The organism is Pseudomonas sp. 22490, from assembly GCF_052044465.1.
Classification (GTDB): Bacteria; Pseudomonadota; Gammaproteobacteria; order Pseudomonadales; family Pseudomonadaceae; genus Pseudomonas; species Pseudomonas aeruginosa.
In genome coordinates, this window is sequence record NZ_JBQENS010000012.1 from 57,899 (window position 1) to 108,262 (window position 50,364).

The 50,364-nt window shown below is 66.4% G+C and carries 51 protein-coding genes and 1 pseudogene (1 of these 52 running past the window's edge); 35 read left to right on the top strand and 17 right to left on the bottom strand.

Annotated elements, in window-relative coordinates:
• Window positions 1–478, top strand: the 3' portion of a protein-coding gene (locus tag ACTJJX_RS15325) for an RES family NAD+ phosphorylase (protein WP_003112528.1). 278 nt of this gene lie to the left of the window's left edge; only the last 478 of its 756 coding nucleotides appear in the window; the start codon falls outside the window, past its left edge; its stop codon occupies window positions 476–478.
• A 767-nt stretch (window positions 479–1,245) separates the two neighbouring features.
• The gene (gene rmuC, locus ACTJJX_RS15330) at window positions 1,246–2,607 is read left to right on the top strand and encodes a DNA recombination protein RmuC (RefSeq protein ID WP_073647918.1); all 1,362 of its coding nucleotides are present in this window, start codon (window positions 1,246–1,248) and stop codon (window positions 2,605–2,607) included.
• A gap of 154 nt (window positions 2,608–2,761) precedes the next feature.
• On the opposite strand, the gene quiP is transcribed toward rmuC, so the two are convergent.
• From quiP to ACTJJX_RS15350, 4 genes are all read right to left on the bottom strand, one after another.
• Window positions 2,762–5,305: an acyl-homoserine-lactone acylase QuiP gene (gene quiP / locus ACTJJX_RS15335; RefSeq protein ID WP_003112526.1), complete on the bottom strand. Its 2,544-nt coding sequence runs from the start codon at window positions 5,303–5,305 to the stop codon at window positions 2,762–2,764.
• Window positions 5,306–5,427: 122 nt separating this feature from the next.
• Window positions 5,428–6,069 carry a glutathione binding-like protein gene (locus ACTJJX_RS15340; protein WP_003081964.1) on the bottom strand — a complete coding sequence of 214 codons (642 nt, stop codon included), beginning with the start codon at window positions 6,067–6,069 and terminating at the stop codon, window positions 5,428–5,430.
• A 166-nt stretch (window positions 6,070–6,235) separates the two neighbouring features.
• On the bottom strand, window positions 6,236–6,436 hold the full coding sequence (locus ACTJJX_RS15345) for an SEC-C metal-binding domain-containing protein (protein WP_003081984.1): 201 nt from the start codon (window positions 6,434–6,436) through the stop codon (window positions 6,236–6,238).
• Window positions 6,437–6,443: 7 nt separating this feature from the next.
• Window positions 6,444–6,938: an LEA type 2 family protein gene (locus ACTJJX_RS15350; RefSeq protein WP_016851905.1), complete on the bottom strand. Its 495-nt coding sequence runs from the start codon at window positions 6,936–6,938 to the stop codon at window positions 6,444–6,446.
• Window positions 6,939–7,252: 314 nt separating this feature from the next.
• Between ACTJJX_RS15350 and ACTJJX_RS15355 the strand changes: the two genes are divergently transcribed.
• Window positions 7,253–7,813 carry a hypothetical protein gene (locus ACTJJX_RS15355; RefSeq protein WP_003086339.1) on the top strand — a complete coding sequence of 187 codons (561 nt, stop codon included), beginning with the start codon at window positions 7,253–7,255 and terminating at the stop codon, window positions 7,811–7,813.
• Between the two features lie 119 nt (window positions 7,814–7,932).
• On the opposite strand, the gene ACTJJX_RS15360 is transcribed toward ACTJJX_RS15355, so the two are convergent.
• The 4 genes from ACTJJX_RS15360 to ACTJJX_RS15375 form a co-directional block, all read right to left on the bottom strand.
• Window positions 7,933–8,553 (bottom strand): trimeric intracellular cation channel family protein, encoded by a 621-nt coding sequence (locus tag ACTJJX_RS15360; protein WP_003081997.1) that lies wholly within the window; start codon window positions 8,551–8,553, stop codon window positions 7,933–7,935.
• Window positions 8,554–8,635: 82 nt separating this feature from the next.
• Window positions 8,636–8,953, bottom strand: coding sequence for a hypothetical protein (locus tag ACTJJX_RS15365; protein ID WP_016851904.1), 318 nt, complete (start codon window positions 8,951–8,953; stop codon window positions 8,636–8,638).
• Complete coding sequence (locus ACTJJX_RS15370; protein ID WP_003082003.1) at window positions 8,953–9,426, bottom strand: YchJ family protein; 474 nt, start codon at window positions 9,424–9,426, stop codon at window positions 8,953–8,955. The genes ACTJJX_RS15365 and ACTJJX_RS15370 overlap by 1 nt, the downstream gene beginning before the upstream one ends.
• Window positions 9,427–9,428: 2 nt before the next feature.
• Window positions 9,429–9,926: a DUF6231 family protein gene (locus tag ACTJJX_RS15375; protein WP_003086343.1), complete on the bottom strand. Its 498-nt coding sequence runs from the start codon at window positions 9,924–9,926 to the stop codon at window positions 9,429–9,431.
• Window positions 9,927–10,056: 130 nt separating this feature from the next.
• On the opposite strand from ACTJJX_RS15375, the gene ACTJJX_RS15380 reads away from it, so the two are divergent.
• The 3 genes from ACTJJX_RS15380 to ACTJJX_RS15390 all read left to right on the top strand — a co-directional run bounded on the left by ACTJJX_RS15380 (window position 10,057) and on the right by ACTJJX_RS15390 (window position 11,906).
• Window positions 10,057–10,689, top strand: a complete 633-nt coding sequence (locus ACTJJX_RS15380) for an OmpA family protein (protein WP_003082015.1) — start codon at window positions 10,057–10,059, stop codon at window positions 10,687–10,689.
• 115 nt (window positions 10,690–10,804) lie between these two features.
• Window positions 10,805–11,104 carry a DUF1145 domain-containing protein gene (locus ACTJJX_RS15385; RefSeq protein WP_003082018.1) on the top strand — a complete coding sequence of 100 codons (300 nt, stop codon included), beginning with the start codon at window positions 10,805–10,807 and terminating at the stop codon, window positions 11,102–11,104.
• Window positions 11,097–11,906, top strand: coding sequence for a hypothetical protein (locus tag ACTJJX_RS15390; protein ID WP_003112523.1), 810 nt, complete (start codon window positions 11,097–11,099; stop codon window positions 11,904–11,906). Before ACTJJX_RS15385 ends, ACTJJX_RS15390 begins: the two co-directional genes overlap by 8 nt.
• A 38-nt stretch (window positions 11,907–11,944) precedes the next feature.
• Here the strand turns inward: ACTJJX_RS15390 and ACTJJX_RS15395 are convergent, their stop codons facing one another.
• Window positions 11,945–12,409, bottom strand: a complete 465-nt coding sequence (locus tag ACTJJX_RS15395) for a CopD family protein (protein WP_003082024.1) — start codon at window positions 12,407–12,409, stop codon at window positions 11,945–11,947.
• Between the two features lie 129 nt (window positions 12,410–12,538).
• On the opposite strand from ACTJJX_RS15395, the gene dinG reads away from it, so the two are divergent.
• The 8 genes from dinG to ACTJJX_RS15435 all read left to right on the top strand — a co-directional run bounded on the left by dinG (window position 12,539) and on the right by ACTJJX_RS15435 (window position 23,948).
• Window positions 12,539–14,683, top strand: a complete 2,145-nt coding sequence (dinG, locus tag ACTJJX_RS15400) for an ATP-dependent DNA helicase DinG (RefSeq protein ID WP_003158197.1) — start codon at window positions 12,539–12,541, stop codon at window positions 14,681–14,683.
• A gap of 78 nt (window positions 14,684–14,761) precedes the next feature.
• Complete coding sequence (locus ACTJJX_RS15405) at window positions 14,762–17,035, top strand: beta-agarase (RefSeq protein WP_016851902.1); 2,274 nt, start codon at window positions 14,762–14,764, stop codon at window positions 17,033–17,035.
• Between the two features lie 109 nt (window positions 17,036–17,144).
• Window positions 17,145–18,290: an EstA family serine hydrolase gene (locus ACTJJX_RS15410; protein WP_003112520.1), complete on the top strand. Its 1,146-nt coding sequence runs from the start codon at window positions 17,145–17,147 to the stop codon at window positions 18,288–18,290.
• A 205-nt stretch (window positions 18,291–18,495) separates the two neighbouring features.
• Window positions 18,496–19,377 carry an OmpA family protein gene (locus ACTJJX_RS15415; RefSeq protein WP_003082037.1) on the top strand — a complete coding sequence of 294 codons (882 nt, stop codon included), beginning with the start codon at window positions 18,496–18,498 and terminating at the stop codon, window positions 19,375–19,377.
• Between the two features lie 98 nt (window positions 19,378–19,475).
• The gene (gene pdxH / locus ACTJJX_RS15420; RefSeq protein ID WP_003158199.1) at window positions 19,476–20,123 is read left to right on the top strand and encodes a pyridoxamine 5'-phosphate oxidase; all 648 of its coding nucleotides are present in this window, start codon (window positions 19,476–19,478) and stop codon (window positions 20,121–20,123) included.
• 7 nt (window positions 20,124–20,130) lie between these two features.
• Complete coding sequence (locus ACTJJX_RS15425; RefSeq protein ID WP_003112517.1) at window positions 20,131–21,243, top strand: CdaR family transcriptional regulator; 1,113 nt, start codon at window positions 20,131–20,133, stop codon at window positions 21,241–21,243.
• A gap of 159 nt (window positions 21,244–21,402) precedes the next feature.
• On the top strand, window positions 21,403–22,761 hold the full coding sequence (locus ACTJJX_RS15430) for a GntP family permease (RefSeq protein WP_015503357.1): 1,359 nt from the start codon (window positions 21,403–21,405) through the stop codon (window positions 22,759–22,761).
• 41 nt (window positions 22,762–22,802) lie between these two features.
• Entirely contained in the window at window positions 22,803–23,948 is a 1,146-nt protein-coding gene (locus tag ACTJJX_RS15435) for a glycerate kinase (RefSeq protein ID WP_003082051.1), read from the top strand.
• On the opposite strand, the gene ACTJJX_RS15440 is transcribed toward ACTJJX_RS15435, so the two are convergent.
• A complete protein-coding gene (locus tag ACTJJX_RS15440; RefSeq protein WP_003082053.1) occupies window positions 23,927–24,169 on the bottom strand; it encodes a hypothetical protein in 243 nt (80 codons plus the stop codon). The genes ACTJJX_RS15435 and ACTJJX_RS15440 overlap by 22 nt on opposite strands.
• Window positions 24,170–24,356: 187 nt before the next feature.
• Between ACTJJX_RS15440 and ACTJJX_RS15445 the strand changes: the two genes are divergently transcribed.
• The 11 genes and pseudogenes from ACTJJX_RS15445 to ACTJJX_RS15495 all read left to right on the top strand — a co-directional run bounded on the left by ACTJJX_RS15445 (window position 24,357) and on the right by ACTJJX_RS15495 (window position 33,804).
• Window positions 24,357–24,821: a glycine zipper 2TM domain-containing protein gene (locus ACTJJX_RS15445; RefSeq protein ID WP_003082056.1), complete on the top strand. Its 465-nt coding sequence runs from the start codon at window positions 24,357–24,359 to the stop codon at window positions 24,819–24,821.
• Between the two features lie 327 nt (window positions 24,822–25,148).
• On the top strand, window positions 25,149–27,950 hold the full coding sequence (locus ACTJJX_RS15450; RefSeq protein ID WP_003082059.1) for a monovalent cation/H+ antiporter subunit A: 2,802 nt from the start codon (window positions 25,149–25,151) through the stop codon (window positions 27,948–27,950).
• A complete protein-coding gene (locus ACTJJX_RS15455) occupies window positions 27,950–28,288 on the top strand; it encodes a Na+/H+ antiporter subunit C (RefSeq protein ID WP_003082068.1) in 339 nt (112 codons plus the stop codon). Before ACTJJX_RS15450 ends, ACTJJX_RS15455 begins: the two co-directional genes overlap by 1 nt.
• Window positions 28,285–29,784: a monovalent cation/H+ antiporter subunit D gene (locus ACTJJX_RS15460; RefSeq protein ID WP_003123177.1), complete on the top strand. Its 1,500-nt coding sequence runs from the start codon at window positions 28,285–28,287 to the stop codon at window positions 29,782–29,784. Before ACTJJX_RS15455 ends, ACTJJX_RS15460 begins: the two co-directional genes overlap by 4 nt.
• A complete protein-coding gene (locus ACTJJX_RS15465) occupies window positions 29,781–30,305 on the top strand; it encodes a Na+/H+ antiporter subunit E (RefSeq protein ID WP_003112515.1) in 525 nt (174 codons plus the stop codon). The genes ACTJJX_RS15460 and ACTJJX_RS15465 overlap by 4 nt, the downstream gene beginning before the upstream one ends.
• Complete coding sequence (locus ACTJJX_RS15470; RefSeq protein WP_003082079.1) at window positions 30,290–30,559, top strand: K+/H+ antiporter subunit F; 270 nt, start codon at window positions 30,290–30,292, stop codon at window positions 30,557–30,559. Before ACTJJX_RS15465 ends, ACTJJX_RS15470 begins: the two co-directional genes overlap by 16 nt.
• Complete coding sequence (locus ACTJJX_RS15475) at window positions 30,556–30,903, top strand: Na+/H+ antiporter subunit G (RefSeq protein ID WP_016851900.1); 348 nt, start codon at window positions 30,556–30,558, stop codon at window positions 30,901–30,903. Before ACTJJX_RS15470 ends, ACTJJX_RS15475 begins: the two co-directional genes overlap by 4 nt.
• A gap of 112 nt (window positions 30,904–31,015) precedes the next feature.
• Window positions 31,016–31,916: pseudogene (locus ACTJJX_RS15480) on the top strand (DMT family transporter).
• A gap of 10 nt (window positions 31,917–31,926) precedes the next feature.
• On the top strand, window positions 31,927–33,024 hold the full coding sequence (locus ACTJJX_RS15485; RefSeq protein WP_003112514.1) for a PLP-dependent cysteine synthase family protein: 1,098 nt from the start codon (window positions 31,927–31,929) through the stop codon (window positions 33,022–33,024).
• Window positions 33,025–33,034: 10 nt separating this feature from the next.
• Window positions 33,035–33,556, top strand: coding sequence for a GNAT family N-acetyltransferase (locus ACTJJX_RS15490; RefSeq protein ID WP_003082093.1), 522 nt, complete (start codon window positions 33,035–33,037; stop codon window positions 33,554–33,556).
• Window positions 33,553–33,804, top strand: coding sequence for a hypothetical protein (locus tag ACTJJX_RS15495; protein WP_003082096.1), 252 nt, complete (start codon window positions 33,553–33,555; stop codon window positions 33,802–33,804). The genes ACTJJX_RS15490 and ACTJJX_RS15495 overlap by 4 nt, the downstream gene beginning before the upstream one ends.
• 28 nt (window positions 33,805–33,832) lie before the next feature.
• On the opposite strand, the gene ACTJJX_RS15500 is transcribed toward ACTJJX_RS15495, so the two are convergent.
• A complete protein-coding gene (locus ACTJJX_RS15500; protein WP_003082099.1) occupies window positions 33,833–34,498 on the bottom strand; it encodes a COG3650 family protein in 666 nt (221 codons plus the stop codon).
• 94 nt (window positions 34,499–34,592) lie between these two features.
• Between ACTJJX_RS15500 and ACTJJX_RS15505 the strand changes: the two genes are divergently transcribed.
• Window positions 34,593–34,991: a DUF488 domain-containing protein gene (locus tag ACTJJX_RS15505; protein WP_003116310.1), complete on the top strand. Its 399-nt coding sequence runs from the start codon at window positions 34,593–34,595 to the stop codon at window positions 34,989–34,991.
• Window positions 34,992–35,001: 10 nt separating this feature from the next.
• Here ACTJJX_RS15505 and ACTJJX_RS15510 read toward each other — a convergent pair whose 3' ends face one another.
• A complete protein-coding gene (locus ACTJJX_RS15510; RefSeq protein ID WP_010793906.1) occupies window positions 35,002–35,601 on the bottom strand; it encodes a short chain dehydrogenase in 600 nt (199 codons plus the stop codon).
• Between the two features lie 105 nt (window positions 35,602–35,706).
• Here ACTJJX_RS15510 and ACTJJX_RS15515 point away from each other — a divergent pair, with 105 nt between their 5' ends.
• The 3 genes from ACTJJX_RS15515 to ACTJJX_RS15525 all read left to right on the top strand — a co-directional run bounded on the left by ACTJJX_RS15515 (window position 35,707) and on the right by ACTJJX_RS15525 (window position 40,961).
• Window positions 35,707–36,621 (top strand): LysR family transcriptional regulator, encoded by a 915-nt coding sequence (locus ACTJJX_RS15515; protein ID WP_003082110.1) that lies wholly within the window; start codon window positions 35,707–35,709, stop codon window positions 36,619–36,621.
• A 98-nt stretch (window positions 36,622–36,719) separates the two neighbouring features.
• On the top strand, window positions 36,720–38,630 hold the full coding sequence (locus ACTJJX_RS15520) for an ATP-binding protein (protein WP_003082113.1): 1,911 nt from the start codon (window positions 36,720–36,722) through the stop codon (window positions 38,628–38,630).
• Between the two features lie 36 nt (window positions 38,631–38,666).
• Window positions 38,667–40,961, top strand: coding sequence for a hypothetical protein (locus ACTJJX_RS15525; protein WP_016851898.1), 2,295 nt, complete (start codon window positions 38,667–38,669; stop codon window positions 40,959–40,961).
• A 76-nt stretch (window positions 40,962–41,037) separates the two neighbouring features.
• Here the strand turns inward: ACTJJX_RS15525 and ACTJJX_RS15530 are convergent, their stop codons facing one another.
• The 5 genes from ACTJJX_RS15530 to ACTJJX_RS15550 form a co-directional block, all read right to left on the bottom strand.
• Window positions 41,038–41,739, bottom strand: a complete 702-nt coding sequence (locus ACTJJX_RS15530; RefSeq protein WP_016851897.1) for an ABC transporter ATP-binding protein — start codon at window positions 41,737–41,739, stop codon at window positions 41,038–41,040.
• A 2-nt stretch (window positions 41,740–41,741) separates the two neighbouring features.
• Complete coding sequence (livG, locus tag ACTJJX_RS15535) at window positions 41,742–42,509, bottom strand: high-affinity branched-chain amino acid ABC transporter ATP-binding protein LivG (protein ID WP_016851896.1); 768 nt, start codon at window positions 42,507–42,509, stop codon at window positions 41,742–41,744.
• Window positions 42,506–43,759 carry a high-affinity branched-chain amino acid ABC transporter permease LivM gene (locus tag ACTJJX_RS15540; RefSeq protein ID WP_003082131.1) on the bottom strand — a complete coding sequence of 418 codons (1,254 nt, stop codon included), beginning with the start codon at window positions 43,757–43,759 and terminating at the stop codon, window positions 42,506–42,508. The genes livG and ACTJJX_RS15540 overlap by 4 nt, the downstream gene beginning before the upstream one ends.
• On the bottom strand, window positions 43,756–44,679 hold the full coding sequence (gene livH, locus ACTJJX_RS15545; protein ID WP_003086391.1) for a high-affinity branched-chain amino acid ABC transporter permease LivH: 924 nt from the start codon (window positions 44,677–44,679) through the stop codon (window positions 43,756–43,758). Before livH ends, ACTJJX_RS15540 begins: the two co-directional genes overlap by 4 nt.
• A gap of 260 nt (window positions 44,680–44,939) precedes the next feature.
• Entirely contained in the window at window positions 44,940–46,061 is a 1,122-nt protein-coding gene (locus tag ACTJJX_RS15550; protein ID WP_003082136.1) for a branched-chain amino acid ABC transporter substrate-binding protein, read from the bottom strand.
• 298 nt (window positions 46,062–46,359) lie between these two features.
• Here ACTJJX_RS15550 and ACTJJX_RS15555 point away from each other — a divergent pair, with 298 nt between their 5' ends.
• The 6 genes from ACTJJX_RS15555 (at window position 46,360) to flgE (ending at window position 50,354) form a co-directional block, all read left to right on the top strand.
• Window positions 46,360–46,677, top strand: a complete 318-nt coding sequence (locus ACTJJX_RS15555) for a DUF2288 domain-containing protein (RefSeq protein ID WP_003086400.1) — start codon at window positions 46,360–46,362, stop codon at window positions 46,675–46,677.
• A gap of 66 nt (window positions 46,678–46,743) precedes the next feature.
• Complete coding sequence (locus tag ACTJJX_RS15560) at window positions 46,744–47,106, top strand: DUF5064 family protein (RefSeq protein WP_003082140.1); 363 nt, start codon at window positions 46,744–46,746, stop codon at window positions 47,104–47,106.
• A gap of 252 nt (window positions 47,107–47,358) precedes the next feature.
• The gene (gene flgB, locus ACTJJX_RS15565) at window positions 47,359–47,766 is read left to right on the top strand and encodes a flagellar basal body rod protein FlgB (RefSeq protein WP_003082144.1); all 408 of its coding nucleotides are present in this window, start codon (window positions 47,359–47,361) and stop codon (window positions 47,764–47,766) included.
• A gap of 5 nt (window positions 47,767–47,771) precedes the next feature.
• The gene (gene flgC / locus ACTJJX_RS15570; RefSeq protein ID WP_003082150.1) at window positions 47,772–48,212 is read left to right on the top strand and encodes a flagellar basal body rod protein FlgC; all 441 of its coding nucleotides are present in this window, start codon (window positions 47,772–47,774) and stop codon (window positions 48,210–48,212) included.
• A gap of 12 nt (window positions 48,213–48,224) precedes the next feature.
• The gene (gene flgD / locus ACTJJX_RS15575) at window positions 48,225–48,938 is read left to right on the top strand and encodes a flagellar hook assembly protein FlgD (RefSeq protein WP_003082153.1); all 714 of its coding nucleotides are present in this window, start codon (window positions 48,225–48,227) and stop codon (window positions 48,936–48,938) included.
• A 27-nt stretch (window positions 48,939–48,965) separates the two neighbouring features.
• Window positions 48,966–50,354, top strand: coding sequence for a flagellar hook protein FlgE (gene flgE / locus ACTJJX_RS15580; RefSeq protein WP_003082154.1), 1,389 nt, complete (start codon window positions 48,966–48,968; stop codon window positions 50,352–50,354).
• The last annotated feature ends 10 nt before the right edge of the window (window positions 50,355–50,364 follow it).

Consider the following 50,364-nt stretch of genomic DNA (forward strand, 5'->3'; position numbering starts at 1 on the left):
CGCCGCGCTGAAGCTGGAAACGGCCATGGCCGAAAGCGCGTATTACCGTTGCGTCCTGTGGAGTGGCATGGTGGTGCCGCCACCGAGCGGGAGGATTCTGTCCGAGCACGCTTCGTTCGAGGCGGGCTGGAAGGTGGAGCGGGGAATCCGTCTGCAGGCGCCGCCTTTCTCCGATCACGAGGCTGCGCTGACCGACATCGCCGACTACCGCGCTCCCCAGGAACTGGGAAGTGCCATGCGCAGCGCCGGGGTGCAGGCATTCGAATACCGTTCGGCGCGTTGCCCGGAGCGCGGCTGCAATGTCGCCCTGTTCACGCCCGCGGCCTTCACCGAAAAGCGTCCTCGCAACCTGACGCCCTGGCTGTGCGAAACCACGGCCGGTTACGTGGCCTTCAAGCCGGCGCATGTGCCGGGGTCGCCGAAAATCTTCTCCTGGGAGCTGTTCCTGGTGGACGGAAAGTTGCCGCATCCGGCGTGAGTGGAGGGGGCTCGGTTGCCAGCGATCCGGGGGCACCGTCTGAAGGCCGCCACCTGCCTGTTGGGCAGGGCTGGCCTGCATGCCCCGAGGGAAAGAGCGGCTGAGGATTTCGAACGGCATTGCCCTGCAATGGGGCGGCAAGAGGCTTCGGCGAAAATTTGTGCACAAATGGAAAGCAGCTTGTCAAGGGTTGAGAGCGTTAGGCTCTAAACGCTTGATTTTTCATGTTTGAAACGTAACTTATTGAAAAATAACGATAAAAATAGTTGGTGAAAAAATCGTCAATCTGTCCCATAGCCCCACTCCATCGGGGGTTCGGCAGTTTTTTAGGGGCTTTTCCACTGGGTTATCCACAGGATCTGTGGATTTCCCAAGCGCTTGCTCGACAGCACATCGCACGCTCCAAGGCAAGCCCTGTAGCCGCGACAAAAATGCCGTGGAAGCAGAAATGTCCTGGCGGCGAAGGGCGCAGGGCGATGGCTTCCGTTACGGAAGTATCTGAGATGTCCTGCGCATGGGGTACGCACAGCTCGGAAGCGGAGTGCTCGTTCGGCGCGGCGCTATTCGCTCGACGGTCTTTTCCCAAGAACCTAGAATCCGCTGCACGCGCGCCTGCCAGGCGGGTGTTGCGTCGTTTTCCGCTGGAGTGCCCCATGCCCGTCGATCTACCGAACCTGTTGCTTGGCCTGCTGGCTGCCGCGATTCCCCTGGCCGGCCTGGCATGGCAGCTACAGAGAAGGGCCAGCCTGGCGGAGCGCGAGATAGCCTTGCTCGGCGAGCGACTGGCGACCGCGCAACTGGCCCAGGACGGGCTGAATGCGCAGTTGGAGACCAGCAGGGAGGCTTACCAGCAACTCGGCGAGCGCCATGCCAGGCTCGCCGGTGAGGTCGCCGCGCTGCGTCGGGAAGCCGAGTTGATGGGGGAGGAGCGGCAACGGGCGTCCCAGGCGGAGGCACGTTGGGCCAGCGAGCGCCAGGGCCGGGAAGAGGAATTGCGTCGCCTGGCTTCCGAACGGGCTGCGCTGGCTGCGGAACTGCGCGAGCAGCAGGAAAGCCACCAGCAGCGCCTGACCGACCTGCAGTCGGCCCGCGACGAGTTGCGGGCACAGTTCGCCGAACTGGCGGGAAAGATCTTCGACGAACGCGAACAGCGTTTCGCCGAAACCAGTCAGCAGCGCCTGGGGCAGATGCTCGATCCGCTCAAGGAGCGCATCCAGGCGTTCGAGAAGCGGGTGGAGGAAAGCTACCAGCAGGAAGCGCGCGAGCGTTTCTCCCTGAGCAAGGAACTGGAGCGTCTGCAGCAGCTCAACCTGCGCCTGGGCGAGGAAGCGACCAACCTGACCCGCGCGCTCAAGGGCCAGAAGACCCAGGGCAACTGGGGCGAACTGGTGCTGGAGCGGGTGCTCGAGCATGCGGGCCTGGAAAAAGGCCGGGAATACGAGACCCAGGTCAGCCTGAAGGGCGCCGAGGGCGAACGCTTCCAGCCGGACGTGCTGATCCGCCTGCCCGGCGACAAGCAGGTGGTGGTGGATGCCAAGGTCAGTCTCACGGCCTACCAGCAGTACATCGCCGCTGACGACGATCTGCTGCGCCAGCAGGCGCTGAAGCAGCACGTAACGTCGTTGCGCAACCATGTGAAAGGCCTCTCCGGCAAGGACTATCGACGCCTGGAAGGGTTGCACAGCCTCGACTTCGTCCTGCTGTTCATGCCGATCGAGGCGGCTTTTTCGACGGCCCTGCAGGCCGAGCCGAACCTGTTCCAGGACGCCTTCGCGCAGAATATCGTGATCGTCAGCCCGACCACCCTGCTGGCCACCCTGCGGGTAATCGACAGCCTCTGGCGCCAGGAGCGGCAGAACCAGAATGCGCGGGAAATCGCCGAACGTGCCGGTTCGCTGTATGACAAGTTCGTGCTCTTCGTCCAGGACCTCGATGAGGTCGGTTCGCGCCTGCAGCAACTGGACAAGGCCTATGCCGCGGCGCGCAACAAGCTCACCGAGGGACGTGGCAACCTGATCAGTCGCAGCGAGCAACTCAAGCTGCTCGGTGCCCGCGCCAGCAAGAGCCTGCCGACGGACTGGCTGGACCGGGCGCTGGTGGCGCCCGTGGAAGAGGCCGGAGAGGAGTGAGATCAGTTCGATCCCGTGCCCGGGCTTTCGAGAAAACGGAGGCTTTCCGGGAGGGGGATAAAAGAAGGGCGTCCGGAAGGACGCCCTGAAGATGATCATGGAGTAAGTCGGCTGTTCAGAGCCACGGCGCGGAGGAAAGTTCCGCGCCGTCCGTTCAGCGAGCGGGAGTGAGCGTCAGCCGCTTGTTGCCGTAAACGCGATCGAGGTTCTGTGGCTGGAACGGGAAGCTAACGTAGCGCCCCTTGAGCCAGGCGTCGATACCGTCGGCGTAGTGCGGGCTGGCCGGATTGCCGGATTGGCCGCTGCTGTTCACGCCGATCATCGGTTCGCTCTGGCCGAAGTCGACGATCAGCCGCATCGCCGGGATCAGCCAAGTGTCGAAGTCCTGGCCCCAGCCGTAGGCCGATACGTCCAGCGTGGTGTGGTCGCCGCCGGCCGGATAGGGTCCGCGATCGAGATAGCCCTTGATCGCGCCGAGTCCGGCGCGCTCGCCGGCGCCCAGGTAGGGGGCCATTTTCGAGCTGTCGCTCTGCCATTCGTAGGTGTGCAGCTTGCCCCATTGCCAGGCCTTGCGCTCGCTCCCCAGTCGCTGTTCGCAGAACTCCACGGCGGCGGCGAGGCTGCGCGCGAGGATTGCCGGCTTGTCCTCCTTCTGCGGAGTGCGGGTATCGTCCCAGAACGGACTGTCGTCGCGCCCGAGCAGGTGGTCGGCTTGCGCCGAGTAGGAGAGGTTGGCGGTCTCGACGAAGGCTTTCCAGGCAGGGCCGTCCTCCGGTCCTAGCTCGTCGAGGAATATCTGCCTGGCGCTCTCGTGGAGGAAGGCGCCGTACAGCGCGGCGTCGCTGGAGCTGGCTGTCAGCTTGCCGTCGAACGCCATCAGCCGGTCGTAGGCCTCCCGCGCCCGGCTGCGTTGCGCCTCCGGCAAGGCGTCGATGGCCTGGCGCAGCGGCAGCGCCATGCCGGGATTGTCGAACATGGCTTGCAGCTTGGCGACGAACAGCGAGGTCTGGTCGTACTGCATGCGGATCATGCTCTGGGTGTCGTGGCTCTTGCTGGCACCGGCGAGCTGGGCGATGCGCTCGGCGCGCTCCGGGTAGTACCAGGAATTGGACAACTGGGCGCCGTAGCCGGGCTGCACGGTGCGGTGGTTGGCGGTACCCAGCCAGCCCTGCTGCGGGTCCTGGTCGGACGGGTGGAGGATCGGGTCGGCATAGCCATCCCAGTCGTAGCGGCCGTCCCAGCCAGGGGAGGGCAGCAGGCCACGACCTTCCTTGCGGTTCGGATAGCGTCCGGTGACCTGCCAGCCGATGTGCTTTTCGTCGGCGAACACGATGTTCAGCGGCATCGCGCGAATCTCGCGGGTGGCGTCGAAGGCCTGCTCGATGGTCTTCGCCCGCGACAGGTCGAAGAAGCCGTCCAGGGTCTTGTCGGCTTCCTGCTGGATGCTCCGGTAGGCCAGTCCGTAGCCGCTCTTCAGCGGCAGCGGCTGGAGGATGTTCTTGCGCTCGCCCAGGGCGCTGTTGAGCAGCGGGCCATGGCGGGTTTCGTGGATGACCTCGCGGATCGGCCGCTGGCCCTTGATGAAGAAGGTTTCCTGGCGTTCGCGGGTTGGCTGCCACTTGCCGTCGGCCAGGTAATAGAGCCGGTTGCCCTGGCGTCGCAACTGTTCCAGGTAGAGATCCTGATTGTCGCCCAGGACCATGGTCATGCCCCAGGCCAGCTTGCCGTTGAAGCCCGCCACCACGCCCGGCAGACCGGCAATGGAAACGCCCGCGGCCTGGTACTTGGGCGAGCGGATCTGCACGTAGTTCCACACCGACGGCATGCTCAGCGGCAGGTGGGTGTCGTTGGCCATCAGGCTCTTGCCGCTGCGGCTGCGTTGCGGCGCGATAGCCCAGTTGTTCGAGGCGGCGACCCCGAGCATGCTCAGCGCTGCGACCTGCCGCGCCGCGCCCTCGACGCCCGCGAGGCCGGGAACCTGCCCGTCCAGGCGCAGGCCCTTGAGCTTTTCCGCCTCGTCGAACGGCAGGTTTTCGTCGGGATAGGTCGGCGTCAGCCAGGCCAGCTTGTCGCTGCCGACCTTCTGCGCGAGCGTCAGCGAGGCGATTTCTTCCTGCAGGTTCACCGCCAGGCCGAAGTTGAGCAGGGCGAAGACCAGCGCCGAGTCCTCGGGCTTCCAGTATTCCGGACGGTAGCCGGACTGGGCCAGGTCCATCGGCAGCTTGTCGCGATAGCGATACAGGTAGGCGTTGACCCCGCGCGCGTAGACCTCGAAGAAGCGTTGCAGGCGCGGCGAGGCGTTCCTGTACTGGATCTCCGCAGCCTGGCGCAGGTTCACGGTACGCATGAAACGGTCGATCTCCAGCGCGCCGGGGCCGACCATCTCGGCCAGCCGTCCCTGGGCCAGCAGGCGCAGGCTGACCATCTGGCTCAGGCGGTCGGAGGCGTGTACGTAGCCCAGGGCGAACAGCGCGTCATGGAAGGTGCCGGTTTCGATCAGTGGCATGCCCAGCGCGTTGCGCCGGATCGATACGTTTTGCGCCAGGCCCTTGATCGGTTGTACGCCGGAGGTCGGCGGCAGGCTGTCGGCGTAGCGATCGTCGAGCCAGGACTGGCAACCGGCCAGGCCCAGGAGGGTGCCGAAGGCCGCGGCGGCGCCGCAACGGGGAAGAAAACGCATGAAGGCTGGCGAGGCCATGGGGTGGGGGCTCCTGCGGGAGTGGTCGCGTCGAGAGGCGCTACGTTAGTGAGGAGCGCAGGGCTGCGCAAGCTCCGCCTGCGATCGTCCGCGAGGACGTCCGCAGGCCGGCTCGGGACCCGCTACTGCGGCGGATTGATGCGCTCCACCAAAGCATAGGCGCGTTGCGTCGCCGGACGCTGGCGAATGCTCTCGAACCAGCGCTGCAGGTGTGGGAAGTCGGCGAGATCCTGCTCCTGCCACTGATGTGGGACGATCCACGGATAGATGGCCATGTCGGCGATGCTGTAGTCGTCGCCGGCGACGAAGGCGCGGTCCGCCAGGCGCTGGTCGAGAACGCCGTACAGGCGCGCGGTTTCCTTGACGTAACGGTCGATAGCGTAGGGAATCTTCTCCGGGGCGAAGCGGTTGAAATGGTGGTTCTGCCCGGCCATCGGCCCCAGCCCGCCCATCTGCCAGAACAGCCACTGCAGGGTTTCCTGGCGCGCGCGCAGGTCCTTGGCGAGGAACCGTCCGGTCTTTTCCGCGAGATAGAGCAGGATGGCGCCGGACTCGAACAGCGACAGGGGAGCGCCGCCGTCGGCTGGTTGGCGATCGACGATGGCGGGAATCTTGTTGTTCGGCGACACCTTCAGGAAATCCGCCTGGAACTGGTCGCCCTGGCTGATATTGATCGGATGGATGGCGTAGGGCAGGCCGGTTTCTTCCAGGAAAAGAGTAATCTTGTGGCCGTTCGGGGTGGTCCAGTAGTACAGGTCGATCATCGGTGCGTCTCCGGCTCGTCGATGGGCTACGAACGGAAGACTCTACGCCAGGAACCTAGGTTCGATGCAAACCGCTGTCGCGCATGACGCCCCGGCGGGGCTGGTGGCGCGCCAACGAAAAGGCCCGCTGCTCAGCGGGCCTTCGGATGCCGGCGCGTGCGAAGGGTCAGGCGCCGTGGCACTTCTTGAATTTCTTCTCGCTGCCGCAGGGGCAGGGATCGTTGCGGCCTACGGCCTTGAGCGGATTGCGCACCGGCTCGTGGCTGTGATTGCAGTGCGGACCATGGACATGACCATGGCCATGATCGTGATGATGATCGTGGTCGTGGTTGCAGTTCGGGCCGTGTACGTGGGGTTCCTGACTCATGGTGGACCTATTCTGGGATGAAATCGCCGGGAATTATCTCGCCATTTCGTCTCAGGTGCACGCTGCGGCCGAACATCAGTCCGGTCTTCACTTCGCCCTGCAGGCGGTAGCGGATCGGCTCCTCGGGACGCTCGAGGAGCTTGACGATGTATTTCATGTGGCGCCAGAGATTGGTTCGCACCGGCACGTCGAATACCTCGTGGCCGTGGGCGGGAACCGTGAACCACTGGCTGGACTCGCCTTCTGCGAGCTGGATGTCGTTCAGTTGCACGGCGTACTGCAGGCCGCGTACCGGCAGGCTGAAATCGTTGGGGTTGTCGATGCGGAAGCGCATCACGAACTCCTGTTCCAGCAAGCGTGCCTTGACCACTTCCACCTTCAGCAGCTTGACGTCGGGGTCTTCGAAGCTGCCGGTCATCCAGCTGCAGCCCGAGAGATGGGAGAGAACTCCCCACGCCATTATTAGGCTGATAATTCTTATCATTTGCGCCTGGTAATTCATGCTATTCCCCCCGAGACGCCCCAGTTTAACAAGCAGTGATTGTGCTGCAACTTATTGTTGTATAGAGGAAAGATGTTTCAGGTACAGGCCTGTGTCCATATGTTTCCCATAGCGCAGTCGGGGGAGCATGGAGAAGCGCGTACGCCCGTGCAAGTCTTCCCGTCGGCTGGCGTGACCGGCTCGGCTAACCTGAACGGACCCGCCGGCCGATTTGCCGGACCCAGTCACTCCACGCGTGGCTGTCGATGGGTACAATCGCTCGACGAAACGCCAGGGCCGCCATGCCGAGCGGCCCTTCACTCGGAGAGATGCCAATGAGCCGCTTTGAAATCGCCTTTTCCGGCCAGTTGGTCGCCGGCGCCCGTCCCGAGGTGGTCAAGGCCAACCTGGCCAAGCTGTTCCAGGCCGACGCGCAGCGTATCGAACTGCTGTTCTCCGGCCGCCGGGTGGTGATCAAGAACAACCTCGATGCCGCCTCCGCGGAAAAATACCGCAGCGTGCTGGAGCGAGCGGGAGCGATCGCCGTGGTCGCCGAGATGGAGATCGAGGAGGTGGTCATGGCGCCGCCGCCTGCGCAGACGACTCCCGTGGAGGCCCCGCAGACCCGCGCCGCTACTGGTACCAGCGCGCCCGCCGGACGCTTGCAGGTAGCGCCGCGGGACGGCTACATGGCGGCGTTCGCCGAGGTCGATGCGCCGGATTTCGGCCTGGCTCCGGTAGGCGCCGACCTACAGGACGCCAAGGCCGAAGCCGAGGCGCCGAAACTCGACCTGAGCCGCTTCAGCGTCGCCCCGGTCGGTAGCGACATGGGCCAGGCACGCTCCGAGCCAGCGGCTCCGGCTCCGGACACCAGCCACCTGCGCCTGCAGGACTGAGGCGGGCAGCGGCCTGCGACAAGCCAGGGCGTGGGGCGGATAACCGCGTCGCGAGGCCGTGGCATCGGGGACAGGCGAGGGGTTGGAGGAACGCGTCGGCCAGGGGGCAGGCGCTTGCTTCAGTGGTCGAAATCGTCCTGGTAGACGAACTTGGGCATTTCCCAGTGGAAGCGGATGGCCAGCAGGCGGAACAGGAAGCCGCTGAACAGGGTGATCAGCATCGCCTGCTCGGAAGGCAGTTCCAGCTCCACGCAGATCAGGTAGCACCAGGCGCTGGCGAAGGACACGCTGGCATAGAGTTCGCGGCGGAATATCAAGGGTACGTCGTTGCACAGGATGTCGCGGAGAATGCCGCCGAACACCCCGGTGATCACCCCGCTGATCGCCGCGATCAGCAGGCTGTGGCCCATTTCCAGGCTGACCTGGCAGCCGATCAGGGTGAAGGCCACCAGGCCAACCGCGTCGAGTACCAGGAACAGCGAGCGCAGGTGGCGCATCAGCGGCGCGATGAACACTGTCACCAGCGCGGCGACTGCGGTCAGCGCCAGGTATTCCGGGTGACGGACCCAGGTCAGCGGGTAATGGCCCAGCAGCATGTCGCGTACCGAGCCGCCGCCCAGGGCGGTGACGCAGGCGATCAGCACCACGCCGAACAGGTCCATGCTGCGCCGGCCGGCCGACAGCGCACCGGTCATGGCTTCGGCGGTGATGGCGATGATGTAGAGCACGGTCAGCAGCATGGGGATGGGGCCCGGATGAAAAGGCTGCGCATTCTACCCGAGCGCTCGTCAACGCCCAAACCGCGCAGCCTGGCGCAGCATCTCAGGCGTGCATGCGCAACCAGAAGCGTTCCTGGCAGGCGTTGACGAAGTGCTTGTAGCGTGGGCTGATTTCCTGCCCGGCGGAATCCAGCACTTCGTAGCCGATCCAGCATTCCTCGCAGGCCCCGCTGCTCGGCAGGAGGTCGCGCTCGCGGTGCTGGCGCAGGCGCACGCCGTTGTCGAAACGGTAGAGCGCTTCGCAGCTGTGGATCTCGACGCCGTCCTCGCAGCGCTGTTGCTCTTCGACCTGCGCATCGCTTATCGAGACCGGCGAGGGCAGGGCATGGATGGCGCGGATATAGCTGGCGAGCGAATGCATCAGGTGATCCACGGACCGCAGCATTTCTTCAGCTTGCCGCCGGCGCCGCAGGGGCAGGGATCGTTGCGGCCGAGTTTCAGGGCCACGGTCGGATCGAGGAAGTACCAGCGACCGTTGCGCTGGACGAAGCCGGAACATTCGCGATGGGCATGTTCCCCGTCGGCGTCGTGCCAGCGCGCGACGAAGGTGACTCGCGCATGCTCCGGCTGGCCGCCGAGCACCTCGTGGTTTTCCACCTCCAGACCGAGCCAGGTGCTGCCGTGGCTCCAGGCGCGGATGCCGTCGAGATCGAGGCCGGCCTGTTGCGCCGGCAGCGTGGTGTCGCGCAGGTAGTCCACCAGTCCGAGGGCGTAGGCGCTGTAGCGCGAGCGCATCAGGGCTTCCGCGGTAGGCGCGGGATGTCCCTGGTGATAGCGGCCGCAGCAATCGTCGAGCGGGTCGCCGCTGCCGCAGGGGCAAGAGGGTTGGGTCATGGTTACCACCAGTACTTGCCGAAGTTTTCCGGGTTGGCCCAGAACTTGGCGTTCAGCCAATCGGGGACCTGCTTGTATTCGTACAGGTCGTAGGTGTACAGGGTCAGCGTCTGGCCTTCGCGCTGGAAGCGTTCGCTGTTCTGCATGGCGAGGGCGAAGAAGTCGGTTTCCTGCCAGTCGCTGGCCTCGAGGTCGACCAGTACGGCGACCCGGCTGGCGTTCAGGTTGCGCACGCCCGCGAGCAACTGCAGACCGGTGCGCTGCGGCAGGTGTTCCAGGCAATCGACGAACAGCGCCAGGTCGAAGCGCTGGCCGGCCAGTTCGGCGGGCAATGCCGCCGCCGGGCTGTGCGCCAGTTGGCACTGGGGATGGTTGTGGATGAAGGCCTCCACCGCCGGCAGCCGGCTGGCGCCGACCAGCAGCAAGCGCTTCGGCGCGTAGCGGGCGAGCAACGCGGCCAGGGCCTGCTGCGGGGTGCGGGGAGAAATCGGTTCGCTCATGGGAAAACACTCTCCTGGGATTCGCCAAGACTAGCCTGAAGCGCCTGCATGGCCTAGTGCTGGCGCTTTTTTCGGCTGGGGTCTTTACTCCCTATTTGTCGGTTACAACCGATCCACGAGGAGAGTTCCAATGAGCATCACGAGGACCGCTTTACCCCTGATTCTGGTCAGCGGCTTGCTGACCGGTTGCGCAGGGTTGCAGAAAAGCGACTGGCCGACCTGTGCGGCGGTCGGTGGTGTTACCGGCGCCGGCCTGGGCGCGATCGAAAGCAGCAGCTGGGCCGGCTGGGGCGCCCTGATCGGCGGTGGCGTCGGTGCCGCCTATTGCTGGGTGCACGGTGCCGGCGAACAGGTCGCGCCGCCGCCTCCGCAGCCGGTCGAGGAAGTCGCGCCGCCGCCTCCCGTCGTCAAGGAAGAAACCATTGTCGTGCGCGACCTGCACTTCGCCTTCGATTCGTCGAAGGTGGACGCCGCCGACAGCGAGAAGCTCAACGGCATCGCCGAACGCCTGAAAGGCGAGGCGGCCAGTACGCGCCTGAGTATCACCGGGCATACCGACAGCGTCGGTTCCGATGCCTACAACCAGAAGCTGTCGGAACGGCGCGCGAATGCCGTTGCGAACTATCTGATTGATGCCGGGGTGCCTTCGAGCATCATCGTCGGCGTGCAGGGATTGGGCGAAAGCCAGCCGGTCGCCGACAACAAGACTCGCGAAGGGCGGGCCGAGAATCGCCGGGTGGAAATCCTCATCAAGCGCGAATGACGCAGGCGGCGCGGAGCAGAACGGGGGCGTCGAAGCCCCCGTTTTCGTTCATGGCTGGCGCCGCGGCGGGCTGGCGAGTATGTTCCCCCGCACACGATGTCTTGGGGGGAGTTCCATGAAAGCGTTTCTCGGGCTGGGCAAGCTCGTGACCCTGGTGTTCTGGGGCGCGGTGCTGGTCAATCTGCTGCATCCGTTCGCCTATCCGCTGAACTGGCTGTTGTCGATAGCCGGCGGCCTGATCCTGTTGATCCACCTGATCGAGATTCTCGTCCTCGGAGGACGCCTGAAAGCGCGCGCGCATCCCTGGCTGGATCGTCTCCAGGTCTTGCTGTTCGGGGTCTTCCACATGCTTGCGTTGCCGGCGTTGAGCCCGGCCAGCGAGTTACCGCAGGACAAGGAGGACGATCATGCGTAAGGCCATGCTCGGATTGTTCCTGGTCGTTCCCCTGGCCTGGGCTGGCGCCGTGTTTTCGGCCGAGGCGCCGCCGGCACGCCAGCAGGGTATCGGCGGAACCGTGAAGGTGCAGGCGAACTCGGTGATGCGCCTGCCCAAGCGGGCCCAGGAGCTGCGCCTGCGCAGAGTGGAGATCGGCGAGGATGCCGCCCTGCTGATTCCGCTGGAGGTCAGCGTCCTGCGCATCGAGGAACTGCACATGGCGAAGAACGCCCGGATCGGCGTGGCGCCAGGCGAGGAGCGAATCAGCATCGAAGTCGTCAGCGGCCGCCTGGCCGATGGCAGCATCATTTCCGCGCCCGGCGCGACCGGCACCTTCCGGCAAAGCGCCGGTAACGGCCGCGACCTGACCTTGCGCCTGCAGGCGGTGGAGGTGGAAAGCCTGCTGCTGGACGCCCGCGGTGGCGTCGGCGCTCCAGGCTACGATGGCCTGGACGGGGCTTCCGGCAAGGCCTCCGGCTGCCTCTGGGGCAGCGCGCTGAAAGGTGGCGACGGCCAATCCGGAAGCGACGGCGGTCCGGGCGGGGCGGGCGGTCGGATTCGTCTGGAAGTGCCGGGCGATTTTCCTCTGGAGCGCTTGCAAACCCGTCTGCAAGGCGGCGTCGGCGGCGCTGGAGGCAAGGCCGGCAAACCGGGTGCGGCGGATAACGCCACCGGTTGCTGGATCTACTCGGTGGATGCCGGTCGTGCGGGGCGCAGCGGAGAGGACGGCGCGAACGGCACCAACGGCAGCGACGGCAGCCTGGACGTCGTGCGCTTCTGAGGAGAGGCCGGCAGCACGGCTTCCGGCGCCTCGCCGGTTCAGAGGCTCGGGCGTGCCGCTACCAGGGCTATCAGCAACAGGCCGAGGAGCAGGTTGAAGCCGACGGTGCGGCGGATCTTCCCCAGCGCCTGCCCGCCTGCCGGCCAGTCCTGGGCCTGCACCGCGCGGCGCAGTTCCGGCACTTGCAGCGCCTGCACCCGCAGGAACAGTGCCAGCATGGCGACGTAGAGCCCCATCATTACCTGTACGTAGCGCGGCGCGCCGGCGAAACCGTTGAAGCTCAGGTGCAGCATGCCGACGCCGCTGATCGGCAGCAGGATCACCGCAGCCCAGACCCAATGGAAGAAACGGCGGAACACCTCCAGCCACAGGCCCAGGCGGGCTGGGGCCTCCAGCGCGGCGACGGCCGCCGGACGAAGAATCGTCCAGGCGAAGAACATGCCTCCGACCCAGACCAGGGCGGCCAGGACATGCAGGGCGTAGACGAGGGCGTAGGGGGTCATTCGGCGATCTCCGCTGGCGGTTGTGACGAAGCGCGTTATCATAGCCGCCCTGTCGAACCACTGAAAATTTATCCAGCTATGGCGCGCCGGCGGATTCGTCTTCCGCTGCGCGCCGGGCCCAGGAATTCCATGCTCAGCGCCGAACTCAAGTCCCAGATCCAGGGTGCCTACACCCGCTTTCTCGAAGCCAAGGAGCTGAAGCCTCGCTATGGCCAGCGCCTGATGATCGCCGAAGTGGCCAAGGCCCTCGGCGCGATCAAGGAGGACGAGGAGGGGCACCGCGAGGGCGAGCCGGCGGTGGTCGCGGTGGAGGCCGGAACCGGTACCGGCAAGACCGTGGCCTACAGCCTGGCGGCGATCGCTTGCGCCAAGGCCAGTGGCAAGCGCCTGGTGATAGCCACCGCGACCGTCGCCCTGCAGGAGCAGATCGTCCACAAGGATCTCCCCGACCTGCTGCGCAACAGCGGGCTGGCCTTCAGCTTCGCCCTGGCCAAGGGCCGCGGGCGCTACCTGTGCCTGTCCAAGCTCGACGTGCTGCTGCAGGAAGGCCAGGCGCAAAGCGCGACGGCGCAACTGTTCGCCGACGACGGTTTCAACATCGACGTCGACGAGACCAGCAGCAAGCTGTTCAACCAGATGATCGAACGCCTGGCCGGCAACCGCTGGGACGGCGACCGCGACAGCTGGCCGGAGGCGATCGACGACGCGCATTGGGCGCAGCTCACCACCGATCACAGCCAGTGCACCAACCGACATTGCCCGAACTTCCAGCAGTGCGCCTTCTACAAGGCGCGCGAAGGGATGACCAAGGTCGATGTGATCGTCACCAACCACGACCTGGTCCTGGCTGACCTGGCCCTGGGCGGTGGCGCCATCCTGCCCGATCCGCGCGAGACTCTCTACGTGTTCGACGAGGGCCATCACCTGCCGGACAAGGCGATTGGCCATTTCGCCCATTTCACCCGCCTGCGCGCTACCGCCGACTGGCTGGAGCAGATCGCCAAGAACCTCACCAAGCTGCTCGCCCAGCACCCGCTGCCGGGTGACCTCGGCAGCCTGATCGAACAGGTGCCGGAGCTGGCCCGGGAGATCAAGACCCAGCAGCAGTTCATGTTCACCGCCTGCGAAGAGATCGGCGATTTTCGCGCCGGCGAGGACATGGAAGGTCGCGAGCGGCCGCGTCACCGTTTCGTCGGCGGGGTGGTCCCCGAGCATATCCGCGAGATGGGCATCGAGCTGAAGAAAGGCTTCTCCAAGCTGACCGACCTGTTCACCCGTCTCACCGATATCCTCAAGGAGGCGATGGACGGCGAAGGCGCCGGCGGCATCGCCAGCCACCAGGCGGAGGAGTGGTACCCGCTGTTCGGTAGTCTTTTGGCGCGCGCCCAGGGCAACTGGGAACTGTGGACCGCATTCACCTGCGAGGACCCGCAGGACAGCCCGCCGATGGCGCGCTGGCTGACCCTCGCCGAGAGCGGCAGCTTCTACGACATCGAAGCCAACGCCAGCCCGATCCTCGCCGCCGAGACCCTGCGCCGCAACCTGTGGAACGTCGCCTATGGCGTGCTGGTGACCTCGGCGACCCTGACCGCGTTGGGCACCTTCGACCGCTATCGCATGCGCGCCGGCCTGCCGCGCAACGCGGTCACCGCGGTGGTGCCGAGCCCCTTCCATCATGCCGAGGCCGGGGTATTGCGGGTCCCCGACCTCAAGGCGGATCCGCGCAACGCCGCCGAGCACACCGCGGCGATCATTCGCGAGCTGCCGGAACTGGTGAAGGGCGCGCGCGGTAGCCTGGTGCTGTTCTCCTCACGCAAGCAGATGCAGGAGGTCTTCGACGGTCTCGACCGCGACTGGCGCAAGCGGGTGTTCATCCAGGGCAACCTGTCCAAGCAGGAAACCCTGAACAAGCACAAGTCGCGAGTCGACGACGGCGAGGACAGCGTGCTCTTCGGCCTCGCCAGCTTCGCCGAAGGCGTGGACCTGCCGGGGGCCTATTGCGAACACGTGGTGATCGCCAAGATTCCCTTCGCGGTACCCGACGACCCGGTGGAGGCGGCGCTGGCCGAGTGGATCGAGGCGCGCGGCGGCAATCCGTTCATGGAGATCGCCGTGCCAGACGCCTCGCTGCGGTTGGTCCAGGCCTGCGGGCGGCTGCTGCGCACCGAGCAGGACCGCGGCACCATCACCCTGCTGGATCGCCGCGTGGTCACCCAGCGCTACGGCAAGGCTATCCTCAATGCATTGCCGCCGTTCCGGCGGGAAATCGCCTGACGCGCTGATCTGCGCGGAGGGCGCCAGCCTTCACGTCCGAGCCGCATCGGGAAATTCCCGGCATTTGTCCATGCCGGGATGGAGTTAAGGAAAACAGGCTTCATGATCCGTTCGCGTTGGCATCTTCCCCTGCTTCTCGGCCTGCTCGCGGTGGCCGCGCCGCTGGCGGCGAACGACACCCAGCAGGTGCTGTTCAACTTCGTCAAGCCGATGGCCGTGGTCGGCATCACCCTGGAGGATGCCGACCTGCCCAGCGCGACGGCGGAGGCCACCCCGGAGGGCGACATTCTCCGTCGCGTCACCTTCAGCCCGGCGCAACGGCCCACCTTGCGCATGAGTCCGGCGCTGGGCCGTTGGGACTGGTCCGCAGCGGACTACGTGAGCCTGCGCATCCAGAACGCGATGAGCTGGGACATGACCCTGGAGGTCGCGATCGAGGGCGAGCAGGGCGCGCCGGGGCTGCAGGCATCCATCGAGCTACCGGCAGGCCCGCCGCAGACCCTGCTGGTGCCGTTGCGGGCGGTTTCGCCAGAGGCTCTGGGCATGCGTGCGGGGCCGCCGATGCCACAGATGGTCGAAGGCCAGCGGGTGCTGCTGGCGCCACGCGTGGAGGGCTCGCTGGACCGCGCCAGGGTCGGAGCGCTGAGCCTGTCCCTGCGCTCGCCGCAAGCTCCCCAGAGTATCCTGCTCGGACGTTTCGGCATACGCACAGGGAGGGCGGTGGAGCGGAGCATCCTGACCGGCCTGATCGATCGCTATGGCCAGTACAGCCGCGCCGACTGGCCGGAAAAGATTCGTTCCGACGAACAGTTGCGCAGCGCCTATGCGGCCGAGGCCGCACAGCTCCGCGACTGGGAACGGCAGACACCGGCGCGCGACCGTTTCGGCGGCCTGCTGGGTGGGCCGGTGTTCGAAGCCAGCGGTTTCTTCCGCACGGAAAAACGTGGCGGGCGCTGGTGGCTGGTTACTCCGGAAGGACATCCGTTCTGGTCGCTGGGCGTTAATGCGGTGACCGCCGACGGCAGCCGGACCTACGTCGAAGGACGCGAGCCGATGTTCGCCGAACTGCCGGCGGAGGGTGAGCCGCTGGCCGCATTCTTCGGTGAGGGCGACGACCGCCGCGGCGTCGCCGCGCAGGCCGGGCGGCGCTTCGGGCATGGTCGCTGGTTCGATTTCCTCGGTGCCAATCGCCAGCGCATCGCTCCCCAGGCGAGTGCCGACCAGCTCGCCGGCGAATGGCGCCAGCGCACCCTGGAGCGCCTCTCGGCATGGGGTTTCAACAGCCTCGGCAACTGGAGCGATCCGGCGCTCGCCGCACAGACGCGGATGCCCTACAGCCTGCCGCTGTCGATCGCCGGCGACTACGCCACGGTCAGCAGCGGTTTCGACTGGTGGGGAGCCATGCCCGATCCCTTCGACCCGCGCTTCGCCATGGCCGCCGAGCGCGTCATCGCCATCGCTGCTCGCGACCACCGCGACGATCCCTGGCTGCTCGGCTACTACGCCGACAACGAACTGGCCTGGGCCGGGCGCGACGGCTCGGCCCAGGCGCGCTACGGCCTCGCTTTCGGAGCCTTGACGCTGTCCATGGACAGTCCGGCGAAGCGCGCCTTCGTCAAGCAATTGAAAGCCAAGTACCTGGGCCATGAGGCATTGGCCGAGGCCTGGGGCATCGAGCTGGCCGCCTGGGAGGCCCTGGAGGCGCCGGGCTACGCGGCTCCGCTGCCGGGCGAGGGGCATCCGGCCATCGCCGAGGACTACAGCGCCTTCCTCCGGCTGTATGCCGACGCTTACTTCAAGACCCTGCGCGACGCCCTGCAATGGCACGCACCGAACCACCTCCTGCTCGGCGGCCGCTTCGCCGTCAGCACTCCCGAGGCGATCACCTCCTGCGCCCGGTATTGCGACCTCCTCAGTTTCAACCTCTATACGCCGTTGCCCGGGCAGGGCCTGGACGACTCCCTGCTGGCGCGGCTGGACAAGCCGGTGCTGATCAGCGAGTTCCACTTCGGCTCGCGGGATCGCGGTCCGTTCTGGGGTGGTGTCAGCGAGGCGGCCAATGAGCGGGCGCGCGGCGACTCCTACCGAACGTTCCTGGAGGCGGCGCTGAAGAGTCCGTATATCGTCGGCGCCCACTGGTTCCAGTACCTCGACCAACCGGCCAGCGGGCGTCTGCTGGACGGCGAGAACGGCCATATAGGCCTGGTCGGGATCACGGGCTTGCCGTTCGCCGGCTTCGTCGACACGGTGCGCCGAAGCAACCTTGCCGCCCTGTCGCGACTGTCGGCGATGGCCAGGTCCATGCCTGCCGTCGAGCCTCTGCCGCCGCGCGAGGATTCAGCCGGTTCATGAGCGCGCATTCACCGCCGCCCGCTTGCGGCGAACCCCTCTTATGTCAGGGTTCACAAGGCCGCCGAGGGCTGGAAGAATGCCCCGACCACTTTCCCACCGGAACTTGCCCATGACGCCCCAAGGCCACTGTGACAGCCGTTTCGCCCCGCTTGCCGAGGCCTTCGCCCGGCTTTTCGACAATCCGCAGGAGCGCGGCGCGGCGTTGTGCCTGGAGGTCGGTGGCGAGACGGTGGTCGACCTCTGGGGCGGCGTCGCGGACAAGGACGGCGAGCAGCCCTGGCAGCGCGACACCATCCTCAATCTGTTCTCCTGCACCAAGACCTTCACCGCCGTTGCCGTGCTGCAACTGGTGGCCGAGGGCAAGCTCGAACTGGACGCGCCGGTGGCACACTACTGGCCCGAGTTCGCCGCGGCCGGCAAGGCAGCGATCAGCGTGCGCCAGTTGCTCTGCCATCGCGCCGGCCTGCCGGCGCTGCGCGAGCAGATGCCGCCCGAGGCACTCTACGACTGGCAGGCGATGACCACGGCACTGGCCGCCGAGGAGCCCTGGTGGACGCCTGGCGAAGCGCACGGCTATGCACCGATTACCTATGGCTGGCTGCTCGGCGAGGTGATCCGCCGGGTCGACGGCCGCGAGCCGGGCGAGGCCATCGTGGCGCGCACCGCGGCACCGCTGGGCCTGGATTTCCATGTCGGCCTGGACGACAGCCAGTTCGGCCGCGTCGCCCACATGGCACGGAGCAAGGGCAGCCTCGGCGACGCTGCCGCCCAGCGCATGCTGAAGACCATGATGAGCGAGCCATTGGCGCTGACCACCCGTGCCTTCACCAATCCGCCGTCGATCCTCACCAGCACCAACAAGCCGGAATGGCGACGCATGCAGCAGCCGGCCGCCAATGGCCATGGCAACGCGCGCGCGCTCGCCGGCTTCTATAGCGGCCTGTTGCAGGGACGTTTGCTGGAAGATGAACTGCTGGGCCAGTTGGCCCACGAACACGCGGTAGGCGAGGATCGGACCTTGCTGACCCGGACCCGCTTCGGCCTCGGCACCATGCTCGACCAACCGGGCGTGGCCAATGCGACCTACGGACTCGGCCCCAAGGCCTTCGGCCACCCTGGGGCGGGTGGCTCGATCGGCTTCGCCGATCCCGAGCGCGACCTGGCTTTTTCCTTTGTCAGCAACGCCTTGGGGCCGTATGTGCTGATGGATCCGCGGGCGCAGCAGCTGGCGCGTGTCGCGGGGGAGTGTCTGTAATCCGTTGGTTAACTTTTAACCGCTTGTCGGCTCGACGCTAAATTTCATTGCCAAATAATGGCTTAGCGACACAATCTAAAGCGTCGTATGAGATAGGGCGTTGCCGGGGCAGTGGATCGACTCCGGCATCGCTGCGATGTGACCGGCGGTTGAGCCGAATGTTCCATCGGGCTCGCCTTCTTTCACTTCCAACGGACCCCGACGTATGAAACTGCTTAAGACCTCGACGCTTCTTCTCTGCATGACCGCCTCCGGCTGCAGCTATTTCCAGACCCAGGACGCTTCCTCGCAGCCAGCCAAGGCTCCGGCCGAGCAGGCTTCCAGCCATTCATGGTGGCCGTTCGGCAAGGACGACGGACAGACCGTCGCCAAGCAGGCCACGGAACAGAAGGCCGAAGCCGAGCATGTCGGCTCCAGCCACTGGTGGTGGCCGTTCGGCAAGGACGAAGGCGGTCGGGACGTAGCCGCCAAGGCTGCGGAGCAGAAGGCCGAGATCGCCGCGGCGAAGAAAGAAGTCGCCGCCGCAGCCGAGCCGAAGGCCGCCAACCCCTGGTGGTGGCCGTTCGGCGCCAGCTCGGCGAGCAAGGCGTCGGGCAAGCCGGCACTGGTCCAGCAGAAGGTCACCAAGGAGTGGCTGGATGCCCATGAGAAAGCCCTGCGCGAAGCGATCGCCGGTAGCGAGTTCACCCTCGAACGCCGCGACAACGCATTGATCGTCATCGCCCCCGCCGACTACTCGTTCAATCCCAAGCGCCACACCATGCTGATGCCGATCACCCTCAACCCGCTGGGCAAGGTCGCCAAGATGGCCCAGGCCGATCCGCAGAGCGGTATCCTGGTACTCGGCCATACCGACAGCACCGGCAGCAAGGCGGTCAACGACAAGCTGAGCTTCGAGCGTGCCCAGTCGGTGGCGGCGATCTTCCGCCTCAGCGGCCTGAAAGGCGACCAATTGCGCCTGAAGGGGGTCGGTTCCGACATGCCGCGCGCGGACAACGCCAGCGCTGCCGGCCGCGCCCAGAACCGTCGCGTCGAAGTGCTCTATACCCAGCGCGCCAGCCTGCTGTCCCTGGCCCAGGGCAACTGAGCCGAACCGGGGCAGGGCGCTTGGCGCCATTGTCCCGGATCAAGCGCGAGGCGGAGTCTGCGGTTAAGCTATGGCGCATTTCCCCCTGGAGATGCGCCATGACCCAGTCCCTGGCCGATATGCGCCGCGAGTACACCCGCGATGGCCTCAGCGAGGCCAACGCCCCTAGCGATCCCTTCAGCCTGTTCCGCCAGTGGTTCGACGACGCGGTGAAGACCGAGCGCCTGCCGGTCGAACCCAACGCCATGACCCTGGCCACCGTCGACGCCGACGGCTATCCGCATTGCCGTATCCTCCTGCTCAAGGGCCTCGACGAGCGCGGCTTCACCTTCTTCACCAACTACGAAAGCGCCAAGGGCCGGCAACTGGCGGCCAATCCGCGGGCGGCCATGACCTTCTTCTGGCCGGCTCTGGAGCGCCAGGTGCGCATCGAAGGCAGCGTCGAGAAGGTCACTCCCGAGGAATCCGACGCCTACTACCAGGTGCGTCCGCTGGGCAGTCGCCTGGGCGCCTGGGCCTCGCCGCAGAGCCGGGTCATCGCCGATCGCGCCGAGCTGGAACGGCTGCTCGCGGACACCGAGCGGCGTTTCGCCGACCAGCCGCCGAGCTGTCCCGAGCACTGGGGCGGCTACCGTCTCCTGCCGCAGCGCATCGAGTTCTGGCAGGGGCGGCCGAGCCGCCTGCACGACCGTCTCGACTATCGACGCCAGGACGGCGGCTGGCGGCGCGAACGCCTGGCGCCCTGAATCCTCCATGTTCGAACTGGATTCGACGCTGGCGCAGCACATCGTCGATCGGGCGATGGCGATCCTGCCGCACAACATCAATGTGATGGATGCCCAGGGCATGATCATCGGCAGCGGCGATCCATCGCGCCTGCATACCCGCCACGAAGGGGCGCAACTGGTGCTGGCCAACCGGCGGGTGGTGGAAATCGACGAGCAGGCCGCCGCCTGCCTGCGCGGGGTGCGGCCAGGGGTGAACCTGCCGTTGCTGCACGCCGAGCGGCTGGTCGGCGTGCTCGGCATCACCGGCGCGCCGGAGGTGGTCCGGCCCTATGCCGAGCTGGTGCGGATGGCAGCGGAAATGCTCATGGAACAGCGCCAGATGCAGGACGAGCGACACTGGCAACGCCAGCGTCACGAAGCCTGGCTGCGCCAGTTGCTCGATCCCGGCCACGGCCTCGGGGCGCTGGCGGCCGATGCCGAACACCTGGGGCTGGCCATGCACTGGCCGCGCCAGGCGGTCTTCCTGGAGCTGCCCGAGCATGCCGATCCGCTGCCTTGCCAGGCTCGCCTGCTGGCGGCACTCGGCGGCCGGGCGGAGCACTGGAGCGCGGCGCTGGGCGAGCGCCTGGTGTTCTGGTGCCGGCCGGTAGCCCACGCAGATACGCTCGAGCACTGGCTGGAGCGCGCCGACGCGCGCGGCTGGGGCGTGGCGCGCCTGTGTGCCGGCGACCCGGCGCATGACCTGGCCGAGCTGCGCGCCTCGGCCTGCGCCGCGCGCGACCTGCTGGACTATGCGCGCAGCCGGTTGCCCGGTCGGCGGGTCGTGACCCTGGACGGACACCGCCTCGCCAGCCTGCTGTTCAGCCAGCGCGACAGTTGGCAGGTGCGGCAGCTGCTGGCGCCCTTGCAGCGGTTGCTCGACCACGATCCGCAAGGTTCGCTGGCCGCTACCCTGGAGTCCTGGTGCGCCCATGACGGGCACGCCCAGGCCTGTGCCCAGGCGCTGGGGATCCATCGCAACAGCCTGCGCTACCGACTGGAGCGCATCGCTTCGATCAGCGGGCTCGATCTCGCTCGCCTGGAGCACCGCCAGCAATTGTTGCTGGGGCTGCAATTGCTCGTTCCGCGCCGCGGGTAACGGGCGGATCAATCGATTCACTGTGCAGTCGCACAAAATGTTCCCCTTCCAGCGCCGTCTTCCTCTGGCCGTTGCACAAGGCGTGTCCGGTCCCGACGGAGCGAAAATGACCCGCCCCTGGGCGCCCATCCCACACCCATAACAACAAGGAGGCGGCTCATGACCCTGGTCCTGATCCTGCTGGCGTTGATCGCCTTTATCGTCCTGTCCACCACGCGACTCAAGCTGCACCCGTTCCTCGCCCTGCTGGCGGCCGCGCTGATCGCCGGCTTCGCCTACCAGGTACCCACGGCGGAAATCGTCAAGACCGTTACCGGCGGCTTCGGCAGCATCCTCGGCTACATCGGCATCGTCATCGTGCTCGGCACCATCATCGGGGTGATCCTCGAGCGCAGCGGTGCGGCGATCACCATGGCGGAAAGCGTGATCCGCCTGCTCGGCGAACGCTTCCCGACCCTGACCATGTCGATCATCGGCTACCTGGTGTCGATCCCGGTGTTCTGCGATTCCGGCTTCGTCATCCTCAACTCGCTGAAGAACGCCCTGGCGGCGCGGATGAAGATATCCACCATCGCCATGAGCGTGGCCCTGGCCACCGGTCTCTACGCCACCCACACCTTCGTGCCGCCGACCCCGGGACCGATCGCCGCGGCCGGCAACCTCGGCCTGGACGCCAGCCTTGGCCTGGTGATCGCGGTCGGCCTGGTGGTCGCCTTCGTCACCGCGATGGCCGGCATGTGGTGGGCCAATCGCTTCGTCGGCAAGGACATTCCCCTGGTCGACGACGGCCAGGTCGTCCAGACCGAAGAGGATTTCAGCGAGCTGCGTGCCCGCTACGGCAAGCTGCCCAGCGCGACCCAGGCGTTCGCGCCGATCTTCGTACCGATCCTGTTGATCTGCCTTGGCTCGGTCGCGGTATTCCCGAGCAAGCCGCTGGGCGAGGGCGTACTGTTCGCCTGCCTGAACTTCCTTGGTCAACCGGTGATCGCCCTGCTGGTCGGCCTGGCCCTGGCCTGCACCCTGCTCAAGGGCCAGAGCAAGCGCGAGGAATTCCATGAGCGCGTGGTGGAAGGCATCCAGTCGGCCGCGCCGATCCTGCTGATCACCGGCGCCGGCGGCGCCTTCGGTGCGATGCTGAAGATCACTCCGCTCGGCGACTACCTGGGCAGCACCCTGTCAGCGTTGGGCATCGGCCTGTTCATGCCGTTCGTGGTGGCGGCCGCGCTGAAGACCGCACAGGGCTCGACCACCGTGGCGCTGGTCACCACCTCGGCGCTGGTCGCTCCGCTGCTGCCGCAGCTCGGCCTGGACAGCGAGATGGGCCGGGTGCTGACGGTCATGGCGATCGGTGCCGGAGCGATGACGGTGTCCCACGCCAATGACAGCTTCTTCTGGGTGGTCACACAGTTCAGCCGCATGACCGTATCCACTGCCTATCGCGCCCAGACCCTGGCGACCCTGGTCCAGGGTATCGCCGGTATGCTCGCGGTATGGCTGCTCAGCCTTGTGCTGCTCTGATTGAAGCGGGGCCGGGGACTCCCGGCCCTGCGAGGTGACTGATGAAAATCGTGATTGCTCCTGATTCGTTCAAGGAAAGCCTGTCCGCGCCCGACGTCGCCGAGGCTATCGCCCGCGGCTGGCGGCGAGTCTTCCCGCAGGCCGAGGTGTTGCTGCGGCCACTGGCGGACGGCGGCGAAGGCACGGTCGATGCGGTACTCGCCGCCACCGCCGGCGAACGTCGCGAATGCCGTGTCGAAGGCCCGCTCGGTGAGCCGACCCTGGCGCACTGGGGCTGGCTGGACGACGCCACCGCAGTGATCGAAATGGCTTCCGCCAGCGGCTTGCACCTGGTCCCGCGCGACCGCCGCGACGCCACGCGCAGCAGCAGCCGTGGCACTGGCGAGCTGATCCGTGCGGCGCTGGACGCCGGGGCGCGGAAGATTATCCTCGGCCTCGGCGGCAGCGCTACCAACGATGCCGGCGCCGGCCTGCTGGGCGCGCTCGGCGTGCGTTTCCTGGCTGCCGACGGCGAGGAACTGGCGCCCGGCGGCGCCGCGCTGGCTGGCCTGCACAGTCTCGACCTGGGCGGGCTGGATCCGCGCCTGGTGGATGTCGCGGTGGAAGTCGCCGCAGACGTCGACAACCCGCTATGCGGGCCGCGCGGCGCGTCGGCGGTGTTCGGTCCGCAGAAGGGCGCCAGCGCCGAACAGGTGGCGCAACTGGATGCCGCCCTGGCGCACTTCGCCAAGGTGGTCGCGGCGACCCTTGGCGAGGACTTCAGCCGGGTGCCGGGCGTCGGCGCCGCCGGCGGCCTGGGTTTCGCCGCGAGGGCATTCCTCCGCGCGCGTTTCCGCCCAGGCATCGAACTGGTGGCGGAGCTGGCCGGGCTGGCCGATGCGCTGGTCGGTGCCGACCTGGTGCTGACCGGCGAGGGCCGTCTGGATGCGCAGAGCCTGCACGGCAAGACCCCGGTGGGCGTGGCGCGGATCGCGCGCCAGGCCGGCGTTCCCGTGGTAGCCCTGGCCGGCAGCCTGGGCGACGGCTACCAGCGCCTGCACGACGCCGGCATCGATGCGGCGTTCAGCCTGGCGCCGGGACCGATCAGCCTGGAGCAGGCCTGTGCCGGAGCGGCGGCGGAACTGGAGGCGCGCGCCGAGCAGATCGCCCGGCTCTGGCGCCTGGCTCAGGCTTCGCGGGAAGGGTAGTCGGCGGCGGCGCGCTCCAGCCAGGCCGGCAGGTCGCGCCGCTTCACCTTGCTGGCCTTGGCCTCGGCCAGTCGCTGTAACAGATAGTCACGCTTTTGCGGGTCGTCGCCGGCGAATGACAGCGCCAGGTCGCGGTCCATCCAGCGGCGGATGCGCCAGTAGATCCACCAGTGGAAATACAGGCCGGCGGCGGTGGTGACGACGATGATGAAATAGTCCATGGCTGTTCCTTCTGCGGGCGCTCACCCTAGCCGATCGGTCCCGCCGATGAAAGCGGGAGGGTTCGGTCGAAACTGAACGAACCTGTACCATTGCTGAATCGATTCGATTATCTCGCGCCGGCCAGGTGACAGGAGCGGCTGCGGGAGAGTCTAATATTCGTCAGTTATCCCTTTCGGAGATGCCGTTATGCGCAAGTCTGCCTTGATCGTTGCTTCCTTCACCGCCATGGCCCTGGCTCTTGGCGGCTGCCAATCCAGCCTCACCGGCGATACCTACAGCCGTGAGGAAGCCCGTACCGTGCAGACTGTACGCATGGGCACCATCCAGGCCTTGCGCCCGGTCAAGATCGAAGGCACCAAGACCCCGATCGGTTCCATCGCCGGTGCCGGCGTCGGCGGTGTCGCCGGCAGCGCGGTGGGCGGCGGCAAGGGCAGCTACGTCGCGGCCATCATCGGCGCGGTCGCTGGCGGCCTGCTGGGCGCGGCTACCGAAGAAGGCCTGACGCGCACCCAGGGCGTCGAGATCACCGTGCGCGAAGACGACGGCAGCACCCGCGCCTATGTCCAGCAGGTCGACCAGGGCCAGATCTTCCGCGTCGGCGAGCGCGTGCGCATCCTGACCGTCAACGGCACCAGCCGCGTCGCCCACTGATTCTTCCCACGTTATCCCGCGGCCGGCATTTCGCCGGCCGTTTTCGTTGTAGCGCCGAACCACTGCCGGCGTTGTCTTGCTAAGCTTCAAGTCGTTGCCGTTGCAGAGTTTTTTTCGGCTTTCCGGCAGTCGGAACGCCTGAATTTTGTAATAATTCAATCCATGACGTTCGTTCGATAGATTGCGATAATCGTAGTTCCGTCGCGCCGCGCCTGCCGGTGGCCGATGGGCTTCGAGCTGCTGGCGATCCGGCCGCGCACCGACAACCGCGGGGAAGCACCGCCGGCCAGGCATGCCGGGGGCTCCGCCATCGAAGAGGAGTAGCCCATGATTCTGGCGCTGATCATCGCGCTGCCGTTCATGGGGGCGTTGTTGCCCCTGCTTGCCGAGCGTGGCGGCCGCACCTTGTGCGCGGCGTCCGCCGGCGTGGCGCCGCTGATCGGCCTGATCCTGTTGCTCGGACAGCGCGGCACGGTGTTCGCCGGGCAGACCCTGACCGCCAGCTATTCCTGGCTGCCGGAAATCGGCATCAACCTCAGCTTGCGCCTGGACGGCCTCGGTTTCCTCTTCGCCCTGCTGATCCTCGGCATCGGCCTGCTGGTGATCCTCTACGCCCGCTACTACCTCTCCGAACAGGAGCCGATGGGGCGTTTCTTCGCTTTCCTGCTGCTGTTCATGGGCTCCATGCTCGGCGTGGTGCTCGCGGAAAATCTCTTGCTGATGATGCTCTTCTGGGAGCTGACCAGCCTGTCCTCGTTCCTGCTCATCGGCTTCTGGGGCAGCCGTTCCGACGCCCGCAAGGGTGCGAGGATGGCCCTGACCGTTACCGGAGGGGGCGGCCTGGCGCTGCTGGCCGGGGTGCTGCTGCTCGGCCACATCGCCGGCAGCTTCGAACTCACCGAGGTCCTCGCGGCTGGCGAGCTGATCCGCGCCCACGCTCTGTATCCGCTGGTGCTGATACTGATCCTGCTCGGCGTGTTCACCAAGTCGGCGCAGTTTCCCTTCCATTTCTGGCTGCCCCACGCGATGGCGGCGCCGACCCCGGTTTCCGCGTACCTGCACTCGGCGACCATGGTCAAGGCCGGCGTATTCCTGCTGGCCCGGCTGTATCCGGCGCTGGCCGGCACCGAGTGGTTCTTCTACCTGGTCAGCCTGAGCGGCCTGGTGACGCTGTTGCTGGGGGCCGGTATGGCACTGTTCCAGCATGACCTGAAGGGGCTGCTGGCCTACTCGACGATCAGCCACCTGGGCCTGATCACCCTGCTGTTCGGCCTCGACTCCCCGCTGTCGAACGTCGCCGCGGTGTTCCACATCATCAACCACGCGACCTTCAAGGCCTCGCTGTTCATGGCCGCCGGGATCATCGACCACGAGACCGGCAGCCGCGACATGCGCCTGATCAACGGGATGTGGAAGTACCTGCCGCATACCGCGGTGCTGGCCATCGTCGCCTCCCTGGCGATGGCCGGGGTGCCGCTGCTGAACGGCTTCCTCAGCAAGGAGATGTTCTTCGGCGAAACCCTCAGCCAGAACCTGCTGGGCAGCTTCAACTGGCTGGTGCCGGCGGTGGCGACCCTGGCCGGCGTGTTCTCGGTGGCCTATTCGCTGCGTTTCATCCACGACGTGTTCTTCAACGGCGAGCCGGCCCGGTTGCCGAAGTTCCCGCCCCACGAGCCGCCGCGCTACATGAAGGTACCGGTGGAGATCCTGGTGTTCCTCTGCCTGTTGGTCGGCATGCTGCCGGCCTACACCGTGGCGCCGCTGCTGGCCGCCGCCGCCAGTGCCAGCCTTGGCGGGCAACTGCCGGAATACAGCCTGGCGATCTGGCACGGTTTCAACCTGCCATTGCTGATGAGCGTGGTGGCGCTGGTTGGCGGTGTGCTGGTCTATGTCCTGCGCAAGCCGCTGTTCAACTGGTACGCCGGGTTACCGGAGGTGGACGCCAAGCTGGTCTTCGAGCAGCAGGTGCAACGTGTGGTGGCCCTGGCCGCGCGCCTGACCGCCTGGCTGGAGAACGGGTCACTGCAGCGCTACCTGGCCTGGCTGCTGGGCGCGGCGCTGGTCGTGGTGGCGGTCGAGCTGGCACCGCTGGCGAGGCTGACCGGCTCGCGCGGCCTGACCCCGCTGGACGGTATCACCGCCCTGGGCATGCTGGTGCTGGCCTTCAGCGGCCTGGCCACGGCGCTGTTCCATCGTATGCGCCTGGTCGCGCTATTGATCCTCAGCGTCGCCGGCCTGCTGGTGGCCCTGGCCTTCGCTCGCTTCTCGGCCCCGGACCTGGCGCTGACCCAGTTGTCGGTGGAAGTGGTGACCATGGTCCTGCTGATGCTGGCGCTGTATTTCCTGCCCTCGCGCACTCCGGCGGAGTCCTCCAGCCTGCGCGGCTTGCGCGACGTGGCGCTGGCCGGCGGGGTCGGCATGCTGGTGGCGCTGCTGGCCTACGCGGTGCTGACCCGGCCCTACGAGAGCATCGCCGGATTCTTCGTCGAGAACAGCGTCTCCGGGGGCGGCGGCTACAACGTGGTCAACGTCATCCTGGTGGACTTCCGTGGTTTCGATACCCTCGGCGAGATCAGCGTGCTGGCGATCGCCGGCGTCGGCATCTACGCGATGCTCGCCGGTTTCGCCCTGCACAAGCCGACCTGCGACCCGCAGGGTCGCAACTGGGCCCACGCCAAGCACCCGCTGATCCTGGAAACCCTGTCGCGGGTGCTGCTGCCGCTGGCGTTGCTGATCTCGGTGTTCATCTTCCTGCGCGGCCACAACCTGCCGGGCGGAGGTTTCATCGCCGGCCTGGTGACTGCCATCGCCCTGGTGCTGCAGTACATCGCCAGCGGCTCGCAGTGGGTCGAGCAGCGCCTACCGCTGAACTATGCGGCCATGGCTGGCGCCGGAGTGCTGATCGCCGGGCTCACCGGGCTCGGCAGCTGGCTGTTCGGCTATCCGTTCCTGACTTCCGCGTTCGGCCACTTCGAGTTGCCGCTGATCGGCGAGATCGAGCTGGCCACGGCGATGCTGTTCGACCTCGGCGTGTACCTCACCGTGGTCGGTGCCGCGCTGCTGATCCTGTCCTACCTCGGCAAGCTCAGCCTGATGCCTGAACCCGTCGCACAAGAGGAGGCGCTCTGATGGAAGCCCTGTTCGCCATCACCCTCGGCCTGCTCACCGCCAGCGGCGTCTACCTGCTGCTGCGGGCGAGGACTTTCCCGGTGGTGCTCGGTCTCACGCTGATCTCCTACGCGGTCAACCTGTTCCTGTTCGCCATGGGCCGACTCGGCGGCAGCGTCGCGGTGATCGGCACTCCCGGGGAGTATGGTGATCCGTTGCCGCAGGCGCTGGTGCTGACCGCCATCGTCATCGGCTTCGCCATGACCGCCTTTGTCGTTGTCCTGGCCCTGCGTGGCCTCGGTGACCTCGGCAGCGACCACGTAGATGGACGCCCGGACGAGGAGGAGCCGCGCCCATGAGCCATTGGCTGATCCTGCCGATCCTGCTCCCCCTGTTTGCCGGCAGCCTGCTGCTGTTGCCGCTGGCCGAGCGCTGGCAGCGCGGCCTGTCGTTGCTCGCGGCGCTGGCACTGATCCCCCTGAGCCTGCTGCTGATACGTACGGCCGCCAGCGGCGACCTGAGCGTCTATGCCTTGGGCAACTGGGCCGCGCCGTTCGGCATCGTGCTCATGCTCGATCGTCTCGCCGCCCTGATGCTGCTGGCCACCGCGGTGCTCGGCAGCGCCGCGCTGATCTACGCGCTGCGTGGCGACGACCGCCTGGGCAAGCATTTCCACGCGTTGTTCCAGTTCCAGCTGCTCGGTATCAACGGCGCCTTCCTGACCGGCGACCTGTTCAACCTGTTCGTGTTCTTCGAGATACTCCTGATCGCCTCCTACGCGTTGCTCCTGCATGGCGGCGGCGCGGAGCGGGTGCGCTCGGGCTTGCACTACGTGATCCTAAACCTGGTCGGCTCGGCGTTCTTCCTGATCGCCGTGGGTACCCTGTATGGCCTCACCGGCACCCTGAACATGGCCGACATGGCGCAGAAGATCGCCATGGCAGATGCCGAGCGCGCGCCGCTGCTGGCGGCAGCCGGGCTCCTGCTGCTGGTGGTGTTCGCCCTGAAGGCGGCGCTGTTGCCGCTGTACTTCTGGCTGCCGCGCGCCTATGCCGCGGCCAGCGCGCCGGTGGCGGCGCTGTTCGCGATCATGACCAAGGTCGGCATCTACTCGATCCTGCGGGTCTACACGCTGGTCTTCGGCGATGCCGCCGGCGAGCTGGCCAACCTGGCGCAGGCCTGGCTCTGGCCGCTGGCCCTGGCGACCCTCGGCCTGGGCGCGATCGGTGCCTTGGCGGCGCGGACCCTGCAAAGCCTGCTGGCCTACCTGGTGGTGGTCTCCGCCGGAACCCTCCTGGCTGGCGTGGCGTTGGGCAGCGAGCGGGCGCTGGCGGCGTCGCTGTACTACCTGCTGCACAGTACCTGGATCGCCGGTGGCCTGTTCCTGCTCGCCGACCTGGTCGCCCGCCAGCGCGGCGACAAGGCCGGCGACCTGGTCCAGGGCCCGGCGTTGCAGAATCCTCGGTTGCTCGGCGGGGCTTTCTTCATCGGCGCCATCGCCGTTGCCGGTCTGCCGCCATTGTCGGGGTTCTTCGGCAAGGTCATGCTTTTGCAGTCGGTCGCTCCCGGCAGCCAGGCGCTGGCCCTGTGGAGCGTGGTACTGGGCAGCGGCTTGGTGGCGCTGGTGGCGTTGAGCCGGGCCGGCAGCACGCTGTTCTGGCGCACCGGGCATACCGTGCTCGGTAGCGCCGAACTGGACCACGGCCGCTTGTTCGCCTGCATCCTGTTGCTCTCCGCCGGCCCGTTGCTGGTGTTCGCCGCGAAGCCGCTGCTGGCCTACGTCCAGGCCACCGCGGCGCAGTTGCACGACCTCGACCTGTATCGCCAGATCATCACCCGCGGAGGTGCCGCATGATCAGCCGTTCGTTGCCGCGTCCGCTTCTTCGCGTACTGCCTCATCCCGTGCTTAGTGTCCTGCTGTTGCTGGTCTGGTTGCTGCTGGTGGATTCCTTCGCCATCGGCCACTGGCTGCTCGGCGCCTTCCTCGGCGTGTGCATTCCGCTGCTGACCAACCGCCTGCTGGTCGGGCGCAGCCAGGAGTGGCATCCGTTGCTGCTGTTGAAGCTGCTGGTGCTGGTGATGTGGGACATCCTCGTCGCCAACATCCAGGTCGCCCGCCTGACCCTCGGACCGATCGAGCGCTTGCGTCCGGCCTTCGTCGAGGTGCCGATCGAGCTGGAGAACGACCTCGCCATCAGCGTGCTGGTGAGCATCGTCTCGCTGACCCCGGGGTCGGTGTCGTCGGACCTCAGCGACGACCGCAAGACCTTGCTGGTGCACGGCCTCGACGTGCCGGACAAGGCGGCGCTGATCGCCGAGATCAAGCAACGCTACGAAGCGCCGCTGAAGGAGATCTTCCCATGCTCGCTTACGTGATCCCGCTGTGCCTGGCGCTGCTCGGCCTGGCCCTGTTGCTGACCCTGGCGCGCCTGGTCAAGGGGCCGTGCCTGCCGGACCGGGCGCTGGCGCTGGACACCCTCTACGTGAACGCCATCGCCCTGCTGGTGCTGTACGGCATCTGGCGCGACAGCGACCTGTTCTTCGAGGCGGCGCTGCTGATCGCGGTGCTCGGCTTCGTCGGTACGGTGGCGGTGGCCAAATACATGCTGCGCGGAGACATCATCGAATGACTGGCGAACCCCTGAGCCTGTGGCTGGAAATCATCGTCTCGGCGTTCCTCCTGCTGGGCAGCGCCTTCGTCCTGATCGGCGCGATCGGCCTGTACCGCCTGCGGGACTTCTTCATGCGCCTGCACGGGCCGACCAAGGCCACCACCCTGGGGGTCGGCGGGGTGATCGTCGCCTCGCTGATCTATTTCTCCAACCGCCAGGCGGGCATCAGCCTGCACGAATTGCTGATCAGCCTGTTCCTCTTCATCAGCGCCCCGGTCAGTGCCTACATGCTGGCCAAGGCCGCTGTGCTGCAGCAGTTGCCGCTGGAGAAGAAGACTCGCGGCAAGCCCTGGGAGCAGTGAGGCCCGGCGCAACAGTTTTGCCCGCTTTCTGTGCCTGTCGGCGCAGCTAGCCGGCTGCCTATACTGGGAGTCCTTTTTCCGGCGCCGCGCGGCGCCCGTGGTGGAGATTCCCTTGACTCGGACGCGCTGGTTCGCCCTGGCCTGCCTGATCCTGGCGATGGCGCTGTGGGGCAGTTCGTACGTGGTGCTGAAGGTCGCTTTCCGCGAACTGCCGCCGCTCTGGGTGATCTTCGGTCGCATGGCCCTCGGCAGCCTGGTGTTCCTCGTTGCCTGGCGCTGGCGCGGACGCATCGACTACCGCCCGGGCGACTGGAAGTACCTGCTCGGCCTGGCCGTCTGCGAACCCTGCCTGTACTTCCTCTGCGAATCCTTCGCTCTGCAATACACCAGCGCGGCCCAGGCCGGGATGATCACCGCGCTGCTGCCGTTGCTGGTGGCGGTGGGGGCCTGGTTGCTGCTGCACGAACGGATCGGCCGGATGACCTGGATCGGCTTTGGCCTGGCGGTGCTCGGTTCGATCTGGCTGAGCCTCGCCGGCGAGCCCGACCTGCACGCGCCGCAGCCGCTGCTGGGCAATTTCTTCGAACTTCTCGCGATGCTCTGCGCCACCGGCTATACCCTGTTGCTGAAGCACCTTTCGGCGCGCTACTCGGCATTCGCCCTGACCGCCATGCAGGCCTTCGTCGGCACGCTGTTCTTCCTGCCGCTGGCGCTGGNCCGACCTGCCGAGCCAGCCCAGCGCGCTGGGGATCCAGGCGGTGGTGTATCTCGGCGTGGTGGTCACGGTGGGCGCCTACGGCCTGTACAACTTCGGCGTCGGTCGACTGCCGGCCAGCCAGGCATCGGGCTTCATCAACCTGATCCCGGTCTTCACCCTGGTATTCGCCGCGCTGTTCCTCGGCGAAACCCTCAACGGCCCGCAGATGCTCGCTGCCGGCCTGGTCTTCATCGGCGTCGCCATCAGCCAGTGGCGCAGCGCTCCGCCGCCGCCTCCGGCCGGCGTCCTGAACTGAAGGAGTTTCCATGACCGTCGACCACCGCCAATGGGCCCGCGAGGCGATCCGCATCATCGAAGCGGATTTCCAGCGCAGCGCCGATACCCATTTGATCCCCCTGGAGACTCCCGGCCTGCCTGGCGTCGAACTGTACTTCAAGGACGAGTCCAGCCACCCCACCGGCAGCCTCAAGCATCGCCTGGCGCGCTCGCTGTTCCTCTATGCGCTGTGCAACGGCTGGCTCAGGCCGGCCGCGCCGGTGATCGAGGCATCGAGCGGTTCCACGGCGATTTCCGAAGCCTATTTCGCACGCCTGCTGGGCCTGCCCTTCATCGCCGTGATGCCGGCCAGCACCTCGAAGGAAAAGATCGCCCAGATCGCCTTCTACGGCGGCCAGAGCCACCTGGTGGAGGACCCCACCCAGATCTACGCCGAGTCCGAACGCCTGGCGCGGGAGAGCGGTGGCCATTTCATGGACCAGTTCACCTATGCCGAGCGCGCCACCGACTGGCGGGCGAACAACAACATCGCCGAATCGATCTTCCAGCAGATGCGCCACGAGCCGTACCCGACCCCGACCTGGCTGATCTCCAGCCCCGGTACCGGCGGCACCCTGGCGACCCTCGGCCGCTACGTGCGCTATCGCCAGCACTGCACCCGGGTACTCTGCGCCGACGCCGAGCGTTCGGTGTTCTTCGACGCCTATGTCAGCGGCGACCGTGGCCTAACCCTGGATTGCGGTTCGCGGATCGAGGGCATCGGCCGGCCGCGGGTCGAGGCGTCCTTCCTGCCGGAAGTGATCGACGCGATGGTCAAGGTGCCGGACGCCTGGTCGCTGGCGGCCATGCATTACCTGGCCCGACGCCTGGGGCGGCGGGTCGGCGGCTCCAGCGGAACCAACCTGATCGGCGCCCTGGTGGCCGCACGGCAAATGGTCGCGGCCGGCGAGAAGGGTTCGCTGGTGGCGATTCTCTGCGACGGCGGCGAACGCTATGCGACCACCTATTACGATCCGGTCTGGCTGGCCAGGCAGGGCTATGCGCTGGAACCCCTGGTCGAGGCGCTGGCTGCCTGCATCGAGCGGGGCGTGGCGTTGCCCGACGGGCTGCTGGTGGCTGGACTTTGAAGGAGTGGATATGCACCGTTTGCGAGCTGCCGAAACCGGCGATATCGAGGCCATGACCGACCTGTTGCTGCGCCACGGGCCGAATCCCTGGAACCATTTGCCGGAGGAGGGGGTGCGTGCGCATCTGCGAGCCATCGCCGACGGCGAGGTACGTGCCGTCCTGGCCGAGCGCGACGATCGGCTGCTGGGGTTCGCCAGCTTCCGTCGCACCGAGGATTTCGCCCATTACCAGCCGCAGCGTGCCGATGCGCCGCGGGCCTACATCTGCGAGGCGGTAGTGCATCCGGCGGCGGCCGGCCAGGGGCTCGGCAGCGCGTTGCTGGAGGCGGTGCTGGCCCAACTGGCCGACGAAGGCATCGAGGACGTCTATATCGATCGTCACGAAGAGAACCTGGCGTCGGCGGGAATGATGCGCAAGGCCGGCTTCGTCGAGCTGGAAACCTACGCCGATCCGGCGCGGCGACCGAACGGCTCGGGGCGCTCGACAGTGTGCCATCGCAATCTTTCCCTCCAGCGCAGAGCCGTGCGATGAGTTTCATCCGCCTCAAGGTGCGCGCCGCCTTCATGGTCCACGGCTACGACGCGGACAACCGGGAAATCGTCGAGCAGATCGGCGAGGAACGCTTCGTCGAGAAACTGCTGCGCATCGAACGGATCCAGTCGATCAGCGAGAAATACCTGCTGGTCAGCGCCTCCCACGGGCGCGTCGCCTACTGGGAGTACGAGGGCGGCCTGACGGCGCTGCGGCGGCGCCTGGAGCAGGCCGGATTGCTCTTGTAGGGAAAGGGCCGTCGCGCGGCCCCTCGCTTCACTTGCCCAGTGCGCCCGGATAGGCGCAGCCGCGCAGCGTCTCGCCATCGATGCGCAGTTCGGCGGAGTAGCTGCTGAAGGCGCCGCTCATGCTGTCGGTGCAGGACGACGGGGCGATCCACAATTCGACCTTCTTGCCGTTCGCCTCGCTGGAATAGCTGGTGCTGCCGTTCGGCAGTTCCTCGGCGACGTAAGGCAAGGCCAGGGTCTCGTGTTCGGGGCGGTCCAGGCGCAGGCCCTGGTTGTTCACCCTGGCGCTCCAGAAGGGTTCGTTGCCGTTGGCGGCGAAGGTCAGCAGCTTGAAGTTCGGGTCGTCGCAGCCGGGGCCCTCGTTCTGCACGCGGTACAGTCGGCTGACCTCCAGCTTGCCGTCGGTACCGCGGACCTTGGCCGGTCCCATGGTTCCGCGCAGGTCGACGAACAGGCCCTGGGCGCCGTCGTCGAACAGGCTGTCGGCTTCGCGGCGCAGGCCGGTATTGGCCACGTCCTCGATGCTGAACAGGCGCTTCTCGGTACAGGGGCGGAATTGCAGCGCGCCGTTGATCTTCACCAGTTCGCCCTGGAAGCGGGTGTCTACACTGGTGCTCGGCGATTCGGGCTTCCACACCTGGCAGGCGGCGAACAAGGGGAGCAGGCTGTAGACCAGCAGACGGGCAGGGCGCATAGGGAAGACTCCATCGAAAATGCGCCCACGTTACCGAGCGTCCGGGCCTAGCTCAAGTCCGGATCGGACTTCATCGCAACCAGGGAGTCGATCGATGATCCAATGCAAGCGTGTATACGAACCGGCGTCGCCCGCCGATGGCCGGCGCGTACTGGTGGACCGGCTGTGGCCGCGCGGCATCCGCAAGGAAGCCCTGGCCATGGACGACTGGCTGAAGGACGTGGCGCCCTCCAACGAGGTGCGCAAGCAGTTCTGCCACGATCCGGCACTCTTCGACAGCTTCCGCGAACACTACCGCGCCGAGTTGCAGGCGCACCCGGAACATTGGTGGGGCCTGCTCGACAGCGCTCGCGAGGGCACCCTGACGCTGCTCTACGGCGCCCACGACCAGCAGCACAACAATGCCGTGGTGCTGGCCGAGTTCCTCGAGGAGGAGCTGGACCGCCAGCAGCCGGGCAGTTCGCCGACCTGCTACGCCGACCGCCTCTCCTGAGAAATATCGCTTACCAGATGCGGTACACCTGGCCGGTCTGCGCGCCTTCCACGCTGCGTGCGTAACCCAGCGCGGCGTCCGCCGCCGGAACCGGCTTGAAGCCACGGAAGTAGGGCGCGTAGCCGGGCAGCGCCTCGCTGACCACGGTCGGGCTGACGGCGTTGATGCGCAGGCCGCGCGGCAACTCCAGGGCTGCGCCGCGGACGAAGCCCTCGACGGCGCAGTTGACCATGCTCGCCGAACTGCCGAAGCGGATCGGCTGCTCGGCGAGCACGCCGCTGGTGAGGGTGAAGGAGCCCCCGTCGTTGGCGTACTCGCGGCCGAGCAGTACCAGGTTGACCTGGCCCATCAGCTTGGCGCGCAGGCCGAGCTGGTATTGCGCCTCGCCCATTTCCTCCAGGGCGCCGAAGTGCACCTTGCCGACTGCGGCGACCAGCGCGTCGAAGCGACCGGTTTTCTCGAACAGGGCGCGAATGGAGTCTGAGTCGCTGATGTCGACCTGGAAATCGCCGCTGCTGTTGCCTACCCGGACGATCTCGTGGCGCTCGCAGAGTTCTTTGTCGATACCCTTGCCAAGGGTGCCGCTGGCGCCGATCAGGATGATTTTCATACAGGCCTCTCGTTGAGTGAAGGTGAGTGGTTTCCAGTGTAGAGTCGCTTTTGCCATGGATAATCCTGTCAATCGACAACCTACCGTTTTCATAGGGAAACAATCGTGAAGGACCTGGACGATCTCGCCGCCTTCGCCGTACTCCACGACCTGGGCAGTTTCACCCGCGCCGCCGAGCGTCTCGGTTGCAGCAAGGGCCAACTGTCGAAGCGCATTGGCGTCCTCGAGCAGAAGCTCGGCGTGACCCTCTTGCACCGCACCACCCGCCGTCTTTCGCTGACCGCCGCCGGCGCCGCGCTGCTGCCCGAGGCGCAGGCCTTGCTGGTGCAGGCCGAGCGCGCGCGGCAGGCGGTGGCGCGCTTGCAGGAGCGAGCGGAAGGACGGGTGCGGGTGACCCTCCCGGTCTCGCTGGGCGAGACCCTGTTCGATGCACTGCTGGAGGACTTCCAGGAACGCCATCCGCTGCTGCGCGTCGAGCTGGACCTGTACAACGGCCTGCGCGACCTGGTTGGCGAGGGCTTCGACCTGGCTATTCGCTCTGGGGTCGAGCAGGACGCCCGGCTGGTGGCGCGGCCGCTGTTCGTCCTGCAGGAAATCACCTGCGCCAGTCCCGCCTACCTGGCGCGACACGGCGAGCCGCAACGCCCGGCCGAGCTGGCCGAGCGCGAGTGCCTGCTGAACTCGCACTACAGCGGCCACGAGGAGTGGCTCTATCACCGCCACCATCGGCTGGAGCGGGTACGGGTTGCCGGCTTTCTCGCCAGCAACCACTACAGCCTGTTGAAGAAGGCCGCGCTGGCCGGCACCGGCATCGCCCGGCTGCCGTCATACATGGTCCACGACGAACTGGGCGACGGCCGCCTGGCCTGGTTGCTGCGCGACTACCAGACGCGCAGCACGCCGATGTTCCTCGTCCATCCGTTCCAGGGCGGCCTGCCGCGGCGCACCCAGGTACTCGCCGATTACCTGCTCGACTGGTTCGAGCGCAGCCGGCGACAATTGATCGGCCTGGAGGGTTGAACATTTCGCCGCGACGCGGCTCTATTGCACTCCGGGCAGCTTCCATGCGGCCTGAAGCTCATCGCGGGCACGCCGTTGCACAAGGAACGTGACGGAACGTGGCAGAATCCCGCACCGGACCGCTCGCGTGCGAGCGGACGCCATTCATCGAACGCTTGGATAGGGACATGCAAAGCAGCTTTCCGCAATCGAACACTCCCCAGATCCGTCGCGCCGGAGTCGACCTCAACGGCGTGATGTCGGTGCTCAGCAAGCACCTCTATTCCACGCCCACCGTGGCGTTGCGCGAGCTGGTGCAGAACGCCCACGACTCGATCCTCCGTCGCCGCCTGGAGCAGCCCGACTGGCAAGGGCCGTCGCGAATCGAGGTGATCGGCGACAGTGCCAGCAACACCGTGCGCATCGTCGACACCGGCGCCGGGCTCACCGAGCACGAAATCCACGCCTACCTGGCCACCGTCGGCGTCGGCTACACCCGCGGACTGCGCCAGTCCGGCCACGAGGACAGCGGGCTGATCGGCATGTTCGGCCTGGGCTTCCTCTCCGCTTTCGTCCTGGCCCGCCGGGTCAGCGTGCGGACCACGTCCTACCAGCAGCCGGAACTGGGCTTCTGCTACGTCTCCAGCAACGCCGAGCAATACAGCGTGACGCCGATGCCGGCGCGCCCGGTGGGTACCGAGATCACCCTCGAACTGCAGGACGAATACAGTGCGCTGACCCAGGCCGCGCGCCTGCGCGAGATCCTCGAACGCTACTGCGTGCTGCTGCGCGAGCCGATCCACGTCGGCGGCGACGCCCAGTCGATCAACCCGGAGCCGCCGCCGTGGCGGCTGGCCGCCGACGCCGCGCTGCACCCGCTGCAACGGCAGCGCCGCGACCTGGAGTTCGCCGCACGCTTCGAGCACGACTTCGAGCCGATCTGCTGCCTGCCGGTGCGCCCGGACGAGCGGGTCGACGTGCAGGGCCTGCTGTGGATCCAGGACGGCGGCACCTATGGCACCAGCGACAACCGCAATCTCTCGGTTTTCCTCCGCGGCATGCTGCTCGACGATGACGCCCGCGACCTGCTGCCGTCCTGGGCCGGGTTCGTCGGCGGGGTGATCGAATCGAACCGCCTGACGCCCACCGCCAGCCGCGAGGACCTGCAGCGTGACGACCATTACGCGGCGATCCAGCATGCGCTGGCCGAGGCGCTGATCGCCGGGCTCGGCGAGGTGGCGCGGCAGCAGCCGGAGGCCTGGCGGCGGGTCCTGCTGCGGCACAACGAGGCCCTGCTGGGAGCGGCGTTGTGCGACGAGCGTCTGTTCGCGCTGATGATGGACAGCCTGCGCGTACCCACCTCCCAGGGCGACCTCCCGGCTTCCGAACTCCTTTCGCGCGGAGCGGTGCATGTGCTGCTGGACAACGACAGCGGCTTCGAGGAAATGCTGTTCCGTGCCATGGGCGTACCGGTGGCCCATGGCAATCGCTATGCGGTGGTACCCTTCCTCCGTCGCTGGGCGCAGGCCAAGGGGATGCGCCTGGTGGAGCTGGGCACCGAGCAGGGCAACCGCCAGTTGTTCCGCCTCGACCGACTGCCCGAGCGCGAGACCGGCTGGCTGGCCGAACACCTGGGCGGCGCCGAGGAGCAACTGGTGATCGCCCGCTTCAGCCCCGAGGAATTGCCGCTTGTGGTGGTGCCCGACCGCGACGCCGAACTCAAGCGGCGACTGGAGGACGACGAGGCCGACAAGCGTATTTCCACCGCGGCGTTGCGCCTGGCCCGGCAGTTCACCCGCAAGCTCGACAATCGCCAGCCGAGCCGGCTCTACGTCAACCTCGACAATCCGGCGGTGCAGGCGCTGCTCGCGGCCGTCGGCGAGGAACGCGACGAAGCGGCCCATGCGGCGTTGCTGCTGCGCTCGTTCAAAGTGATCATCGCCGGACAGGGACGCGGCCAGCCCGCGACCTCGCTGAACCAGGCCCTGGCCGGACTCGCCGATTCGGTGAAGCGCCTGCTGGGGCAATAAGAAAATTCGCAACACGCCTGATGGAGACTGAAGCATATGGATATCTGGAACTGGGTGGAGAAGCTCCGCGCCGACCTGCGTGAGGCCGGCCAGGAGCAGAGTGCGCGGCTGATCGACGAACTCACCGCGTACGTCTGCGACCTCGAGGTGGAGCGCGCCGAGGCGCTGTTGCCGGAGGTCAAGGCGCTGAGCCGGACGTTGAACAACCCGTGGCTGGAAATCTTCGTCCGCCACTGGGAAATGCGTAACCGGGTCGGCAACCAACTGGAGGGTGAGACCGCCCTGGCCGACGCCGTTTCCCTGTTCGAACTGGCCAATCGCGACGACACCCAGGCCTGCCCGCAGTCAGTCTGCGTGACCCAGGACCTGGCGTCGTGCTACGCCAACGTCGACGGCCCGGGCTGGGTGGAGGAGCGCATCGAGGTGTGCGACGAGACCCTGGCGCGGATCGACCCGACCTGGGCCTGCTTCCACTGCCTGAGCAACGAGAAGGCCGAGGCGCTGCTCGACGACGGGCGCGGCGAAGATGCCCTGGCCTTCCTGGCCGAACAGGAGAAGAAGATCCTCGCCGCCGGCGAGGAGGTATTCGACAGCCTCCTGGAGATGCGCGTGGCGATCCTGCTGAACCTGGGGCGCGCGGAACAGGCGCTGGCCCTGATCGGCGAGATGGAGGAGAAGGTCGAGGGAGCGGAGTGGAACAACATCAGCCAGCCGCGGCGTCTGTACAAGGCCCACGGCCTGGCGTTGCTGGGGCGCGACGAGGAGGCCCTGGAGGCGCTGCTGCCGTTCTCCGAGATTGCCCCGCGCTACCGTACGATCTGGCTGCGCGCCGTCTACCTGCTGCTGCAACGGACCCCTGAGCGCAACACCTGGGACTTCGGCGGGCGCCTGCAGCAGATGCTCGAACACTACTCGCAGAAGGGCGCGCACCGGGTGGTCATCGATGTTGCCAGCCAGGCCATCCGCCTCGCGTTGCAACGCGGTTCGGTATGGAGCGCCAGGCGCCACCTGGCGCTGGCCGAACAGCATGCTCAACAGTTGCAGCGCGATCGGGGCGCCAGCCAGTTGCTCGCCGGGTTGAGGGAGGAGATCGATGCCGCGCCGCAGCAGCAGGAGCTGCCGGTGCCGGCTGCGGAGTTGCTCGACTGGCTGGCTGCGCAGGGCAGCGAAGACGCGCCGCGCAACCCGGAGAAAGAAGTGCAGTGGCTGCTCCAGGCGCTGGCCGAGCGGCCCGACGACACCGCCTTGCGCGAAGTGGCCGCCTCGGCGCTACAGGCCTGCTCCGCCGACGACGAGGCCATCGACCTGCTCTGGGAGTACGTCGAGCGCCACACCGACGAGGAGCAGCAACTGGCCTACTACCTGCTCAATGCCTTGCTGGCCCGCGGCGAGTACGACCAGGTCAAGCGCCTCGGCCGGCTCTACGCCGACAGCGTGCCGCTGATCGCGCTGTGGAGCGAAGTCAAGCTGGCCGAGAAACTCAACGACTGGCCGGAGCTGGAGCGCGCCTGCCAGTCGGTGCTGGAGATTTCCCCCGGCTCGCTGGGAGCCCACAGCCTGCTGGGCAAGGCGCTGATGGAGCAGGATCGCTTCGCCGAGGCGGCGCAGGCCTACCAGCGACTGGCCGGCAAGCTGGAGGAGCCGCAGTCGGTGCAGTGGGACCAGATGACCGCTGCCAGCGCCGCGCGCGACTGGACGATGCTGCGCGAGGTCGCTGCCGGCATGGGCATGGAGTTCGCCGCCGGCGACGGACCGATCGAGGAAGACTGGGGCTGGGTGATCGTCCGTTACATCGAGGATGGCGAAGCGCTCGACTACTACGCCCGGCGCACCGGCCCGGTGACCGCGCGGGTCCTCGAGAACGCGCCGGGCAATCGCAGCCAGCGGGTCGGTGACTGGGTGGTGTTCGACGCCGGCCTGATCTATCCGGCTCCGGAAGACGAGGAGGAGCGCAAGCGTTTCGTTCCCACCTATGCGGTGGTGCACGTCCTCGAGAGCGGTGGTTACTCGCCGAGCTGGCTGGTGGACGGCGTCTATCCGGGCGACGAGGCCTTCGACGCCTTCCGCGAAACGCTCGACGCGCGCGGCTGGAAGGTCTGGGTGCACAGCAACCGCGACTACCAGGTCACCGATGCCAGCAGCGGCGAGGAACTGCGGGCGATCTACTTCACCGTCGCGACACCCGCGCAGCAGGCGCCGCGCGACCTGCACCAGGCGTTGCAGGAGGCCACCGGGCAATGGCCGCACCGCATGTGCTGGTTGCGCCTGGCGGAAGCGGCGGAGGTCGACACCCAGCCGCACCTGGACGCTATCGAGCGCTACGGCCTGTAGCCGGTACGCCTCGGCATAAAAAAACGGCCCGTGAGGGCCGTTTTTTTATGCGCTGAAGTCTCCGGCGGGACGGTGCTCAGCCGCCGAGGTAGGCGTCGCGCACCTTCGGGTTGGTCAGCAGGGCGGCGCCGGTGTCGTGCATGACGATCCGGCCGTTCTCCAGCACGTAGGCGCGATCGGCGAGCTTCAACGCCTGGTTGGCGTTCTGCTCGACGAGGAACACGGTGACGCCTTCGCGACGCAGCTGCTCGATGATCTCGAAGATCTGCTGGATGATGATCGGCGCCAGGCCGAGCGAAGGTTCGTCCAACAGCAACAGCTTTGGCTTGCTCATCAGCGCGCGGCCGATGGCGAGCATCTGCTGTTCGCCGCCGGACATGGTCCCGGCGCGCTGTTCGTAGCGTTCCTTCAGGCGCGGGAAGAGTTCCAGCACCTTGTCCATCTGCACCTGGTAGTCGTCCTTGTTGGTGAAGAAGCCGCCCATCGCCAGGTTTTCTTCCACCGTCAGGCGGGAGAAGACCCGGCGGCCTTCCGGGACCACCGCGATGCTCTTGCGCATGATGGTGGAGGAGGGCAGGCCGACCAGTTCCTCGCCTTCGTAGCGGATGCTGCCGCTGGCCGCCTGCGGCGAGCCGCAGAGCGTCATCAGCAGGGTCGACTTGCCGGCGCCGTTGGCGCCGATCAGGGTGACGATCTCGCCCTTCTTCACTTCCACGCTGACGTCGTGCAGCGCCTGGATCTTGCCGTAGTAGGTGGAAACCTTGTCGAAACTCAGCATGCTCACGCTTCCCCCAGATAAGCCTTGATCACGTCCGGGTTGTCGCGGATCTGCTCCGGCGTCCCGTCGGCCAGGGGGGTGCCCTGGTTGATCACCACGATATGGTCGGAAATGCTCATCACCAGCTTCATGTCGTGCTCGATCAGCAATACCGTCACGTTGTGCTCGCTGCGCAGCTTGGCGATCAGCGCCTTGAGGTCGTCGGTCTCCTTCGGGTTGAGGCCGGCGGCCGGCTCGTCGAGCATGAGGATCCGCGGGCGGGTCATCATGCAGCGGGCAATCTCCAGGCGTCGCTGCTGGCCGTAGGCGAGGGTGCCGGCGCTGCGGTTGGCGAACTCGGTAAGGTTGACTTCCTCCAGCCAGTGCGCGGCGTACTCCATGGCCTCGCGCTCGCTGCGGCGGAATGCCGGGGTCTTGAACAGGCCGGCGAGGAAGTTGGTGTTGAGGTGGCGGTGCTGGGCGACCAGCAGGTTCTCCACCGCGGTCATTTCCTTGAACAGGCGGACGTTCTGGAAGGTCCGCACCACGCCCTTGCGAGCGATCTTGTGACCGGGCAGGCCCTGGATCTCCTCGCCGTCGAGGCGGATCAGGCCGCCGGTGGGCTGGTAGAAGCCGGTCAGGCAGTTGAACACGGTGGTCTTGCCGGCGCCGTTCGGGCCGATCATCGAGACCACCTGCTTTTCCTCGACCTTCAGGTTGACGCCGTTGACGGCCAGCAGGCCGCCGAAGCGCATGGTCAGGCCGCTCACTTCGAGAATCGGTCGGCTCATGGCTTCAGCTCCAGGTGCGGGCGTTGCATCGGCAGCAGTCCCTGGGGACGCCAGATCATCATCACGATCATGGTCAGGCCGAAGATCAGCATGCGGTATTCGTTGAACCCGCGCATTTCCTGGAGCAGCACCATCACCACCGCGGCGAGTATCACGCCGAGCTGCGAACCCATGCCGCCGAGCACGACGATCGCAAGGATCATCGCCGACTCGATGAAGGTGAAGGACTCAGGCGTCACCAGGCCCTGGCGGGCGGCGAAGAAGCTGCCGGCGAAACCGGCGAAGCTGGCGCCGATGGTGAAGGCGGAGAGCTTGACGATGGTCGGGTTGAGACCGAGAGCGCGGCAGGCCACTTCGTCCTCGCGCAGCGCTTCCCAGGCGCGACCGATCGGCATGCGCATCAGCCGGTTGATCACGAACAGGGCCAGCAGCACCAGCAGCAGGGCCACCACGTAGAGCAGGATGACCTTGTAGTTGGTGTTGTAGGCGATGCCGAAGAACTCGTGGAAGGTCTGCATGCCTTCCGGCGCGCGGCGTTCGAAGGTCAGGCCGAACAGGGTCGGCTTGGGGATCGAGCCGATGCCGTTGGGGCCGCCGGTGATCTCGGTCATGTTGCGCAGCAGGATGCGGATGATCTCGCCGAAGCCGAGGGTCACGATCGCCAGGTAGTCGCCGCGCAGGCGCAGCACCGGGAAGCCGAGGAGGAAGCCGAACAGCGCGGCCATCATCCCGGCGATCGGCAGGGCGGTCCAGAAGCCGAACCCGGCGTACTCGGCGAGCAGCGCGTAGGTGTAGGCACCTACCGCGTAGAAGCCGACGTAGCCGAGATCGAGCAGGCCGGCCAGGCCGACCACGATGTTCAGGCCGATGCCGAGCATCACGTAGATCAGGATCAGGGTGGCGATGTCCACCGCCCCGCGCGAGGCGAAGAACGGCCAGACGAAAGCCACCACGACCAGGGCGAGGACCGCCCAGCGCTGGGTCGATGGCAGGCTGAGGAAGTTCTTCAGGCCGCTGCCGTTGACCTTGTAGCCGACGCCGCGACCCAGCTTGAGCGGGATGCGGTCGCGGAACAGCTGCCAGACGAACATGGCCAGGGCGGCCGCGGCGATGGTCCAGAGGGTCTGCGCATCGGCGCCGAGGACCTCGAGCTTGATGCCGACGGTGCGCAGCTTCAGGCCTAGGATCGGATAGGACACCAGGATCACGAGGAGGGCGCTGAACAGCGCGCGCTTGAGGGACTGGCTCATACTTTTTCCACCTCCGGACGACCGAGGATGCCGGTAGGTCGGAACAGCAGCACCAGGATCAGCAGGCCGAAGGCCACCACGTCCTTGTACTGGTCGCCGAACACGTCGGCGCCGAAGGCTTCGGCGACGCCCAGCAGCAGGCCGCCGAGCATGGCGCCGGGGATGCTGCCGATGCCGCCGAGCACCGCGGCGGTGAACGCCTTGATCCCGGCGAGGAAGCCGATCCCGGGGTTGATCACGCCGTACTGCATGCCCAGCAGCACCGCGGCGACGGCGGCCAGGGCGGCGCCGATGACGAAGGTGAGGGCGATGATGTTGTTGCTGTTGATACCCAGCAGGTTGGTCATCTTCAGGTCCTCGGCGCAGGCGCGGCAGGCGCGGCCCAGGCGAGAGCGGGAGATGAACAGGGTGAGGCCGAACATCACCAGGAAGGTGACGACGAAGATCAGGATCTGCATATAGGAGATCACCACGCCGTTCATGCTGCTTTCGCCGAACACGAAGTTGCCGGGCAGCAGGGTCGGGATGGCCTTTTCCTTGGAGTCCTGCGAGAGCATCACGGCGTTCTGCAGGAAGATCGACATGCCGATCGCGGAGATCAGCGGGATCAGGCGGTTGCCGCCGCGCAACGGGCGGTAGGCGACCCGCTCGATGCTGTAGCCGAAGGCACTGGTGACGATGATGCTGGCGGCGAACGCGGCGAGCATCATCAGCGGAACGCTGTCCAGCCCCATCATCGCCAGCAGGGTGATGGCGATGAAGGCGATGTACGAGCCGATCATGTACACCTCGCCGTGGGCGAAGTTGATCATGCCGATGATGCCGTAGACCATGGTGTAGCCGATCGCGATCAGCGCATAGGTGCTGCCGACGGTCAGGCCGTTAACCAATTGTTGTAGGTAATGATAAATCTCGGGCATGGGACTCTCTCGCTAAACGCCCGCCGTTGTACGGCAGGTAGACGTTCGGCTCGCGGGTGTGGGGCCGGAACGCTGCTGAGACCCGTCACGATCCGGCGCGCGGCGGGCCGGCGGGAGGCAGGGGAAAGCCGCGCTCCCGTCCACCAGGAGTGAACGCTGCCGGTCTTCGCCTGCCCTTGCCGGGCCGCCGCTCGCGGAATCATGCGGGTACTAAAACAAAGCCCACGGTGGGTGACGTGGGCTCCGTACTGCAACGATGCTTACTTGACCTCGGTCCGGGTGGCGTCCTTGTGCCACTCGTAGACGGTGAAGTCGAAGTTCTTCAGGTCGCCCTTCTCGTCGAACCCGAGGTTCCCGGTGGGAGTCTCGAAGGTGTTGGCGCGCAGGGCCTCGGCGACCTTCTCCGGATCGGCCTCGCCGGCTTTCTCGATGCCCTTGGCGATCACGGTGACCGCGGAGTAGGCGGGCAGGACGAAGATGCCGCTCGGATCCTGGTTCTTCGCCTTGAAGGCGTCGATCAGGGCCTTGTTCTTCGGATCCTGCTCGAAGGCGCGCGGCAGGGTCGCCAGCATGCCTTCCGAAGCGTCGCCGGCGATCGCGGTGATTTCGCTGTTGCCGACCCCTTCCGGGCCCATGAAGCGCGCGTCCAGCCCGGCCTGCTTGGCCTGGCGCAGCAGCAGGCCCATTTCCGGGTGGTAGCCGCCGAAGTAGACGAACTGCACGCCGGCTTTCTTCAGCTTGCTGATCAGCGCGTTGAAGTCCTTGTCGCCGGCGTTCAGGCCTTCGAAGACGGCAACCTTGATGCCGGCGTCTTCCACGGTCTTCTTCACCTCGGTGGCGATGCCTTCGCCGTACTGCTGCTTGTCGTGCAGTACCGCGATGGTCTTGTCCTTGTAGCGTTCGGCGATGAACTTGCCGGCCACCGGGCCCTGCATGTTGTCCAGGCCGATGGTGCGGAAGATCAGCTTGTAGCCGCGCGAGGTGATTTCCGGGGCGGTGGCCGACGGGGTGATCATCAGCACGCCTTCGTCTTCGTAGATGTCGGTGGCGGGTTGGGTGGAGCTGGAGCAGACATGGCCGACCACGAACTTGACGCCGTCGTTGACCACCTTGTTGGCGACCGCCACGGCCTGCTTGGGATCGCAGGCGTCGTCGTAGATCACGCCTTCGAGTTGCGCGCCGTTCACGCCGCCTGCCTTGTTGATCTGTTCGATTGCCATCAGCGCACCGGCGCGCTGCATGTCGCCGTACTGGGCTACCGGACCGGTGACCGGGCCAGCCAGGGCGATCTTGATGGTGTCGGCGGCCATGGAGTAGCTGGCGAACCCGGCAATGGCCATCGCGGCGAACAGGCGGGATAGACGCTGAGTACCCTTCTTCATAGTGCTCCACTCTTCTTGTGTGTTGTCATTGTTGTAGTCTCGCGGCCGCGGGGGCCGGAGGAGACCGGGTGATCGTCATGGACGGACCCCGGGAACTGTACCGGTACAGTGTAGAGCGGCGCTTCGTCGCTTGAAAAGCACGGCACGGCGAGCTCCCGTGAGTCGTGTCGCCTGGTTGACATAAACGTATAGAAAAACGGCGCGGACCTGCCTCACCTCCCTGGGCCCGGTTTCCCTTCGGCTGTCGTGGGCTACCGGCGGGCGTTATCATGGCGCCCATGCAATCCAGGTAGATCCCATGACAGAACAAACTAGCACCCTCTATGCCAAGCTGCTCGGCGAGACCGCGGTCATTTCCTGGGCCGAGCTGCAACCGTTTTTCGCCCGTGGCGCCTTGCTCCAGGTCGATGCCGCGCTGGACCTGGTGGAAGTCGCCGAGGCCCTGGCCGGGGACGACCGCGAGAAGGTCGCCGCCTGGCTTTCCGGCGGCGGCCTGAGCAAGGTCGGGGAGGATGCGGCCAAGGACTTCCTCGAACGCGACCCGACCCTCTGGGCGGTGGTGGTGGCGCCCTGGGTGGTCATTCAGGAACGCGCGGAAAAAGCGACGTTGCACTGATCCAGGGCGGTTTTCTTTCGCTCGACCCTGGCTAGACTGATTCCGATTCCCACCAGGAGATTCGTCATGTTCGAACCAGGCCACCTCCATCTGGTCAGCCTGCCCGGCCTCGACCAGCAGGACATCAATATCCATATCCGCTACGAGGTGCGGCAGAACGCCGAATCCGGCGCCTATGTGCACTTCGACATGGACGGCGAGATCGACGGCAAGCCGTTCAGCGACTCCTTCGAGCTGCCGCGCGATACCGCCTTCAACTTCGCCAGCGATGCCACGCGGGTCGCCCAGAAGCACGGCCTGCACCCGAAGTTCGGCGCGATCACCCGGGTGCACAAGGAATACGATGCGATGTTCGAGGACATTCGCGCCAAGCTGCATGCCCATCCCGGCGAACCGGTGGATCTCGAGCGGATCATTCGCCACGAGTGAGCCGTGTCCCCGGCGGCCGGAAGCATGGTAAAGGCCCGATATCGACGATATCGGGCCTTTTTTCGTTTGCCGGAGAAGCCGTTCCAGGGGCTTGCCACCCTTGCCGGCAAGCGGAAGCGGCTTGCCGCTTGCCGCTTCCGGGTTACCCTTAAATAAACTCAAGTTATTGAATATAAAGGTTTTTAATAATTTGGCACGGGCCTTGCTGAAGTGTTGGCGACGAAAGCCACACCGGCAAACAGGTTCGCAGCCATGAGCATCAGTTTCGACAGAGCACTCGGTATCCACCAGCAGGCCCTCAGCTTCCGCGCCCAGCGCGCCGAAGTGCTGGCCAACAACCTGGCCAACGCCGATACCCCGAACTACAAGGCTCGCGACCTGGACTTCGCCGCGGTTCTCGCCGAGCAGAAGGACAAGGCCGCCAAGGGTACCTTCGCCACCCGCACCACCAACGAGCGGCATATCGCCGCCGAAGGTTTCGGCATGGGCGAGGGCAGCCTGCAGTACCGCATCCCGGTCCAGCCGTCGATCGACCAGAACACTGTCGACGCCCAGATCGAGCAGGCCAACTACGCCGAGAACGCCATGCACTTCCAGGCGTCCTTCACCTTCCTCAACAGCAAATTCAAAGGGCTGGTCAGCGCCCTGCGTGGAGAGTAACCGCCATGTCCCTCGCCAGTGTCTTCAACATTGCCGGTAGCGGCATGAGCGCCCAGAGCACCCGCCTGAACACCGTGGCCAGCAACATCGCCAACGCCGAGACGGTTTCCTCCAGCGTCGACAAGACCTACCGCGCCCGCCATCCGGTGTTCTCCACCATGTTCCAGCAGGCCCAGGGCGACAGCGGCTCGCTGTTCGCCGACCAGGACAGCTCCGGCGCCGGCGTGCAGGTGCTGGGCATCGTCGAGGACCAGAGTTCGCTGATGCCGCGCTACGAGCCGAACCATCCGGCCGCGGATGCCAACGGCTACGTGTATTACCCCAATGTGAACGTGGTCGAGGAAATGGCCGACATGATTTCCGCCAGCCGTGCCTTCCAGACCAACGCGGAAATGATGAATACCGCCAAACAGATGATGCAGAAGGTCCTGACCCTGGGTCAGTGAGCGGAGTAGAGCATGAGCATCGATAACGTCAGCGGCACCAGCAGCAACACCGGCAACGTCAACGGCAGCAAGCGTGCCGCCGGCAGCGGCGCCACCGAGACCGGGCAGAGCGTCAAGGGCAGCAGCAACCTTGGCAAGGACGAATTCCTCAAGCTGCTGGTGGCCCAGTTGAAGAACCAGGACCCGATGTCGCCGCAGCAGAACGGCGAGTTCATCGCCCAACTGGCCCAGTTCAGCACCGTGGAAGGCGTGCAGTCGCTGAACAAGAGCATGGAGAGCATTCTCTCCAACTACCAGTCGTCGCAGGCCCTGCAAGCCTCGTCGCTGGTGGGGCGCAAGGTCATCGTGGCGACCGACAAGTCGGTGGTGGACACCAAGGACACCTTCAAGGCGTCCCTCAACCTGCCGGTCTCCAGCAGCAACGTATGGGTCAACGTCTACGACGACAAGGGCACCGTGGTCAATCGCATCAACCTCGGCCAGCAGGCTGCCGGCAGCGTCAGCTTCATGTGGGACGGCAAGGACAGCAGCGGCAACATCATGCCGCCGGGCACCTACAAGTTCGAGGCGCAGACCTCGATCGACGGCAAGACCTACGGGCTCCAGACCTACCTGCCGGCCAACGTCGACAGCGTCACCCTGGGGCAGAACGGCGGCGAGCTGATGCTCAACCTCGCAGGCCTGGGCAGCATCGCGCTGTCCAAAGTACAGATCATCGGCCAGTAAGCCGGCGTTTCCGGCAAGGAGCTATCCATGAGTTTCAACATCGGCCTGAGCGGCATCCAGGCGGCCTCCAGCGGCCTGAACGTCACCGGCAACAACATCGCCAACGCCGGCACCGTAGGCTTCAAGCAATCCCGCGCGGAGTTCGCCGACGTCTACGCCGCCTCGGTGCTGGGTTCGGGCAGCAACCCGCAGGGCAGCGGCGTGCTGCTCTCGGACGTCTCGCAGATGTTCAAGCAGGGCAACATCGACTCGACCAACAGCGTGCTGGACCTGGCCATCAACGGCAACGGCTTCTTCGTCACCAGCAACAACGGGGCGATCAGCTACACCCGCGCCGGCTACTTCAATACCGACAAGCAGGATTTCATCGTCGACAACAACGGCTACCGCCTGCAGGGCTATGCCGTCGGGCCGAACGGCCAGTTGCAGAACGGCGTGGTCACCGACCTCAAGGTCGAGCGCGCCAATCAGGCGCCGCAGGCCACCTCGAGCATCCAGCAGTCGTACAACCTCAACTCGACGCTGAAGCCGCCGACCGTGACGCCGTTCGATCCGTCCGACGCCGCTACCTACAACTCGTCCTCTTCGCTGGGCATCTATGACAGCCAGGGCAACTCCCACACCATGAGCCAGTTCTTCATCAAGAACGAGCCGGATCCGAATGCGACCCCGCCGATTCCGGAGAACAGCTGGACCATGAAAGTGCTGATCGACGGGGTCAATCCGCTCGACCCGTCGAACAAGACGCCGATGAGCTTCAACGTCACCTTCGACGCCAGCGGCCAGATGACCTCGGTACGGGCTCCGGACGGCAGCACCAGCGGGCCGGGCTTCAGCATCGACGCGACCACCAACGTGATCCAGTTCAGCCCGGCCACCGGCAATCCGCCGACTCCCGGCACCGGCTGGATTCCGGCGGCCTCGGACGGCAAGACCCCGCCGACCTACGCCTGGAATGGCGCGACCGGTGCCGCCAGCGGCATCTCCTTCGACATGCGCAAGACCACCCAGTACTCCACCGCGTTCGCCCAGAGCAACCCGATCCAGGACGGCTACACCACCGGTCAGCTGGCAGGCCTGGAAATCGACGACACCGGGGTGATCTTCGCCCGCTACACCAACGGCCAGTCCAAGGTGCAGGGCCAGGTGGTGCTGGCCAACTTCGCCAACATCCAGGGCCTGACGCCGATCGGCAAGACCTCCTGGGTGCAGTCCTCGGAGTCCGGCGAGCCGGCGGTCGGCGCGCCGCGCTCGGGCACCCTGGGGGCGTTGCAATCCGGCGCGCTGGAAGCGTCCAACGTGGACATCTCCAACGAACTGGTGAACCTCATCGTCCACCAGCGCAACTACCAGGCCAATGCCAAGACCATCCAGACCGAGGATGCGGTGACCCAGACCATCATCAACCTGCGCTGATGACGGCGTG

Coding starts and splice junctions, on each gene's coding strand:
- ACTJJX_RS15425 (WP_003112517.1), top strand. CDS start 20,131: ATGTTCGAACTGGATTCGACGCTGGCGCAGCACATCGTCGATCGGGCG.
- ACTJJX_RS15415 (WP_003082037.1), top strand. CDS start 18,496: ATGAAACTGCTTAAGACCTCGACGCTTCTTCTCTGCATGACCGCCTCC.
- ACTJJX_RS15375 (WP_003086343.1), bottom strand. CDS start 9,926: ATGAGCGAACCGATTTCTCCCCGCACCCCGCAGCAGGCCCTGGCCGCG.
- livH (WP_003086391.1), bottom strand. CDS start 44,679: ATGCCCGAGATTTATCATTACCTACAACAATTGGTTAACGGCCTGACC.
- ACTJJX_RS15370 (WP_003082003.1), bottom strand. CDS start 9,426: ATGACCCAACCCTCTTGCCCCTGCGGCAGCGGCGACCCGCTCGACGAT.
- ACTJJX_RS15555 (WP_003086400.1), top strand. CDS start 46,360: ATGACAGAACAAACTAGCACCCTCTATGCCAAGCTGCTCGGCGAGACC.
- ACTJJX_RS15360 (WP_003081997.1), bottom strand. CDS start 8,553: ATGCTGCTGACCGTGCTCTACATCATCGCCATCACCGCCGAAGCCATG.
- ACTJJX_RS15505 (WP_003116310.1), top strand. CDS start 34,593: ATGATCCAATGCAAGCGTGTATACGAACCGGCGTCGCCCGCCGATGGC.
- ACTJJX_RS15405 (WP_016851902.1), top strand. CDS start 14,762: ATGGAGTTAAGGAAAACAGGCTTCATGATCCGTTCGCGTTGGCATCTT.
- ACTJJX_RS15340 (WP_003081964.1), bottom strand. CDS start 6,069: ATGATCGACCTGTACTACTGGACCACCCCGAACGGCCACAAGATTACT.
- ACTJJX_RS15430 (WP_015503357.1), top strand. CDS start 21,403: ATGACCCTGGTCCTGATCCTGCTGGCGTTGATCGCCTTTATCGTCCTG.
- ACTJJX_RS15460 (WP_003123177.1), top strand. CDS start 28,285: ATGAGCCATTGGCTGATCCTGCCGATCCTGCTCCCCCTGTTTGCCGGC.
- ACTJJX_RS15365 (WP_016851904.1), bottom strand. CDS start 8,953: ATGCATTCGCTCGCCAGCTATATCCGCGCCATCCATGCCCTGCCCTCG.
- dinG (WP_003158197.1), top strand. CDS start 12,539: ATGCTCAGCGCCGAACTCAAGTCCCAGATCCAGGGTGCCTACACCCGC.
- ACTJJX_RS15510 (WP_010793906.1), bottom strand. CDS start 35,601: ATGAAAATCATCCTGATCGGCGCCAGCGGCACCCTTGGCAAGGGTATC.
- ACTJJX_RS15435 (WP_003082051.1), top strand. CDS start 22,803: ATGAAAATCGTGATTGCTCCTGATTCGTTCAAGGAAAGCCTGTCCGCG.
- ACTJJX_RS15560 (WP_003082140.1), top strand. CDS start 46,744: ATGTTCGAACCAGGCCACCTCCATCTGGTCAGCCTGCCCGGCCTCGAC.
- ACTJJX_RS15550 (WP_003082136.1), bottom strand. CDS start 46,061: ATGAAGAAGGGTACTCAGCGTCTATCCCGCCTGTTCGCCGCGATGGCC.
- ACTJJX_RS15345 (WP_003081984.1), bottom strand. CDS start 6,436: ATGAGTCAGGAACCCCACGTACACGGCCCGAACTGCAACCACGACCAC.
- ACTJJX_RS15450 (WP_003082059.1), top strand. CDS start 25,149: ATGATTCTGGCGCTGATCATCGCGCTGCCGTTCATGGGGGCGTTGTTG.
- flgB (WP_003082144.1), top strand. CDS start 47,359: ATGAGCATCAGTTTCGACAGAGCACTCGGTATCCACCAGCAGGCCCTC.
- flgE (WP_003082154.1), top strand. CDS start 48,966: ATGAGTTTCAACATCGGCCTGAGCGGCATCCAGGCGGCCTCCAGCGGC.
- ACTJJX_RS15445 (WP_003082056.1), top strand. CDS start 24,357: ATGCGCAAGTCTGCCTTGATCGTTGCTTCCTTCACCGCCATGGCCCTG.
- pdxH (WP_003158199.1), top strand. CDS start 19,476: ATGACCCAGTCCCTGGCCGATATGCGCCGCGAGTACACCCGCGATGGC.
- ACTJJX_RS15485 (WP_003112514.1), top strand. CDS start 31,927: ATGACCGTCGACCACCGCCAATGGGCCCGCGAGGCGATCCGCATCATC.
- ACTJJX_RS15500 (WP_003082099.1), bottom strand. CDS start 34,498: ATGCGCCCTGCCCGTCTGCTGGTCTACAGCCTGCTCCCCTTGTTCGCC.
- ACTJJX_RS15525 (WP_016851898.1), top strand. CDS start 38,667: ATGGATATCTGGAACTGGGTGGAGAAGCTCCGCGCCGACCTGCGTGAG.
- ACTJJX_RS15385 (WP_003082018.1), top strand. CDS start 10,805: ATGAAAGCGTTTCTCGGGCTGGGCAAGCTCGTGACCCTGGTGTTCTGG.
- ACTJJX_RS15440 (WP_003082053.1), bottom strand. CDS start 24,169: ATGGACTATTTCATCATCGTCGTCACCACCGCCGCCGGCCTGTATTTC.
- ACTJJX_RS15530 (WP_016851897.1), bottom strand. CDS start 41,739: ATGCTGAGTTTCGACAAGGTTTCCACCTACTACGGCAAGATCCAGGCG.
- ACTJJX_RS15475 (WP_016851900.1), top strand. CDS start 30,556: ATGACTGGCGAACCCCTGAGCCTGTGGCTGGAAATCATCGTCTCGGCG.
- ACTJJX_RS15410 (WP_003112520.1), top strand. CDS start 17,145: ATGACGCCCCAAGGCCACTGTGACAGCCGTTTCGCCCCGCTTGCCGAG.
- ACTJJX_RS15455 (WP_003082068.1), top strand. CDS start 27,950: ATGGAAGCCCTGTTCGCCATCACCCTCGGCCTGCTCACCGCCAGCGGC.
- quiP (WP_003112526.1), bottom strand. CDS start 5,305: ATGGCCTCGCCAGCCTTCATGCGTTTTCTTCCCCGTTGCGGCGCCGCC.
- ACTJJX_RS15380 (WP_003082015.1), top strand. CDS start 10,057: ATGAGCATCACGAGGACCGCTTTACCCCTGATTCTGGTCAGCGGCTTG.
- livG (WP_016851896.1), bottom strand. CDS start 42,509: ATGAGCCGACCGATTCTCGAAGTGAGCGGCCTGACCATGCGCTTCGGC.
- ACTJJX_RS15390 (WP_003112523.1), top strand. CDS start 11,097: ATGCGTAAGGCCATGCTCGGATTGTTCCTGGTCGTTCCCCTGGCCTGG.
- ACTJJX_RS15355 (WP_003086339.1), top strand. CDS start 7,253: ATGAGCCGCTTTGAAATCGCCTTTTCCGGCCAGTTGGTCGCCGGCGCC.
- ACTJJX_RS15490 (WP_003082093.1), top strand. CDS start 33,035: ATGCACCGTTTGCGAGCTGCCGAAACCGGCGATATCGAGGCCATGACC.
- ACTJJX_RS15540 (WP_003082131.1), bottom strand. CDS start 43,759: ATGAGCCAGTCCCTCAAGCGCGCGCTGTTCAGCGCCCTCCTCGTGATC.
- ACTJJX_RS15465 (WP_003112515.1), top strand. CDS start 29,781: ATGATCAGCCGTTCGTTGCCGCGTCCGCTTCTTCGCGTACTGCCTCAT.
- flgC (WP_003082150.1), top strand. CDS start 47,772: ATGTCCCTCGCCAGTGTCTTCAACATTGCCGGTAGCGGCATGAGCGCC.
- ACTJJX_RS15495 (WP_003082096.1), top strand. CDS start 33,553: ATGAGTTTCATCCGCCTCAAGGTGCGCGCCGCCTTCATGGTCCACGGC.
- ACTJJX_RS15350 (WP_016851905.1), bottom strand. CDS start 6,938: ATGAATTACCAGGCGCAAATGATAAGAATTATCAGCCTAATAATGGCG.
- ACTJJX_RS15395 (WP_003082024.1), bottom strand. CDS start 12,409: ATGACCCCCTACGCCCTCGTCTACGCCCTGCATGTCCTGGCCGCCCTG.
- flgD (WP_003082153.1), top strand. CDS start 48,225: ATGAGCATCGATAACGTCAGCGGCACCAGCAGCAACACCGGCAACGTC.
- ACTJJX_RS15470 (WP_003082079.1), top strand. CDS start 30,290: ATGCTCGCTTACGTGATCCCGCTGTGCCTGGCGCTGCTCGGCCTGGCC.